Below are 57,671 nucleotides of genomic sequence, written 5' to 3'. Positions count from 1 at the left end.
AAAATCGCCTTGGACTTTGATTTTCCTGACGTGGTTTAAACAAGCAAGGAACACACATGCAGAGTCGCCAGGACGCCAGTACCGGTGGATACCTACTGAAAGATTTGATCTTCACCTTTTTTGCCTTTCGGCGGGCAATATTCTGGATCTCCGGGGTGATACTCTCCGGCTTTGTGGCCATCGCCTTGTTGAGTCCGCCGGTCTGGCAGGCAGACGGGGCCTTTTTGATCAAAGGCAAACGGTCCGAGCGGGATGCCCAGACCCTGGAAGACACCATGCTGCGCGTCGAACCCGTGACCAAAGAGGATCTCTACTCCGAAGTGCAAATGCTGGTCTCTGACGATGTGGTGCGCAATACCGTGCAACGGCTGCTTGCCGAGAAAAGGATTGCCCTGAAAGAACAATCCGGAGAACCCGGTGCCGGCAGGGGAGATCCCGTGGAAGGCATGGCCAAGACAGTCGGTGCGTCACTGGAAACGGCCATCCTGCCCACATCCAATGTCATCGAAGTGGCCCTGCGCTGGCATGATCCCAAAGAGGCCAAAAATATTCTGGAAGCATTGATGGAGGAGTATCGGCAGTTTCGCCATCGCATCCTGAATCCAGGTGCCAAAGAGGTCTTTCTGGCCGATCAGGTGAACAGCTACCTGTCAGATTGGAAGGGAAAACAGGACGATCTGATGCACATGGTGGGGGATCTGAAGGCTCCCAACCCGGATCAGGAAATCCAGAACAACCTGCTGTTGCGCAAGGATTATTCCCAGCTTGTTCAGGGCCTCGATTCCCAGGCCATCATCATTGCCAACGAAATCCAGGCCATCCGGGCAGGCCTGGGCGGTGAAAAAACGCAATTGTTTTCCTACATACAAACAGAAACCGTGCGCAATCTGTCAACAAACCTGCAAACCCTGCTGTTGCGGCAGGTCGAGATTGATAAAACCTATCTGCCCGACAGCCCGGTGGCCGTGGGCATTGCCAAACAGGTGGCCAAATCGCGAGAGCTGCTCTATGGCGAGGTGGAATCAGTTGTGGCCAAGCGGGAGTCCGACCTGGCCGCAGTGCAAACCCAGATCGAAGGTCTCAAAAGCAAGATTGCCCAACTGGATGAACGCAATATTGTCCTGAAAAGATTTTTGTTGACCTCGGAGCGGATCAACCGGGAGTCGGGTTTGTTGGCCTATTCATTCGAAACCTTCTACAAACGCCGCGATGAGTCCAATCTGCAAGGGGGATCCAAGGGATTCGACTCGCATGTGGTGGTGTTGCGCAAGGCCAAGGTGCAACCCGCACCGGTTGCACCCAACCGCCCCAAACTGATCGCCATCGGTCTGGTGTTCGGCTTTTTCTTTGCCTTGTCGGTCATGGCCATCTACAACCAGATCGATCAAACCTTCAAGCAACCCAGCGACATATCCCATTTTCTCGGCCTGCCCATCATCATTTCCGTCCCCGAAATGGAAACAGACAGGCCAAAACGTGGCAACCGTTCCGGATCCGCCGGCAAACCATCCCCTTTCCAGTCCAAAAAGGCGCTTTTTGCCGGCTTGGTTGTTCTGGGCGGGATTGTTGTGGTCAGCCTGCTTCCCGGCAATCCCGATGGTCCGGGAAAGATGACTTTTTCGCTTCCGGATCGATTGACCAGGGGCCAGGATTCGGGAGCCTCTGTCCAAACGGCCAATCCCTTGCCCAAGGCACCGGAAAACAAGGTCGATGTCAATAGGACACTCCCCACAACAGATTTCCAGGCACCCATCGATGAAGTCCTGACCGAAGTCATGCAGGCGCAGAAGGAAGTGGCCGATGAAGCAAAATCGATCCCGAACGGAAAATTGGCTCCAGACACCCATCCGAAACGCGACACAAAACCGGTCTCGAACAGCAGATTGACACCAGACACCGACCCGAAACGCGACACAAGACCGACATCAAACGGCAGATTGACACAAGAGACGATGCCGGTAACCGATGAAAAACCCATCGCCCGGTTTTCTGTGGCAACAAATCCGGTCCCGGAGACCAGACCCGCCACAAACCTGATGTCAGCCAACGGCATGCCAGACCCTGCCTTGGCAGGTGGAGTCCCAGGAAAGTCCTCCACAAAACCCGCAAACACCGACGAGACACAACGGTTTCCCTCCCAGGTGGCATCTGTCATCCTTCCCCCAGTTACAGAATCGTTGAACCTGACCAGGAGTGGACAGGACAGCCCTTATATTGCGCAACGCAAGGCGGCCACGCAGGCTTTGCTGTCCAAAAGTGGCCGCGGTCGCTACCTTGTCCATCTCATGGCCATTGATCTGCAAGCGGCCCGTGCCGGAAAATTGGAGGAACTCCTGGCCAATCACAAGAATATTCTGGATCGAAATCAACTCTTCATGTATGAAAACACAGGGAAAAATCTCCTGATGATCCTGGTGGGTGAGTTTGACAACATGGATGCGGGATTGGCCTTTTTGCATCGTCTCCCTGCTTCCCTGAAGAAGGGCCATCCCTACCTGCGCCGAGCCGGCGAGTTGCGGCAGGCCTTGCGGGTTACGGGTTGATTGTCCGGTTTTTCAAGCAAAATTTTCCGGAATCCTGAAAGGTGACCCACCATGAGGGTGCAGGCCTTTGTTTCTGAACTGAGACGTCTGTTGTGTGTGCTTGTTTTTCTGGCTTTTTCATGGGTCGTGGTCGCTCCCGTTCCAGCCCTGGCCCATACGGTGGTTGCCCACCATCCACGGCTTTACCTGACACCCGAAAGCCTGGCAGACCTTCAGGCCCGGGTGGCCAGACCCGGACATGCCCGGGATGTCCATGAACGCTTGCAGCGTTATGCCCAGGAAAAGTGGAATGGGGTCACGCTCCTGGACCTGGATCCTGCCCAGGCCAACAAGGCCATGCCGGTTTTTGCCCTGCTCGATGCCATCAAACCGGGCAAGGGTCATCTGGAAGCAGCCCTGACAGCCTTTGCCGTGGCCAATCGTCTCTCCCTGAGCGAGGAAAAGGATGACCAGCGGGTACGCGACCGGCTCGAAGCCGCCGCCATGCTGTTCGATTGGTGTCATCCCCGCCTGAATGCGACCGCCAGACAACAGTTGATCCAGTTTATCGAAGAGGCCACGACGTGGCTGGAGAAAAAAAAGCAACTTGAACTCAAGGGAGTTTCCGGGGGGCACGAATACCATGCCCATTTGACGGTTCTCATGGGAGCATTGGCCGTACAGGGCGAAAGTCCGACCATGGAAAAACGCCTCCCCCTCATTCTCGACCATCTGGAAAACCATTTTTTGCCTTTTTACCGATTCATTGCAGAGATGGATGGCGGTTTTCACATGGGGTGGGAATATTCCCGCTACTACCATCTGGTTACGGCGCAGATTCTGGATCTGGCTGCCACCGCCCTGGGAGAGGATTGGTTTGCCCGCGAACCATGGCTGCAACAGGCCGTTCTGTTTCACCTCTATGGACTCAAGGATGACGGATCGGTCTTCATGAGCGGCGACAATCGTTCCCCCACACCCTCGCCGCATTTGCTGCGGGTTCTCTACAAGGTGGCGGATGTCTGGAATGACGGTATCGCTGCCTGGTGGGAAGCCCGTTTCAAGGATCGGGGGCGGGAAGAGGAGCGCATTTGGGAGTTGCTCTGGAAAAGGCGGGACGTTGCACCGACCGACCCGAAAACCCTGCCGGAAAACCGTCTTTTCCAGCGGGCCGGGGTCGCCGTCATGCGGGACACCTGGGCCTTGGGCAAGGGTGAATCCTCCCTGACCGTCCTGTTCAAATCCACCCCTTGGAGTTTTTTCAACCATGCCCACCGGGACGGCAACAGCTTTGAAATGGCCCTCCAGGGACCTTTGGCTGTGGACAGCGGGGTTTATGACGCCTACAAAAGCGACCATTGGCGGAATTATTACACCCGCACCGTGGCCCACAATACTCTGGTTTTGGAAAAATCCGGGAGTCCGTTGCTGATCGAGCAAAACGACGCCAAACCGCCGGAGAGTGTCCAACAATTGCAGGATCCGGCGTTCATCCAGGGTGGCATTGAAGCATTCGAGGATTATCCCCTCCATACCTATGTGCGCGGTCGCGGCGAAAATCTCTATCCTGCCGGAAGCCTGCACCATTTCCGGCGCCATTTTCTGTTTCTTCGGCGCATTGCCGGATTTTCACAACCCGTACTGGTGGTTTATGACGCCGTGACCATGGGTCCGGCAGGGCTGCGACCGGTCTGGTTGCTGCACGGCATCAATCGACCCGAGATTGGAAAACAGCATGTGGTGTTCAGCAATGGTCGGACCACGTTGCGCACGGATTTTCTGCTTCCATCACCGTCTGATTTGCGCGTGGTGGGTGGCCTGGAGGCCTTTCGTGGTGCCGACGGGCAAAACCATCACCCTGCCGGGCGCATTCCCGCTGATGCCGGAGCTTGGCGGGTGGAAGCCCGTGTTCCCGAGGGAACTGTACCAAACGGTTTTCTGGCCGTGATGCTGCCACGTCTTGCCACCAAAGAGCCTCTGCCAACCCTGACAGCCTGGGGCGATCCAGCCACCATGCCGGGTGTGCAGATTGCCGATCTGGCCGTGGCCTTTGTCTCTGCCGGGGAAAAATCCCTCCTGAATTTGCCCCCGGCACCCGCCGGAGTGGAACGGATCTTGATCTTTGGTCTCGCAGCCCATGCCACCTATCAGGTATCGATTGGCCAGAATTCCAGCGGCCAGGTCCAAGCCACGGCAGCCGGTACCTTGATCCTGACCAACACACCGGAAGAAAATTCGCCGACCAGAAAAGTTGCCAGCGATCACAGGAATTGATTTGCTTTTCCAGGTCAACTCTTATGCATGACACTGTGATTGGCCTTTTCATCAACAGATTTGAGACTGGCGTGGCAGTTTGAGCGAAATCAACCAAATGGAGGCACAACCCTTTATTGAGGGCAATCTGGTCTCAGAGGCTGTCTGATAACTTGTTAATTTCAAATAAAACGAATGAAAAACTGGGATGGAGGTCCAGGAGGAAGGGCTGTGCCCTTTCTCCTGGCGGGGTTTGGGGCGAAGCCCCAATAAAATTTTTCTTTCCAATTATATTTATCCGAGGGTTAATCGACAGCCTCTCAGTGTCAGGGGTGGTGGCTCATTTTGTTTTTACGCCATTTTTGGGCTGTCTGGATCACAAAAAAGACGGCCAGAAGATACACCGCCGGCATGATGGGCATGCGGTAGCGGGCCAGGGCATAGATCAGGTGCAGGAGAGTCATTTGCCCCCAGAAGAGAAAAAGAAACCAGCCAATGGTTCGAAAATTATGTTCGGTACCGCGAATCATGTGCCAAAATCCCAGCAAGGCACAGAGGATCAGCAGGGGGTTGACCAGCTTGGCCATGAACAATTGATACAGGACAACCCAGTGTTTATGCTGGAAAAGATAGGCGATGACGTTCCGGTTGCGCTCCATGCGACTGGTGACATCCTCCTGGGCGAGGAGATAATCCTGAAGTTTCTGATAATGATCCAGGGCGGTGAAAACCGGCGGATGTTCGGGCGGTGGAGAAAAAAAGAGGCGCGGCAACATTGTTTTGATCATGACCAGCAGAGAGAAGCGGTAGTTTTCCAGGATCATTTCGCGTCCGACCTGACCCAGATAGTCGTCCCGTTCGCGGGTGGTTTTCATGTGTGCCAACCGGGAATTGAGCGGTGCGAACAATTTTTCCCCGGCCTGGCTTTCACTGATGCCATCCCGCTCCGCAATCACCAGGGGCATATGGAAGCGAACCAGGTGGGAGCCTTGCATGCCTACAAAATCGGCACTGCCCCCCACCATGACGTTGCGCAGGGTCCAGATGCCAATACCTGCAAAATGAATGGCCAGAAACAGCAGGACCAGTTTGGCTATCTGGAGTCTGGGGACTTGATTCCAGAGGTGAAAAATCAGGGAGAGGCAAAAGACGATCCAGAGATACATGCCGGAGGGCCGCACATATTCTTGCAGGACGAGAAAAACAGCACACAAGGCAACCCGTCCCGTGGTTACGCCATGTTTGAACATCCAGATGGCTGCCAGGAGAAACAACACGATGTGAAAGTGGAATGCCTCGTCCGCCAAAAAAGTGTTCGAGGTTTGAATATAGATCGGATCGGCCATTGTCAGCATGGCCACCAGCAAACCTGCCACCGGATGGATGAGACGTCCCATGAAAAAGGTCAGGATAACCGACAAAAATAAAATTCCATTATTGAATATGATGGCATTGATTTCCTGGTCACCAAACAGGGTGTAGATGCCACTGACATAGATTGGATAGGAGGGTGTGCGCCAGGTGTTATATTGAATTTTTTTATCAGATGCCGGGTCAGGTGCGGATTTGTTTGACAAGTCGTTTTCAGAAAAAATGGATTGTTCGTACATGCTGCGGAAATTATCGGCAAAAACACCACGCTCATACAGATTTCGGGAAAGACCAACAAAAATATCTTCGACAGGATATCCAAAACGGGGATAGACGTGATGTACGAAATTGAAGGCAAGCGTCTGGTAACAGACCGTCAAAAGCAGAAAAACCAGAAAAATCCAGTCTGCCTTGTGTTTTCCGAATGGCAATGTCGGGTTGCCGTCCATGGTGGCCGAATGCTCCGTGCGTGGCTGGGGTAGATTCCAAACTCTGCCGTCAAAATCCATCAAAATAAAGTCCCGCCAATATCTCCGGGTCATGGTAGCTGAAATTGACCTGGAAGTGGTAGCCCTTTCCTGACCTGATCGCCACTCTTTTTTTCCGTGCAGACGGATCAGGCCTGTGTTACCCACCGGGGCCGGGGAGGACTCTTCCGATAAATCTTTGCAGATTTCCCGGTGCATGGAGTCAGCCATTGTGGCAGGTGAAGGCGGGATTTTTGCGGGAAGGGAAGGTTTTCCATGGACCGGTTGATTCTTTATTGTCGGGCCGGATTTGAGGCAAGCTGTGCAGATGAGATCATGGCCATGGCTGGATCTTCAGGGATACCGGGGAAGGTGGCAACCGGAGAGGGGTTTGTCACTTTTTTCCCGGTTGGAGAGAAACCGGTCGAGGTACTGGCCCGTCTGAATTTCCGGGATATGGTCTTTGTCCGGCAATGGCTGGTGACGGGGCCGGCCCTGACCGGATTGCCAGCCACGGATCGGGTCGGACCCATCATGGCCAGGGTGACGGCTTTGGGTGTGGCGGTAGGCAAGGTGTGGGTGGAAACCCCTGATACCAACTCCGGCAGGGTTCTTTCGCCTTTGTGCCAAAGTTTGACCCGTTTTCTGGACAAACGGTTGCAGGCCGAGGGTTTGCTGGATCCCGGCGCATCCTGGCAGTTGCATCTCTTTTTTTTGGATACGGCCACGGTGCATGTCGGCCTCACGCCGAGTACCAATGGGTCTGTTTTTCACATGGGAATTCCGCGCCTGAAAATGCAGCGGGAGGCACCCAGTCGGGCGGCACTCAAACTGGAAGAGGCCATGGGCCATTTTTTGACGCCCCAGGATCGTCAAAAACGGTTACGTCCCGGATTGCTTGCCGTGGACCTGGGAGCGGCCCCGGGTGGCTGGAGCTGGTATTTGCTGCGGCAGGGATTGCGGGTGACGGCTGTGGACAATGCCAATCTGGCTGCCGGGTTGCTGGCGGGAGGTCAGGTGCGGCATGTGCGCACCGATGCCTGGCGGTTTGTGCCACCCAAACCGGTGGCCTGGATGGTGTGCGATATCGTGGACAAACCCACCCGCGTGGCCGAACTCGTCATACTCTGGGGCAGGCAGCGCTGGTGCCGCGAAACCATCTTCAACCTGAAGCTGCCCATGAAAAAACGTTTTGCGGCCCTGCAACACTGTCAGGACATGATTCACGGTGCCCTGGAACAGGCAGGGTTGGCCCACGATCTGCGTTGCAAACAACTCTACCATGATCGGGAAGAGATTACAGCCCACCTGCATTTTCATCGCGAATGATTGCTGCGTTTTGAATCTGGCATGGTCGTGTTTGATCGTGTCTGGTCTGGAACAGGAACAAGAGGTTGTCTGAATATTCGGGTTCGGTCTGGAACAGGAGATTGTCTGATAATTAATATATTTTAATATATGGAATACAGGCTTTGTATTGATTGAGATTTTTCAATAATTATCATAAATCCTGGCGTTCCCGGCGCAAAAATCCTGGAAATTAAGAATATAGTTGAGTAACCTCCTGTCACGCTTCCGTTTGGATCGGCTGAACGGAGTCAAAGCAACTGGAGGGGTTCCCATGACAGGGCATAAATCGGGGCAGAATGGCGGTGGCAAACCGCACGTTGCATTGGCACTACAGGGTGGGGCGGCTTTTGGACCCTATCAATTGGGGTGTTATCGGGCCATGACCGAAAAGGGATTCGAGCCGGAATGGATCTCCGGTATTTCCATCGGTGCGGTCGGTGCCACCATCCTGGCCGGCAATCCGCCAGATAAACGTCTGCAACAACTGGAAAAATTCTGGGAGATTGTGACCAGGCCCAGTGCGTGGTGGGATGCGTGGTTGTACAATCTTTCCCCGACGGTCTTCATCAAAATGAGCGGATTGCAAACCCAACTGACCGGGCAGCCACATTTTTTCTCTCCACGGATACCGCCCATACCGCAGATTTCACCCCCGGGAACTCCCGATGCATTGAGTTATGCGGATGCTTCCCCCCTGCGGCAAACCCTCCTGGAACTGGCGGATTTTGACTACATCAATTCCAAACATGCGCCCCGTTTGTCCCTGGGAGTGACAAAGGTGACAACAGGGGAACTGAAATTTTTCGACAACCGGGAGAGAAAGCTGACTCCGGAACATACCTTGGCCAGTGGCGCCTTGCCACCCGGATTCGCTCCTGTGGTGATCGATGGGGAGCAGTATTGGGATGGCGGTGTAGCCTCCAATACGCCCTTGCAAACGTTTCTGGATAACCCGGTCAATGGTTCCCTGCTGATATTCATGGTGGATCTTTTTTCGGCCACGGGTCCGGAATTGAAAACGATGGATGATGTGATGTTTCGGGAGGCGCAGATTCGGTATGCGTCCCGGGTTCAGAGGGAGATCCGCAATACAACCCGGCGTTGGAACTCCCGGCGCATGCTTGTGGAGTTGTTGCGCCAGGCACCCCAGGCACACCAAGCAGAATTCAGACAAATCTTCGGCGATGTCCCAGGAACAAGAATGGGAACGGGGAGTGAGCCGGACCAGATTCATGACCTGGACATCATTCATGTTTCATATCAACCAGGTCCGGGAATTCCCCCGGAAGCCGGGCACGAGTTTTCCCGGATTTCCGTCAAAAATCGCTGTGACGCCGGCTATACCGACATGCTGCATGCCATCCAAGGTTCTCCCTGGATCAGCAGAAAAAAGACCGCTCTGCAAGGAGCCTGTGTCCACCACTGCCAGGGCGGACATATCCATACCAGAACACATCTGGGTTGAAAGGTCGATGTTTTCACTCTGCAGCTCTGAAAGATTTCGTTGCAATGTACGAAGTTTTTGAACAGGAAACCAGGAGGAGACGGTTGGTCGTCTCCTCCTGGCGTTGCCTGAAACAGAGTGCCAGTAATCTCAGCAGGCTCGGCTGTACAGGTTCATGGATAAAAAAAGTTATTCTTTTTCAATTTGTTAGTCTGTTTCCGCAAAAAAACAAGCTTTTTTGAAAATCATGATTGACATGGATTTATAAGGGTTTAATAACATAATCTGAATTGTTGAGCAGTATGTAAGTTTATGCTTTATTATCATCAGGAGAACTTGTCAATGTCAGATTTGGACAAATGGATGGATGGTGTCAAGAAGGCAGGGGGGGATGTCACGGACGCAGATGACGTGATTGGCCTGATGACAGGTACATCATGCGCGACGGGATAAGAAGTTCTTTATCCCTATCCGGGAAATTATCCAGCAGGAAGAATTGAAAGAATATTACTTGGGCTGGGCAATTTCGGGTTGGGGACAAATCCGGGGAAGGATGACTTGATTGGCAACAATGGTGATCTGAAAATTAAAGCCTTTGATTCTGTTGAAGACTGTGTTTTTTGTGTTCTTGATCTGAGAAACTTTACACAAACAGTCAATCATGGCAGAGATGATGAGGCAAAATGTTTGCTCCACAGATTTGTAACGCTCACAGCATTGGCTACTGATCTTGGCCGATTCTGAAATGACGACCAAGATTCAGGAGGGTCACCTGTCTGACTTTGGTGCCTGAACGTTCAGAGCGTACCAAGCGGTGAGTGAAATAGGATTCACCCGTGGCCGTGTTGCGAGTTTGTGTGCGGTGAATGTACATACCCGCCTGGATATGACAAAAGCCGACGGTGTCAATGCTTCATGAAAAGATTATGGCACTACAAAACGAAGTAAAAAAATGCAATACAAACAAATCAACAGGTTGGAGTATGCAACCCCGCCAAAACCTGCCAAAAATGGCCAAAGCATGTTAAAGATGGGTTGGGGATCCACTCCAAACCCAGCCAGGAGGAAGGGCAGAGCCGCTTCCTCCTGGACTTTCATCCCGGTTTTTCAAACGTTTTTTAATGGGGGGATGAATATTCACCTTTTATTTTGAATACAGTCTGGTATAAACTACGAAATCCCCGCCACGGTCACGACGCATAACCTTGAATTTCAGTGAAATTTGTATGGATATTCAAACGGATGTTTGTGATATCGGTATCTGGAACTTCCTGAAACATATTTGAAAGACTGGATGATCATGTTTCTGTCCATCCCTGGTCCTGTCTTGCTTCTACCAAGGTAATGTCATCGGTTTGTTCCTGTCCGGCGCGAAATGATTCAAGCACCTTGAGTAAGGTTCGCAAATCTGTCCAGGAGGGAAAGATTTCTTTTAAAAAACGGTCCAATCGTTCTTCGCCGAACAGTTCACATGCAGGTGAACGGGTTTCAACAATTCCATCAGAATACAGGTAAATCCGGTCACTGTCTGTCAGGGAATATTCTGCGCAGGATTCGTTATGGATGGAATGCTGTCCTATGCCCAGGGGTGGAAGAGTGGGGGGGAATTTGCAAACGATTTCTCCGGAACGGATGAGTATCACCGCAGGCATGGCAGCATTCCAGATGCGTATGATGCTTTTGGCCCGGTCCATTTCCAGGAAGGCGGCAGCCATGAACATATTGACCGGCAATCTACGAAAAATTGTTGCGTTGATCTTGGAAATGATTGTGTGCAGCGGAACATTCTGTAACGTCAGACGATAGAAAATGTCGGACACCAGGGGCCCACAAACGGCCGCTGCCAAGCCGTGTCCGGTAAAGTCTCCCACCACGAGATATTGCACGCCATCAGATCGGCAGGCGGAGAGTACGATATCTCCGTTGGTTTTTTCCAAGGGAGTCATCAAGACACGCAATCCACGTCGGTCGAATTGATCGTCCTGGCGCATCTTGAGGATTACATTTTCCAAATCAAGCCGATTCATGGCCAATCTGTTGACCAGATCGGCCCGCTGCAACCAGGCGTGGAGTCGCGCTTTCAGAATGATGGGGTTGGGGGGCTTGGTGAGAAAATCATCGCCGCCGCATTCCAGACAGTGAGCCAGTTCCTGATCGGTTAGCACCGAGGTAAGAAAAATTACTGGAATGAACCATTCTTTTCGTTGTTCCATGGCTTTGATCAGTTGCGTAGCCTGATATCCGTCCATAACCGGCATTTGGATGTCCATGAAAATCAAATCGCACCATGTTTCATCCAGGCGAACCAGTGCTTCCTGGCCGTTGGTGGCCAGGACCACCTGATACCCTTCCTGGTGGAGCAATTCTTCCAGAAAAATACGTGTTACGTGATCATCATCCACAATCAGAATGGATATCATGGCTGATTGATGAGACGGTTTGTGATTTGATCTGAATATTTCACTCAATTGGACTTTTATCGGAGAATGCATCTTTGATTCTCACTATTTCGGGAATGATGTCAACGAATACGCGAACCATGTCGGGGTCGAAGGCCGTGCCGGAGCATTTCCGGATTTCAGCGACCGCATCTGTCACGCTCCAGGGTTGTTTGTAAGGGCGATGGGAAGTCAAGGCATCGAACACATCGGCCAGACTACAGATACGACCCATGACTGGAATATCCTTTCCTGACAGTCCATACGGGTATCCATGACCGTCCCATTTTTCGTGATGGGTCAGGGCGATCATGTGGGCCGTGCGCAACAGCAGAGCGGGATCATTTTCCAGGAGTTTTGCCCCCAGGATGGTGTGCTGTTTCATGACGCCGAACTCATTGTTGGACAGTTTTCCCGGTTTCAAGAGGATGCTGTCGGGAATGCCGATTTTGCCGACATCATGCATGGGAGAGGCATTGAGCAACAGATCCTGGTCGAAGGAAGAGAGGCCAAGGGCTTGTCCCAATAAAGCAGAATATCGACTCATTCGCATGATATGGAGGCCGGTCTCGTTGTCGCGATATTCCGCCGCCTGACCCAGACGCCGGATGATCTCCATGCGTGTGCGTATCAGATCAATTTCTCTTTCTGCCAGGGCCTGGGCGGTACGAGCTGCCCGTAAAATATGGCGCACACGGTGACCCAACAGACTCCAGTTGATGGGTTTGGTGATAAAATCAGTGGCCCCCATTCGATAGCCACGATCAATGGATGCCGGGTCATCCAGACTGGTGACCATGACAACTGGCAGGTACTTCATTTTCTCTTGTTGGCGAATGGATTCACATAAGGCAAAACCATCCATTTCCGGCATCACCACATCGGAAATCACCATATCGGGACAATGATTTTGCATCAGATTCCAGGCCTGGATTCCGTTTTCTGCGTCTGCGACATGAAAACCATCCTGCTTCAATGCTTCCCGCATGAGCAGGCGTTGCAACGATTCATCATCCACAATCAGCACCAGGGGGTTTCCCATTTCACGAATCGGATCATTCATGGATGAGTCAACCCATGTTGCGATGCAATCAAGTTATTCAACGCCTGTTTTGCTTCTGAAAAGATAGAATTTCCGTGGAGAAAATGTTCTTGCACCAGGGTCAGGTTGGCATGATTTGTTTCCATGATTCGTCCCAGAGTGACCATGCGTGTCATGCCCATGGTGAGGCTGGAGGATTTCAGGGTGTGCGCTGCTATTCGCACTCTTTCATGATTTTTTTGTTCCAGGGCACGTTCCATTTCAATCAACAATTCCGATGTTTGTGTCAAATAGTTATTTACGATCTTGTTCAGCAGGCCGTTGCCACTTTTTCTGGAGAGTTCCAGAATGCGATCCAGGGTTTCTTGATCAAACACCGGGAATTCATGAAAGGGAGCTTGTGATTCGGAATGATCAGACGGTGGTGTCGGGGACGAAAAATCCGGGGAAAGATCCTGGTTCAGGCCCGGGTGCGAAGGAATGTTCCTGGTTGTTGCATGGTTGATTGTCTGGGGTAGCCAATGACTGAGAATGGTTCCCAGATTGGCCTGGCTGAACGGTTTTCGCAGATAGTCGTCCATGCCTGCATCTTTGCACTTTTGTTTGTTCTCTTCCAGAACGTGGGCGGTCATGGCAATGATGGGTGTATGTTGCCCTTCGGATTGTTTTTCCATTTGGCGAAGTCGCATGGTTGTTTCCAACCCATCCAGGACAGGCACCTCGCAGTCCATGAAAATGGCATCAAAAGGGGGAGTCTGGGCATGAACCGCAGCAATGGCTTTCTGGCCGTTGTTGACGACCGTCACCTGGCATCCGAACAATTCCAGATTGGCGACTGCCACCTCCTGGTTGACGAGGTCGTCTTCCACCAGCAGAACATGTCCCTGGAAACGAATATGACCGGGCATTGGCTTCACTTGGGCATTTTGCCAGGCAAGGATATCCCGCCGGTCTCCTGCCTGGAGCTTGCCAAAACGGACCGTAAACCAGAAGGTGGATCCCTGCCCAGGAATGCTGTTCACCCCAAGTGTTCCCTGCATCATGCCGACCAGGTTCCGGGTGATGGCCAGTCCCATGCCGCTGCCGCCAAATCGGCGTGAGATCGAGGAGTTTTCTTGAGAGAAGGTATCAAATAGATGTTCCTTATAATTTGGTGTGATGCCGATGCCGGTGTCGATGATCTGGAAGCGCAGCAAAACATCAAAAGCGGACTCCTCATCGACATCGACCAACATTTTGACTGATCCAGCCTCGGTAAATTTGAAAGCATTACCAAGCAGATTGAATAAAATTTGGCTCAGACGATAAGGATCTCCCAGAAGATGGGTGGGGACATCCGCGCCGACCAGGAATTCATATCCTATGCCATTCTTTTGTGACGACACCACAAACAGGTCATTGATGTCATGGATTATTTCGATGAGGTCGAACTGTATTAATTCAAGAAGCATCTGACCGGCGTGTATTTTTGAAAGGTCCAGGATGTCATTGATCACACGCAGCAGGGTGCGTCCGGAACGATGGATTGTTTCCACGTAGTGACGTTGTTGTTCTGTCAAGAAGGTTCTTCTGAGCAGATCGGCCATTCCCAGTACGCCGTTCATGGGAGTTCGAATTTCGTGGCTCATGGTGGCGAGAAAATTGGTTTTTGCCAGATTGGCATTTTCAGCAAGTTCTTTGGCCTTGGACAATTCATTTTCAGTCTGTTTTTGCCTGGTGATATTTCTTGAAATCGTGGAAAATCGATCAACCTGTCCGTTTTGGCCTTTGTGGGCCAGGAACACCATGTGGACTGGAATTTCACATTCATTCCGGTCCAGGAAGGCGCACTCCCCCATCCATATGCCGTTATGGATGGCTTCTGGAATAATCTCATTGCAGAGCAGCCTGTTGGCCCATTCTGGATGGAAATCGGCGATCTTGAACCGGGTCACGTCGTCATGATCCCCGATGCCAACCATTTCCCGTCCGAATGGATTCATGTAAATAACCGAGGTATCTGCCGCATGGGCAATACCCACGAAGTCATGGGTCGCTTCCAGTATGGATACCAGACGTTCCAGATTGTCTTCGACCAGTTTGCGTGCAGTTTTGTCTTTGAGGTTTTGCAAAACGAGATACAGGCGATGGCGCAATACACCCCAATGAATCGGTTTGGTAATATAATCGTTCGCCCCTGCGGCAAAAGCACGATCCACAGAGGCATCATCCGCCAGGGCGGTGACCACAAGAATGGGAAGTGTTTCTTCTCCCAGTCGTTTACGCAGGGCAATACATGCCGAAAATCCATCCATTTGTGGCATATCGGCATCCAGGATGACCAGATCCGGGCGATGGAGGTCGAACAGGGCCAGGGCATCCACGCCATCGGACATCAAGACGACCGTGTATCCCATGTCATGGAGGTGCTTGTCATACAAAAGCCGCATGTCTGGATCGTCATCGGCAACCAGGATCATTTGTTTGTCTCTCATCTTGCTGCATCCTCAACCAGTGTTACCCATTGTGGCATAATTGTTCAGTACCGACAGAAGTACCTGTTTCTTGATGGGCTTGGAAAAGTGGTCATCACACCCGGCGGCCAGGCTCTCCCCCTTTTTGCCAATGGATGCGTGGGCACTGAGTGCAATGATGATCAAAGGGGTACGGCCTTCAGCCTGTTCCCACTGGCGAATGGCTTTTGTCGCGGCATAACCGTCCATGATGGGCATCTGGATATCCATCAACACCAGATCAAACAGCTCTTCGCGGACACGTGCCACGGCGGCAAGACCGTCATTGACCATGACCAGGCTATGAGAGGTATTTTTCAGATAAATCTGAAACAGTGCCTGATTGTCGGGTGAATCTTCGGCCAACAATATGCGCAGACTGCGTGCCTGGAGGTTGGATGCATTTGCCAGTGGGGTGGAGTGCATGGGTGCCTTGGCGATGCGTAACGGCAAGGTAAAATAAAAGATGCTGCCATGTTTTTCTTCGCTCTCCACCCAGATGTGTCCTCCCATCAACTCCACAAGCCGATGGGAAATGGCCAACCCCAACCCGGTTCCGCCAAATCGCCGGTTTATTCCTGTATCTGCTTGCGTAAACAGACTGAAAATGTGATCCAGATTGTGTGAGGCAATGCCTATGCCCGTATCGGAGACGGAAAAAAGTATGGTGTCCGGTTCCTGGGGGTGGAAATCCAAATGCACGCTGATTTGGCCGTGTTCGGTAAACTTGGCTGCATTGCTGATCAGATTGATGAGAACCTGGCGAATCCGGCCATCATCACCCAAAATGGCATCAGGGATGCCTGGGGCTATGATCGCCACCAGGGTATTGCCTTTCTGTTCGGCGGATATTTGCATCATCCGGGTGGTTTCATCCACCGCAGCGCTGGGAGAAAAGGGCATGTCAACCAGAGTGAATTGCCCGGACTCAATCCGGGAAAAATCCAGAACATCGTTGATGATGCCAAGCAGCGCCCCCCCTGAACGGTGCATCATTTCCACGTAGCGGCGCTGATTTTGATCCAGATTGGTTTCCAGCAAGACATCACTCATGCCAAGCACCACATTCATGGGGGTACGAATTTCGTGGCTCATTGTTGCCAGAAACTCGCTTTTGGCCTGTGCAGCTTTTTCTGTTTGTTCCTTGGCCTGGTGTAAATTTTCTTCAATTTTTTTGCGTTGTGTGATGTCCCGGAAGGCGACGACGGCTCCTTTTACCTTGCCGTTGACAATAGGCGATGCGATCAGGGATGCTGGAAATCCACTTCCATCCTGACGCCAGAGCCACTCCCCGTCCGAGGTGGCCACGATTTTTTTCGATAACACACTCTGCAACATGCATTCGGCAGGGAGAATAGGGGTCCCATCGGCCTTGCTGTGATGGAACAGGGTGTGGGAAATTTGTCCCAGCACATCTTTTTCCTGCCAACCCAACAGGGTCAGGGCCGTGGGGTTGATGAAGGTGACCCGTCCCGACAGGTCAATGACGTACAGACCTTCTGCCAGGGTGGAGGTGATTTCCCGCAACCTCTGTTCGTTTTCCCGTATCGACTCATCGACCAGATTCTGCTCGGTAATATCGGAAAAAATGCCACTCAGGCCCCAAATATTTCCGGATTGGTCATAAATTGGCCGTTTGGCTTCCAGGTAAACCCTTTTCTTGCCAAGACTCAGCGGAATCGCCGAAAGAATTTCTTTGGTTGTTTCACCATGATCCAATACCCGTTTGTCAACAAGTGCAATCTGCTCCAACCCGGCACCCGGGGAAAAAAATCGTTCATCCCCTGAGCCGACCAACTCTTTGGCGGTACACTGGAACAGTTCCAGGGCCAGGCGGTTTGCATAAACATATCTTCGTTGGCGATTTTTGATGTAGATGTAGGCCTCGACATTGTCCATGATGTCGGAAAAGCTTTTATTTTTGAGTAATTCTTCCCGCAGGGCATCCTCTGTCTGCTTGCGTTCGGTGATGTTGAGCAATGTGGCAAAAAATCGTTCCACTTGGCCGGCATCGTTGCGGATGGCTTGCACATTGAGGACGATGTTCATGATTTGGCCGTTTTTGCGGAGGAATCTTGCATCCATGACACAGGTATCGGATTTGCCCTGCATGATATCCAGAAAATGCTCCAGGACGACTTCCAGGTCGTGGGGATGAATCATTTCGGCCCAGGTCAGTTGGATGAGTTCTTCTCTGGTGTGGCCCAACATATGGCAAAGTTGATTATTGACCACAATCCAACGTTTGGTACGGGGGCAGGTAATGGCCATACCGATGATGGGCATATCGTAGAACAGGCGCAACTCCTCTGCCTGTTGGCGCATGATGGTTTCGGTTTCCTTGCGATCGGTGAAGTCGCGTGCGGTGGCATAGACAAGTTGTTCCACCAGAACCGAGTGCCACTCCAGCCAGCGGTAGCTGCCATCCTTGCAGCGATAGCGGTTGACGAAATGAATCCTTGGATTTTGTTTGTTTTGTGCAACAAGTGATTGTTCGGTAGCTGCGACATCCTCAGGATGAATGAACGTGATGAGAGACTTGCCGGTCAAATCTGCCATTGAGTAGCCGAACACTTTTTCCCAGGCCGGATTGATCCGCTGGAAACATCCCTCGGTATCCGCAATGCACAAAAGATCGTCAACAATGGTAAAAAACTGATCAAGTTCTTCTGCAAGTCGTTTTGTTTCACTGATGTCCTTGTATATGAAGATCCATTCCTTCCCGAATGGCGGAGGCTCGAATAACGATACTGTGACAAGACACCAGAAAGTGGAACCATTTTTTTTCCGGCTGCGGATTTCCCCGGACCATTCACCATTCTTGTCAAGAGATTCAATAATCTCTGTTGATATTTCCCGGGAAGTCCTGCCTACAGGCACGTGAAAGATGCTGAAATTTTTTCCGGTCAGATCGTCAGTCTCATACTGAAACATTTTTTTGAATTTTAAATTCGCATAAACAATTGCCTCTTCCCTGGCATTGACGACGATAACCCCTTCATCCATGCTCGTGAGGATGGCTTCGCGCTGGCTCGAAACATTTTCGTTGGCAATTTTTATTCTGCGTTCCTGGCATCCCTCGATGATTTGTGCGCAGGCCAAGATTACCGGTCCCAGGTATTCGTCCACCAGGGTTGCGTTGTAGCCGTGTGGGCGATTGGCTATTCCCAACACACCCAAAATTTTATCTCCCCGTTTGATGGGCATGCCCAGAAAGGCATCCAGCACGGGATGGTCTGGAGGCAAACCGCAACTACGGGGATCGTGGACCGGATCGTTGGCAATCACGGGTGCGCCGCTGGTCAGTACTGCGAAATGCAAACCACGCATTCTGGCAAAACAGATGCTGGATAAGACGTTGGCCTCGTAATATTCCCTGCTGTTCTTGTCCCAGGCAATATTGGAAATGGCCAGCGCCTGAAGATAGGTTGCACCTTTTTCATCTATTCTTGTTTCGGCGATGAAACCGTAATCACTATTGGTCAGTTTCAGGATTTCAAGGAGAAGGGTTTGAAAAAGAGTATCCAGATTTGAGTCTTCAATGGACAAGCTCTGGATTCGATTGACGCAATCGACTTGAATTTGCAATTTGTTCCTGGTGGTCAGGAGTTTTTCATCGCGGCTTTTCCGGTCGGTTATGTCCTGAACGTGCAATACGAAATTGACCGGCTTGTCGCCACCCTCAAGGCGAGTCATGGAGACGCTCAGCAATACCCAGATGATGTGACCATCCTTGTGAACATAGCGTCTTTCCATTTGGTAGGTTGGCAGCGTGCCCGCCAGCATGAGGCGCACACAGGCCATTTCGATATCCAGGTCACCGGCGTGGATGATGGTTTGAAAATCGATGGCCAATAGTTCTGTTTCTGCATAACCAAGCAGAACGCACAGGGCACGGTTGACCTTGAGAAATTTGCCCGCAGGAGAAACCAGAGCCATGCCGTGGATGGCGGTCTCGAAAATACCACGGAAGCAGACTTCACTGAGACCCAGTGCTTCCTCCCTTTGTTTGCCTGTTGCCTCGATCTCCTTGCACCGCTTGATTTGCTCCTCCAGAAGGGTATTCCGTTTCCCCATTTCCTGGAGTGCCCATCTCAGTGTCAAGTGGGTCGAGACCCGGACCAGCACATCTTTTTCAATCAGGGGCTTGGTGACGTGGTCTACACCGCCGGCATCGAATACTTTTTCCTTGTCGTCATGGTTCTCGTGATCGCTCATGAAAATGATCGGGACATGGGCGTCCGGCTTGATGGACCTTATCTGCTCGCAGACGTCGAGGCCATTGATGTCCGGCAACCTGACGTTCAGCATCACCAGATCCGGCATCGAGGTCCGGAGAAAGGCTATGGCCAGACGGGCGGTAGGAGCCAGGTGTACGGCGTGACCTTTGGCCTCCAATGTTCTGGAGAGGAAGGATAGAGTGTTCGGGTCGCTGTCCACGACTAAAATAGTGGCCATGACGAACATATTGGCAGACATTTCAGCAGCCTCGTTCCATGAGATATGTTATTCAAACTGTGGATATCAACCTGCGTCCACTTTGAGATGCGTGTTTTTTCCCATAAAAAATGAATGAAAAACTGGGAGGGAGGTCCAGGAGGAAGCGTCTCTGCCCTTCCTCCTGGCGGGATTTGGGTCTTATCTCGAAATGGACGCGATTTATATTTTTTAACATAATATTTTTGAAGCAATATTTATGCCATTAATTGGATAAAAACATTCTTTTGTATTGAATGCCGTGCAACACGTCATGGAACTCTCGCCAAATATGCAAAATATATTTATTTTTCAGTGTTCGACCAATAATTTTTATGTGACAAGTATTTGAAAGATAGAATTAAATTGATTTGTCCCGGAATTTCTGGATTGGATTCCTGAATGTAAATTATTGTACGGCATGTATTTTGCTTTAATTATTATACACGGGTTGGTTCAATTAATTTCCTTGTCTGATCCGATAAAACACTGTCTATTTGTCGCAAAACAAGAAACAATTGGTTGCATGAAACAAAAAGATTCAAATTAATTTTGGAACATGGAGGCAGTCGTGGACCCTGTAGAGTATGAACGCCTCCGCGAAGATCGGGAATTGTTGAAAAATCGCCTGGAGGCCGTTTTTCAAGGCGTGGATGATGCCATCGTCGCCATCGACGAAGGCTGGCGCATCATCCAGGTCAATGATGCGGCCAAGCGTCTCCTGGGGCTTGATCCATTGTCCATGAATCAATCTCTGCAAGATAAAATCGCCTGGCTCTTTCCCAAAATAGAACCCTTGCTGAAACAGGCACGGGAACAGGGTGAAGGCAAGCGTGCGGTACGCATGGTCGTCATGAATGAAGACGGAACAGAGCGTGTCTTGAATTGTACGGCCTCACTTTTCCAGGATCCGGTGCAAAAAACACAGGGCATCATCCTGGTGGTGCGGGACGAAAGCCGATTGGCTACGCTGGAGCGGGAAACCAAAACACGCGAAAAGTGGCATGGACTGGTGGGGTCCAGTCAGCCCATGCAGGAGGTCTACGACCTGATTGAACGACTGGCGGAAGTTGATTCTACAGTACTTGTTACCGGTGAAACGGGTACCGGCAAGGAACTGGTGGCGCGTGCTTTGCACAATGCCAGTCCCCGCAGCCATCGACCCTTCGTGGCGGTCAACTGTGCGGCCCTGCCTGTTGGTTTGTTGGAAAGTGAATTATTCGGCCATATACGCGGGGCTTTCACCAACGCCGTGCGCGACAAACCAGGTCGGTTCAAATTGGCCGATGGTGGCACCCTGTTCCTGGACGAGATTGGCGACCTTTCTCTGGACATGCAGGTGAAGTTTCTGCGCGTCTTGCAGGAAAAGGTTTTTGAGGCGGTGGGAGACAATCATCCCATCCGGGTGGATGTGCGGGTCATAACCGCCACCCATCGCAATTTGCGGGAGCGGGTTCAGGAAGGGTTTTTTCGCGAGGACCTTTACTACCGTCTCAAGGTGGTGGAAATGCACCTGCCGCCTCTTCGGGACCATAAGGCTGACCTGCCCATGCTGATTGACCACTTCCTGGCAAGATTCAACGCCCGCATGAAGCGTTCGGTCAGAGGCGTGAGTGAAGAGGTGCTGATGACCATCATGGATTACGATTGGCCAGGCAATGTGCGAGAACTGGAACATATGTTGGAACATGCCATGGTCGTAGCACCACAGTCCATCCTGGCCTGGTCCAATCTACCTCCCGAATTCCGGAGTCGCTCCCTGCCCTTGCTGAGGCAGCCACAGCCCCCTGTCGGTCAGCGCGGGCGGCCCTTGAAGAGTGGTGATCCAGCAAGAATTCTGGATCGGGAAACCATATTGCAGGCCCTGGAAGCATCTCACTGGCAGGTGCAGGTGGCTGCCAACAGGTTGGATATCAGTCGCAGCACCTTGTGGCGGCGGATGAAAACCATGGGGCTGAGTCATCATGGAAAGTCAGGTAATGCGGATGGTTAGAGGGGAAAAGATGACGCAATTCTTGCAACCTTTTGCATGCTTTTGGAGATGGCCATGGAAAACAACGTTCGTGCAGTCAACGCCTTTGTGGAGAGCATTCGCTTCAATCTGGAAAACAGCAACGATGTCGCCGCACCCAAAAACAAGGTTCCCCTCGCAACCGTTTCCCGTGAATTTGGTGCCAACGGCAGTAAAACAGCCGAGCAGTTGGCCAAACGGATGGGAGTCAAGTGCTACGGTTATACCCTGCTCAATTCCATTGTGGATACCCTGAAATCCAACAGGCACCTGACCCAACTTTTTGACGAAAAATTTGCCGACTCCACAAATAGTTGGTTTCTCTCCTTGTTTTCTGGAGGAAAGGGATCCAAGGATGAATATTTGCGCTGCTTGTTCAAGGCAGTGACGGTCATTGCCAGAAACGGTGGGGTCATTATCGGGCGTGGCGCTCATCTGATCCTTGCCAATGATCCTTCAGTGTTCCGGGTAAAGATAGAAGGTTCCATGGACAGGTGCGCCAAACGCATTGCAGAGCGGGAAGGCATCGATGCCGAGGCGGCCAAGGCCCGTATATACAAAACTGAGAGCGAGCGTAAAGAGTATGTCCGGGAAATTTATAAACTCATGCCAACCGACCGCTCCTATTACGATTTGGTGATCAATTCAGATCACCTCAAATCCGCCCAGATGGTGGACATCATCGTGTTTGCCATGGAGCAACGGGGTTTGCCCATATCCATGACACCGACAACATAGGACACAGATTTCATGGGGCTGGCTCCCTGGCAGGTCCAGGACAAAGCCCTGGCTGGGTATGGGGCAAAGCCCCATGCTTTTTTTTCCCCACTCTTCCCAGGCTTTTTTTGCGCTGTTTGCAAAAAAAGCCCTGGGGGTGGACGTCTTGCAGGTTTTCCAAAAAAAGCCGTCATCGGGGCCGCATGGATGATCCGTGCGCCAGACAAACCGGCAGGGAGTCGAGAGGATTGAATTTCAGGAAACAAGACCCGATTGCCGAAAAAATTGGTGTATTCTTTCAATGATATAGTCAATATGGACATCCTGGATGCCCGGGTAGGTGCCCACCCAGAAGGCGCGGTGCATGACGGCGTCGGTATGGGTCAAGGGTCCAACCACCCGGTGGGGACGACCCGACATGTAAGGCTGGCGCAGAAGATTGCCGCCGAACAGCAGACGGAAGCCGATCCGGCTTTCATCAAGAAAATGGAGCAATTCGGTCCGGGCAACAGGCAACCCCTCCCGCATCAGCAAAAGAAAGCCAAACCAGGCAGGGTCGGCATGGGGGGTGGGTTCCGGCAACACAAAAAATGGTTCCAAATCTGCCAAACCATCGCGAAGACGACGAAAATTGTGTTTGCGCCGCTCGATGAATTCCGGCAGCCTCTGCAACTGGGCCACACCAACGGCGGCCTGCATGTCGGTGATTTTCAGATTGTAACCCAGATTGGAATAGACATATTTATGGTCGTACCCATAAGGCAGCTCTCCGAGTTGCCAGTCGAAACGTCGTTTGCAGGTGTTGTCGTGGCCGGGTGGGCAATGGCAGGCGCGGCCCCAGTCACGGATGGATTCCATGGTCTGGTTGAGAATGGCGTTGTTGGAAAAAACGGCACCGCCCTCTCCCATGGTGATATGGTGGGCGGGATAGAAACTGAGCGTTCCGACATCCCCGAAAGTGCCCACCAACCGCCCCTGATACGTCGAGCCCAGGGCATCGCAACAATCTTCAATCAGGCGCAGGCCATGTTTTTTGGTCAACTTCGTCACTTTTTCCAGATTGACCGGATTGCCCAGGGTATGGGCCACCATGATGGCGCGGGTCCGAGGACCGATGGCCTCTTCCAGACGGACAACATCGATGTTGTAGTCAGGCAGGGAGATGTCCACAAAGACCGGTGTCAGGCCATAAATCAGGATGGGATTGAGGGTTGTGGGGAAACCGGCGGCCACGGTGATGACCTCATCGCCGGGTTGCAGGGCTGCCTCTCCCCAGGCAGCCCGGGAAGTCATGGCCGCCAGGGCCAGCAGATTGGCCGATGAACCGGAATTGACGGTCAATACATGCCTGTTGTGCAAAAAGGCCCCCAGCTCCTCTTCAAACCGGGCATTGAAACGACCCGTGGTGAGCCAGAAATCAAGCGAGGCCTCCACCAGGGTTTGAATCTCTTCCGCCCCGAACAGACGTCCCGAAACCGGAACCGGAGTGTGACCAGGACGAAATGGAGGCGCAACATGTTCCACGGCATGCAACTGGCCAATCAGTCTGGATATTTCCTGGCGAAGTCGATGGGAGGTAGCGTTGCTCGTGGGCATCGTCGTGATCCGGGGTCCGTCTGGTTGCAGGGAGGGAATCGTGCCTGGGTAAATTTTTTAACATATTGAAAATAATATAACAATTTAGCATGGAATATACAGTGTTCCATCCTTTATCGCAAGCAGGAGGTTTTTCCGGGACGAATTTCAACTTGACGAATGCGAGAAAGGGGATTAGTCTCCCCGGACTCTTCGATGTCTCTACGCAGTGATGTGCGCGCCCGTAGCTCAGCTGGATAGAGTACTTGGCTACGAACCAAGGGGTCGGAGGTTCGAATCCTTCCGGGCGCGCCAGTTTTCAAAGAGTTGGCTGTCATCATCTCCGCAAGAATCCACTCGCATCCGTTGGTATCCGGGAACAGGGTTTCGGTATGGGGCCGAAAGCCCCTGCGTGGGCGGACGCCGCACCCGACCAGACCCTACGGTATTTTTGCGCCTTGAATCCAGACATGGCAGGACCTGTCCGGGAAGACCCCAGGCAACGGGCACCGATGTTGCCGCACGTTTCCCCTGAATTCCTTCCTGGTGGTTGCTATTTGATTGCTGGAACGTAACTATTCAGCACCCTTTCAAGAAAAGCCTGAATATGAAAGCCTTTATCATGGCTTCGCCCCGAACCCCACCAGGACTCCGTCCTGAACCTGCCAGGGGAGCCAGCCCCCTGGACCCCGATTCGTTGCCGGATGATGAACAGTTACGCTGGAACAAAAACGGCCACCTTGTGAGTGGCCGTAACTCTTTGGATTGACTTGGTCGGGGTGAGAGGATTCGAACCTCCGGCCCCTGCGTCCCGAACGCAGTGCTCTACCAGGCTGAGCTACACCCCGACAACGACTTACGAATCTGCCATGCGGGCAAGAAAACATTCCAGACCCGAACAGGCAGGAGGAGACTAGAACGGTCAGAAGCTGCGGTCAACGGAAAAATCGGCCAACATGGTCAAAGCCTCTTTTTCGGGTGAAGATGGGCAGGGTTCCAGATGGGCCTTGGCGGCTTTGGCAAAGCTGCGTGCCCTTTCCATGGAATAGTGCAGGGCACCTCTTTGGCGAATCATGGTGATGGCCTGTTCCAGGCTGCCGGGTGCAATCTGACCTTTTTCGATGGTTTGGACCCAGAAGGCACGTTCTTCAGGGGTGGCGTTGGCATAGGCATGAATGACCGGGAGGGTGATTTTGCCTTCCTGGAAATCGTCGCCGATGGTTTTACCGAGTTTTTCGACTGTGGCCGCATAGTCCAGGGTATCGTCCACGACCTGGTAGGCGATGCCGAGACAGGTACCAAACTTGGCCATTCGTTCTACATCATCCTCGGGGCGGTTGGCAAGGACCGGTCCGATCTGGCAGGCGGCGGAAAAGAGGGATGCCGTCTTGCTGGAGACCACGGCCATGTATTTATCTTCGGTGGTTTTCAGGTCATTGCTGGCCACGAGTTGCAGGACTTCTCCCTCGGAGATGATGGCACAGGTATCGGCAATGATCTGGAGAATTTTCAAGTTTCCGTGACTGACCAGAAGCTGAAAGGAACGGGAAAAAAGAAAATCACCGACCAGGACCGGGGCCTTGTTGCCCCAGACGGAGTTGGCAGTAGCAATGCCGCGCCGGGTGTTGGATTTGTCCACCACATCGTCGTGGAGCAGCGTGGCGGTATGGATAAACTCGATGACGGCTGCCAGCAGGGCATGGGCTGTTCCCTGATAGCCGAACAGACGGGCTGAAAGCAGGGTGAGGATGGGGCGTAGTCGCTTACCGCCACTCTCGATGAGGTGGGTTCCCAGGGTCGGAATCAGTTCAACCTCGGAATCCAGATGCTGACGGATGAGAGCGTTGGTTTGTTCCAGGTCGGGGCCGATCAGCTCACGCAGACGATTCAACACCGATTGCGTATTATCAGACATGGAAGACCAGGCTCCGGTTGAGGGATAATGTCGGGTGTGAGAAGTTTGTCGCCAGGGTCAGGCATTTTCCCGGCTGGGACCGAAAGTAAGAATCGCGTTGTTCCACGTCAAGTGTTCATTTGTCGGTCATTTCAATTTTGTGAAAAAACGGGGATGGGGATGGTATGGGCGCAGGTGTGATGGTGGGCTTTCCCTGGTCAGGGAAAAAGATACGTCTGGTTTCAATGTCGCCACGACGGCGGGAGCTGCTGAGCCAGGTCGGCATCGAGGCCCAGGTGTGGCCCGTCGCCATCGATGAAGGGTGCCGTCCCGGCGAACCGGCTGCCGCTTACGTGGTGCGCTTGGCGCGGGAAAAAGTGAATCGGGCAATGGACCCGGGAGTCGATTATGCGCTGGCTGCCGATACTTCTGTGATCCTGGACGAAACAATTCTGGGAAAACCCGCCGATCCGGAGCAGGCCGAGTGGATGCTGCACCGTCTTTCCGACCGGCGTCACCAGGTGTTGACCGGGGTTGCCCTGTGTCGGTTGGCAGACCGGCGTTGCCTGGATCGGGTGGTGACGACCGATGTCTGGTTCAAGAAACTCACCCCCGCCGAAATCAAGGCCTATGTGGCTACCGGTGAACCGATGGACAAGGCCGGGGCTTACGGCATTCAAGGCGTAGGGGCCTTCATGGTGCGGCGTATCGAAGGATCTTTCAGCGGGGTGGTGGGGTTGCCTCTCATGGAAACCCTCGCCATGTTGAGCGAATTGATTCATGATGCGCACGGAGACTTGACAGGACCGGTTTTTCGATAATAATAGGACGTTTTCCGTGGCACCTTGTCTGGACGGGTGGCCAGCGGAATGGTCCAGGGAGAGGGATATTTTGGGTCTGAAGCGGAGGAGTTCCCCATGATTGCGGTAGTGCGAACCGGCGGCAAGCAGTACAAGGTGGCGGTCAATGACGTTTTGCGCGTGGAACGGCTGCCGGGTGAAAAAGGGGAAAGTGTGACCCTGACGGATGTCCTGCTCGTCACCGGCGATGCCGGCGTCAAAACAGGAGACGCCGCCGCCACTACCCGGGTCACGGCGCGCATTTTGCAGCATCTGCGTGACAAAAAAATTCTGGTGTTCAAACGTCGCCGGCGCAAAAATTACCGGCGCAAACAGGGGCACCGGCAGAATTTGACCGAATTGCAGATCACCGGTATCGAGGCGTAAACCGGCCTTTGCAGCGCCACTGGAGTGGGTGTCACTCTGGCGTTGAAGCGTGGATCGGTCCTTGCCGTGCTGCCGGAGTGGGTGTCACTCTGGTACTGAAGCGTGAATCGGTCCTTGCCGTGCCGCCGGAGTGGGTGTCACTCTTGCGTTGAGGCGTGAATCGGTCCTTGCCGTGCTGCCGGAGTGGGTGTCGTTCGGTGTTGAAATCGACCGGTCCTCGCGGTGCCGGAGGAGTGGATGCCACTTCGGAGTAGAGAGTCGGTTGAGTCTGTTGGCAAGGCCGGATTTTCCGGTGTCGAGGGCCGTGTCTGGTCCGGTAAACGATGAACATGTCAGGCGCGGGTGTCCAGTCCAGGTACGACCCGCCAGGTTGCAAACAAGGTGATGATCCTGAAGCCATTCGCGCACGGGTGGTTTCATGGGTGGTCAGTGACGGCAGGAGAGTGGAGTCATGGCACACAAAAAGGCGGGTGGCAGTTCCCGGAATGGGCGCGATTCAGACGGGCGGCGGTTGGGCGTCAAACGCTTCGGTGGTGAAGCCGTTGTGCCCGGCAATATTCTCATCCGGCAGCGGGGCACCAAAACCTTCGCCGGCAACGGGGTCGGCATGGGACGTGACCATACCCTCTTTGCCCTGATTGGCGGCAAGGTCCTCTTTACCCAAAGCGGCAAGCGTCAGTATATCAACGTCGTCGCCTCCTGAATATCTTCTCGATAAAAGTGAATACCGAACACGGGGAAGTGGCCCAGGGCTGCTTCCCCGTTGTTGTCTGGGGCTGACGATGCGCTTTCTGGATGAGGTCAAGATTTTTATTCAATCGGGTGATGGTGGTGCCGGTGCCGCGACCTTCCGGCGGGAAAAATTCATTCCCTTCGGCGGACCCAGCGGCGGCGATGGCGGACGCGGTGGTGATGTGATTCTGGTCGCAGATCCGCATTTGAACACCCTGATCGATTTTCGGTATCGCCAGCACTTCAAGGCGGAACGTGGCCAGAATGGCATGCGGGCCTGCCGCACCGGTCGTTCGGCCCCTCCCCTGGAGGTGCGGGTGCCCGTGGGAACCCTGGTGCGCGATGATGCCGATGGGGCCATTCTGTGGGATTGCACCACCCCGGGTGAACGTTTTCTGCTGGCCCCCGGCGGGTTGGGTGGACGCGGCAATACCCACTTCAAGAGTTCCACCAACCAGGCACCCAGACAATGCGATCCGGGCCGACCGGGTGTTGAATTGTGGGTGCGTCTGGAATTGAAACTGCTCGCGGATGTGGGGCTGGTGGGCATGCCGAATGCCGGAAAATCCACCCTGATTTCCGTCATCTCTGCCGCCCGCCCCAAGATTGCCGATTATCCCTTCACCACGCTGGTTCCCAATCTGGGAGTCGTGCGGGTCGGTGACGAAGAGAGTTTCGTGGTGGCCGATATTCCCGGTTTGATCCGGGGCGCAGGCGAGGGAGCCGGTCTGGGACATGTGTTTTTGCGCCATGTGGAACGGTGTGCCCTGCTGCTGCATCTGCTGGAGAGCGATCCCCCCGATGGTTCGGATCCTGTGGATAACTTCCAGGCCATCGAGGCGGAACTGGCCAATTATTCGCCCCACCTGGCTGCCAAACCCCGCCTGCTCGTGGTCACCAAGGGGGATCTGGTCGATGCCGAATGGATCGGAGATCTGGGGCAACGTCTGGCGGCTTTTGGCGATGTGGCCGTCATCTCTGCCGTAAGCGGGCAAGGGGTGCGGGAGTTGGTGGGCCGGGTGGCCGTGCGGGTCCGGGAAATTCGTCAGGCAACCCGGGAGGCTACGCTTGCCACCCTACCCGATGCCCCAACCAGGGCCGGTCAACACGCACAGGCCGCATCTGACACCTGGCCGGAAGAGACCCTGGCTGAGGATGAAGACGATTCGTAACTATTCAGACCCCCTATTTTAGTAAACGTTTGAAAAACTGGGAAGGAGGTCCAAGAGGAAGGGCTGTGCCCTTCCTCTTGGCGGGGTTTGGGGCGGAGCCCCAACAAAGTCTTCCATGTCAAATCCTTTTAATGAAGGGGTTCTGAATGGTTACGAAGATTCAATGGTTGCCAGCCAGGCCTGAAACATGAGGATCGCCCAGAGAAGTTCGCCTTCCTGACGCCGACCGGCCTGATGGGCAGCCCAGACTTCGCCGACGGCCTGCGGGTTGAGCCACCCTTCCCGATGCAGACGTTCCGGGGCGAGCAGGGCCTCACCCCAGGGACGCAACGGACCTCGCAGCCAGCTTCCCACCGGAACCCCGAAGCCCTGTTTGGGTCGCTCGATCAGATGGGCAGGCAGGTGGTTGCGGAGCAGACGCCGCAACAACCATTTGCCACCTTGGGGCCGCAGTTTCAGGTGCCGGGGCAGACGCCAGGCCCATTCAATGATGCGGGTATCGAGCAGGGGTGCCCGGGCTTCCAGGCCGACCGCCATGGTGGCGCGATCCACTTTGACAAGGACCGAACCGGGCAGATAGGTATGGGCATCCAGAAACATCATGCGGGTGCAAAAATCCGGACTTCCTCCCCATTGCTCCGGGTTGAGGAACCGGGTGGCGGGTTCGGTGCCATTCACCACCAGACGCGCCGGGTCCAGATGGCAGGAGACCAGATATTGATACAGCAGGTCAGGCGAACCGTGCCGGAGCAGATTGCTCCAGATGGTACCCCGCCGGGGATTGAGACGTGGGCTTACATGGTTGGCGATCTGCCACACTTGTTCCGGAATATGGCCCAGGATACCTCCGGCCAAGTGACGGAGAAGGGGTGACAGCGTGGCCAGGCGTTGCCAGGCGGCCAGGGCCTGGCGATAACGTCCATATCCACAAAAAAATTCATCGCCGCCATCCCCGGAAAGTGCCACGGTCACCTCTTCCCGCGCCAGACGGGAGACCAGAAACATGGGGAGCAGCGAGGCATCGGCAAAGGGTTCGTCGGAGAGGGTCGCCAGGCGGGGTATGACTGCCAGGGCGTCAGCGGCAGTCAAATAGAGTTCGGTGTGCCGGGTCCCCAGATGGGCGGCCACGGCACGTGCATAGACCGCTTCATCAAAACCGGCCTCGTGAAAGCCGATGGTAAACGTGCGTACCGGTTGTTCAGCATGGGCCTGCATGTAAGCGGTGATCAGGGATGAGTCCATGCCGCCAGAAAGAAATGCGCCCAGGGGGACATCGGCCACCATGCGTTCGCTCACAGCCTGGTGCAGAAGGCGATCCAGTTCTTGCAGGGCGGTTGTTTCGTCCACGGATTCGGCAACAGGCGGGTCGGCGGCGGTCCAGGTGGCCAATGACCAGTAGGATTGGGGTTGGGGCAGCTCTCCCTGGGCGATACTGTCGGTTGGCAGGGTCAGAATGGAGCCGGGCGTGAGCTTGGCAATGCCCAGAAAAATACTGAAAGGGTCCGGTACATATCCATGACGGAGATAGGTGGTCAGGGCTTGCCGGTCAATTTTGCCATTCCAGGCCGGATGGGCACGCAGGGCGGTCAGTTCCGAGGCAAAACCAAATATGCCGCCGAACCAGCCATAATAAAGTGGTTTTTTGCCGATGCGGTCACGGACCAGGTGGAGCAGATGGTTCTGACGGTCCCAGATGGCCAGGGCAAACATGCCGTGCAAATGGGGCAGGGCACCCTCCACACCCCAATGGTCCAGGGCAGCGAGCATCACTTCGGTATCGGAGTGTCCCCGCCAGGCGGGGGCGGCATTCTGGTCCGTGAGCTGCCGGCGCAGGTCGGCAAAATTATAAATTTCGCCATTGAAGACGGTGACATAACGACCACTTGCCGCAACCATGGGTTGTTGGCCGTTGGGAGAGAGATCGAGAATGGCCAGGCGGCGGTGTCCCAGGGCGATGCCGGCCTGGGGATCGGTCCAGATTCCGGATGCGTCCGGGCCCCGATGGGCCAGGGCATCGTTCATGCGTCCAACCTGTTGTTCCAGGAGGGATGCCGTAGTCTCACGACGCGGGGAAAAAAAACCTGTAATTCCACACATGCCGTACTTGCCAAAAATAAACGTTAACGATTCAGATTTTTCTCGAAAAAACGTTTGAAAAACTGGGATGGGGGTCCAGGGGGAAGGGCTGTGCCCTTCCCCCTGGTGGGGTTTGGGGCGAAGCCCCAACAAAGTCTTTCATATCAAATCCTTTTTTTTGAAAGGGTTCTGAATGGTTGCAAAAAACGCATGCAGTTGTCATGACTATCCCCGGCGACCGGCCTCGATGCGTTCGATGAACTCCTTGAGGATGCGAATATAGAGGAGATCCTTGATGGCCCGGTCTTCGACACCATGATCGATATTGGGATTGTCGTTGACTTCGATGACATGGACGCCGCGATTGTTGTGTTTGAGATCGACGCCATACAGACCGGTCCCCACGAGGGTGGCCGCCCGCCGGGCTGTTTCAACGACATCTGCCGGGGCTTCTTCGATGGGCATGGTGCGAAAACCGCCACCGGAAACCGAGCCATCCGGACGATGTCGATAGATTTGCCAGTGATTGCGGGACATGTGGTACTGGCTGGCAAAGAGCGGTCGGCCATTGAGAATGCCGATCCGCCAGTCAAAAGCCGTATACATGTACTCCTGGGCCAGGATCAGACGGGATTCGATAAACAGACGGGCCGCGTGTTCTTCGAGTTCGGCGCGATTGTTGGCCTTGTGAATGCCACGGGAAAAAGAGCCATCCGGCACCTTCAGGACCATGGGATAGCCAAGCCAATCCTCCATCTCGGTGATGCGCTGGGGATTGAAACAGAGGCGATCCAGGGACATGGATTTCGGGATAGGCAGGCCATGACTGGCCAGCAATTCAAAAAGGAATATTTTATTGGCACAGCGGATAATGGAACTCGTATCGTCAATGACCGGCAAACCTTCCTGTTCGGCCTTGCGGGCAAAATGGAAGGTGTGGTGATTCAGACCGGTGGTCTCGCGGATGAAGAGGGCGTCGAATTCCGGGATTCGGTGATAATCGCGGCGGGTGATGAGTTCCACTTCCATGCGCAACTGTCGGGCAACGCGGGCAAACCGTTCCAGGGATTTATAGTTGGAGGGTGGGAGTGCCTCATGGGGGTCGTACAGAATCGCCAGATTGTAGAGTTCGGGTATTTTGTTGGCCTTGCGGCGGGCCGGTGCCCGGGTGTAGGCGCGCAGGCTGGACTCGAAAAATACCCGCTGAGCCGAGCGGACCTGATGCAGTCCCAGGGGACGAATCGAGGTGATGGCCCAGCGTTTTGTTTTACGACGTACCCTCAGTTTGATGAGAGGAAAGCGAAACAGGTCGAACAACTCATCCCCGAGAAGACGGAACCGGGAATCATCCGTATGGCCAAAAAAGACATACAGGGAAAAATCCTGGGTGGGTGGGTCGGCAATCCGTTTCAGGATCCGGATCAGGATGGCTTCCAGTTCCGGCAGGGCAAAGGCGTAGAGCTTTTTTCCCGACAGATCAAGAATATCCGCCATGGTGGGCATGGGAAGTTCCCGCCGGGCCTCGGCCAACAGTGAGCAGTAGTAGCCGCCGCTCAAATAGTGATAATCCCGGCACAGATTGATGATGCGGCCTGGACCGGCGGACTTGGCCTGGATCAGGGGTTGGATCAGGGGCTGGGCCAGGTAGGCATCGGCGGTCAGAATATGGAATCCTTCGGGATTCCATTTCCAATCGGAGCTGCGATCAACGACAATCGTATAACGATGTTTGGTGGGAGTGCCCATGGCTTCAGTTTATGATATCCAATCTTTTTCTCATACGGCAGGCATCCTGATGATCGGCATAGTAGTTATGATGAATGGCAAAGGGACGGTAGCCCAATTTTTGATAAAAAGCGATGGCCGGTTCATTATCGGTGCGCACTTCCAGATGAATACCAGCCCTGTTGTTGGTGACGGCGGCCTCTTCCAGATTTTGCAGCAAGGTGCGGCCCAGACCTGAACGGCGTTGGGCAGGATGGATGGCCAGGGAGTAGAGGCGGGCGGAAGGTGAATTGCGGCGCAGAAGCAACAGGCCATAACCCAGGAGATGCGTGTCCTGATGGGCAGTCAGAAAAATTGCCTGGCCACGGGTCAACAGGTGACGGAAATTGCGCCGACTCAGGCGGTTGGTCTCGAAACAAACCCGTTCGAGATTTTCCATGCCTGGAATATCTGCAATCTGGGCAGGACGAAGCTGGACCATGGTCGATCGGTATGGTGGATTTGGCTGAAGTGTCACAGCCCATGCAGAGGGGGACTCTCCCGTTCCCTGGGAATACACGGCGACCCCGCCATGTGTTGGTCGGTAAAGATAGTCCCTCCCGGGCCAACAGTCTACAGCGCGATTGCGTCCGGCTCAGGATTTTTTTGTCCATGGCAAGATGGATGGGACATGAGGTCTGAAACTCGATGGTGGCAGGACGTGAGCATCCATCAGGCGATATCCTGTTGGGTCATGATCCGGTCAAAAATCAGGATGGCACACCGGGTGCAAACAGCCCGAACCCTGTGCCAATCGTGCCAGGACGCGGAAAGATTTTTGTACTCCTTCAGGGAGACTCCCTCCAGATCATATGGCAAGGGGTTGGCCAACTGGATTTGCAGTTGTTGCAAGGACGATGCGCCGTTGGGCTGGGGATAGAGCTGGTCAAAATTTTTCAAGGCCTCGACAACCTGGTCCGCGTGCATGTGATCGGCCAGGGCGGCAAAGTCCAGATGGTCCCGGGTGGTATTGCGCTTCACAATCAATTCTCCTTTGATCCTCAGTATTTCTACCTGGATGGGAATCGTAATGAAACTGTTTCCCCATGCCATTTGTTCGGTTTCCAAAGGGGTTTCCCGGGTCAATTGGCGCACCCCGGTTTCGATACCATCCAGAGAGCCGAGAATTTGTACTGGACGTTGCACCCGGGCAGTTGTCCAGCCGGCCACCGATTCCAAATCGGCCAGAACGGTATCAAAACGTTGGCGCAGATCACTCAAGACATGATCCGTGGCGATAGAAAGGCGATGTCCGGCATATATGGCGGATGCCGTGCCACCGACCAGAATGGCTTCAGGCAGAATGCATTGCAGATGGGCCGCCGCCGACAGCACTTTTTCCCATGCGGGCAAGGTGGTGTTCGACATAGAGTTTCCAAAAATGGTAGCGTTGGGCATAAGGATCGACGACATGGATGCGACATAGGGTCAAAATTTTTTCCAGAAGAACTGTGTCCGCCAGGGCCGCATGTCGCAACGCAACCCAATCCTTGCGCCCGCCACGGGCAATGAGATCGTCGATGGCGGCCAAGGTATAGTCTTGATGGTTCAGATGTCGGTGTTGCATCTCTTCATTTCAGGGCAGATCTGCTTGATCTTGAACCTGAATCCCGATTTTTGGATTATTTAAATTTTGAAACCATATTATATTCCTTGTTACAAGTCTGGAACCTTGCCTGTTATTGGCTTGGTTCCAGCCTGGGACCTTGCATGGCCAGGCGTCCGGAACGGCCCGGGACCTCTCCCCAGGTCACAGTGTGTTGGGGCAAGGTCAGGCCAGTCAGGCGTTCCTTGAGATCGGCCAGGGTGCCCAAGGTATAACCCCTCTGTTGCCATTTTTGCAGCAAGGTTTCCAGGACCGGATAAAGTTTCATCCCTTCCAGTTCGGCGTGCAGGGTATACACATGGCCGTGGGGGAGGGGAGTCTGGCTGGCGGTCAGAATGCGCTCATGGACATTGTCTGGGGTGCTGCCATCCCGCCCGAGCAGTTCATCCAGGGTGGGCAGGGTGGTCGGCATTTGTATACATGTGGATTGCACGCCATCCATGATCGGCAAAAAGGGGTGCAGACCACGGGTATCGCTCGCATGGGTCAGGCCCAACGCCTCTTGCAGGGCCAGGGTATGGGAATTGATTTGCCAACCGGCTGCCCCATGGACCCGGGCCGGGTGTCCCAAGACTTCTTCATAGACGGCACTGGCTTTGGCGAGTTCTCTTTGGGTCCAGGCCCGGTCCTGGTTGGCCACATGATCCTGCCAATAGACATGGTCATGGCAGTGAATCCCGGTTTCGTGACCGGCTGCTGCCACGGCCCGCATGATCTCTCCGGACTGACGCCCGATATGGGGTCCCGGCAGCAGAACGCCATACAGCACCGTCTTGAGTCCATAGTGGCTCAAAACCGAGGTGCGGCCAATCTTGTTGAGAAATCCCCGGCGGAAAATGCGCCGCAGGGCACGTCCGGTATGGTCGGGTCCCAGACTGAACAGAAAGGTGGCCCGCACCTGATGGCGGTCAAAAAGCCGCAGAAGGGCCGGGACCCCTTCCCGGGTGCCTCGATAGGTATCGACATCAACCTTGAGAGCCAGATGCATGGTCAGGGTTGCCTTCCGGAATCATCGATCTTGTGGGTCGGAAGCAGGGTCAGGGTTACCTGCCGGAATCATCCAGCAGGGAACCGGCCTGTTCCACCTCGTGCCGATAGGTGGCAAATATTTTGCGCAGGGAACTCCGCAGGGTCGTGCCAGGCTCCCAATGCAAATCCTCGCGAATGTTGTCGATCCAGGGTACCCGGGTCTGGATATCCTGATAGCCTTCGCCATAGTAGGTTTTGGCCTGGACATCGACCAGACGGACACTTTTCAGGCCGGCATGGTATTCCGGGAATTCATGGGCAATTTCAAGCATGATTTCGGCCAGCTCGCGGATGGAAATATCATTGTCCGGGTTGCCGATATTGTAGATTTTGCCGCGGGCCACCCCTTGTGGATTGCGGATGACTTCCATGAGCGCGTTGATGCCGTCCTCGATATCCGTAAAGCAGCGCCGTTGTTGCCCGCCATCCACCAGGGAGATGGGTTCACCCCGGGCAATGTGGCCCAGAAACTGGGTCACCACCCGTGAACTGCCTTCCTTGGGGGTGTGGAGATTGTCGAGTCCGGGGCCGATCCAGTTGAAGGGACGGAACAGGGTAAAATTTAGACCCTCTTCCATGCCATAGGCCCAGATGACCCGATCCATCAACTGCTTGGCGCAGGAGTAGATCCAGCGTTGCTTGGTGATGGGACCGAGAACCAGGGACGATTGATCCGGATGAAAGGCGCTGTCCGTACACATGCCATAGACTTCGGACGTGGACGGAAAAATCACCCGTTTCTTGTGGTGGACACAGGCCCGCACAATGGGCAGGTTGGCCTCGAAGTCCAGCTCGAAAACCTTCAAGGGGTGTCGTACATATTCTGCCGGGGTGGCAATGGCCACCAGGGGCAGGATCACATCGCATTTTTTGATGTGGTACTCCATCCACTCCCGGTTGATGGCAATATCCCCCTCGAAAAAATGGAATTGGGGGTGGGACAGATGGGCCTCTACCCGATCCGTATGCATGTCCATGCCGTAAACATGCCACGGTGTGGTGGTCAGGATGCGCTGGGAAAGATGATGGCCGATGAAGCCGTTGACGCCAAAGATCAATATTTTCACTGTCATTGCCCGTTCATTCCGAGAGATATGCCGGAACAGCCAAGGATACGCAAAAATTCCTGTTCATCAAGCGGTTGTCCGTCTATGGCCAGTCGGGGCAGCAGCAGGCGCTCGCCATCGACGCAATCGACATGACAACGACCGGCTTCCCAATACAGGCGTGGTGACTCTGATGTTGGACCTTGGGCTGGTTCCTGTCGATAGTGGCTGGCCAGGACCTGGATGCGGTGGAGGCCATGCTCAAAAAAAGCCCCGGGATAAGGTGGGGCCACGGCCCGGATGAGATTGTGAATCGTCCAGGCCGGGGCACGCCAATCGATGCGGCCATCCTCGGGACGCCGCCGTCCGAAGCAGCTTCCCTGGGCAAGATTCATGGGGGTATGCGGTGCGTTGCCGGCCAGCAGACGCGGCAAGGCACGGTGCAGAACGCGCTCGCCGGCACAAACCACCTTTTGAAAGACCATGTGGGCCGTGTCGTTGGGCAGGATGGCGACCGCTTCCTGATCGACCAGGTCCCCGGCATCGGCCTTGAGGACCATTTGGTGCAGGGAGGCTCCGGTTTTCCGTTCGCCGTGCAGAACGGCCCAGTTGATGGGGACGCGCCCGCGATATTTGGGTAACAGCGAGCCGTGCAGGTTGTAGGCCCCCCGGGTCGGAACCGCGAGAAGTTCGGCTCCCAACAGGTGGCGATAATAAAAGGAAAAGAAAAAATCTGGTTGGCAGGTGTTCACCCGGTCCAGAACTTCGGGCAGATTGGGCGAGTCGGGGGTGATGGTCGGAATGCCTTCCCGGTCGGCCCAGGCGGCCACACTGTCAAACCAGAGATTTTCGCCCGGATCGTCCTGATGGGTCACCACCAGCGGCACTTTGAACCCATGGGCGAGCAAGGTTGCCAGGCCGCGTACACCCACCGTGTGGTAGGCAAAAACAACGGCATTGTTCGGCATGGCGGTCATGGTGCAGGCGACTCCGCAGCAGATTTTTTTTCCAGCACCGTGCGGATCAGAAAACGCGGGCGGGCCAGCGTTTGCTGGTAGACCCGGCCCATGTACTCTCCCATCAGCCCGATACCGAACAAAATGATACCAATAAGAAAATAGGCGATGGCAAACAGGGTGAAAACCCCTTCGGCCTCGGGTCCGATCATGAGCCGGCGGATGGTGAGATAGAGGACAAACAGGAAAGAGGCGCAGGAGATGGTGATGCCGACCAGGGAGAAGATGCGCAACGGTGCCGTGGAAAAACCGGTCATCAGGTCAAAGTTGAGCTGAATCAAACGGAACAGGGAGTATTTTGACTGACCCGACTGGCGTTCTTCATGTTCCACCACCACCTCGGTTGGCTTGGCCGCATAGAGAAAGGCCAGGGCGGGAATGTAGGTGGTCACTTCGTGCGATTCGCGCAAAATGTGAATGATGGCCTGGTCATAGCCGCGCAGCATGCAGCCCTGATCGGTCATGTGGATGCGGGTGACTCTCTCCCGCAGCCGGTTCATGAGCCGGGACAGCACATGCCGCCAGAGCCGGTCCCGACGTTGCCGCCGAATCGTGCCGACATAATCGTACCCTTCATCCAGTTTGCTCACGAGCTTGGGAATCTCTTCGGGGGGATTTTGCAGGTCGGCATCCAGGGTGATGACGTAGCGGCCATGGGCGTGGGCAAAGCCGGCCAGAATGGCGGCATGTTGGCCGAAGTTGTTTTTCAGCATGACCACCCGCGTCACTTCCGGCAACTGCCTGAATTGCTGATGCAACAGGATCGGCGAGGCATCGCGGCTGCCGTCATCCACGAAAACCACTTCATAGGGACGGTGCATGCCATCCAGGACCGGATAGAGACGCCGAAACAGGTGCGGCAGGACATCTTCTTCGTTGTAAACCGGGATCACGATGGAAATGTCGGGAGTTTTTTCGGAATGTATCATGGCTTGGCCACGGCAATGCGGATGGTGTCCTGGTAGATGACCCGCAGGGGTGACAGCTCTTTTTGGGCCTGCTGGAACAGACCGTCCCTGAGGTGAAAAACGGCCACGGCCCGTGGTGCCTGTCGCCACTGTTGATAGAACGCTTCCATGCCGGAGATCCAGTGTTGGGGTTCCTGATCGATGCCAAAATCCAGCTCACCCTTGTAGCGGACCAACGTCACGTTCTGGCCCAGATAGAAGGGGAGCGAGTGATAGAAGCAATCGACACTATACACCGGTGTGCCGGATTGTACAAAAGGGGCCATGGCCGTGGCGAGTTGGCGGGCCGAATAGACCGGACTCGTGGTCTGGTAGCCGGCATGGATGGTCTGGAAGGCGAGCAGGGCGGTGATGGCCAGGGTGATGACGGCTTGTTTGCCCTGGTATTGAAAATGGCGCACCAGGAGCATGCCGCCGGCCAGGATTCCGCCTCCTCCCAGGAGCCACCAGCGAAACTGGGCGAGAATTTCGGGCGTCAGGCGTGATTTATGGGCGATGATGTCCGGCAGCATGGCCACACCAACCAGAATGGCCGTCATGACGGCCAGGATGCGGAGGTCCAGGCGCACATTTTCCGGATCGATGCGCACAAGGTGGTGGCCGACCAGCAGCGCCAGCGGGGGAAAGACCGGCAGTATGTACGGAATCAGCTTGGAACTGGAGAGGGAGAAAAACAGAAAGATGAAGACAATATAGACCCACAGCAGGCGTAATGGGGCAAACGTGCCTGCATCCGCCGGACGCCAGGCAAAGGCCGGTCTGGCCAGGGCGGTCACGGCCCGGGCCATGAAGGGGAGAGAGCCGGCCAGCAATACGGGAATGAAATAAAAATTGGAGGCATTGCGGCTGTGGATGGTCGTGGTATAGCGCAGCCAGTGTTCGCGGATGAAAAAAAAGTCGGGAAATTCCGGATTGCGCAGGGAGACGGCCACAAACCAGGGGGCTGTCAACAACAGGAAGAACAACAAGCCCTTGCCCAGGTGCAGGTGTCGCCAGAGTGCCCAATCCCGTTGCCAGAGGGAATAGAGAGTGACTGCGGCGGCGGGCAGGACCACGCCCATGGGGCCTTTGCTGAGGGTGGCGGCGGCCAGACTTCCCCAGGCCACAAGCATCCAATTGCGCACCTGGCCGGGATTCTGGCGTTGCGACTGGGCGAGCAGAAGTGCCCCGATGCCAAAGGTCATGAAGACACTCGTTCCCATGTCCAGGGTGTGCATGTGACCCATGGCAAAATAGAGCAGGGAACTGGTCAGAAACAGGGCAGCATAGAGGGCCTCCCGGGTTCCGAAGAGACGTTGTCCCAGCCAGAAGGTCCAGAGGATGCCGAGAAATCCCAATCCCGCGCACCAGAGCCTGGATACACCCTGATCCGTGCCCAGCATTTTATAAAACAGGGCCGTGCCCCAATAGTTCAGGGGGGGTTTTTCAAAATATTTGAAACCATTCAGCCGGGGAGTGAGCCAATCCCCGGTCGCCACCATTTCGCGGGGAATTTCCGCATAACGTCCCTCGTCCGGGTCGCGCAGATCGCGATACCCCAGAAAGGCAAACCAAGTCAGAAATGCGAGAATGAACAGGAATAAAACAGATTGCCAAGGAACGGAACGTGCGTTCTCCTCTTGCTGATTTTCCAATCGCTTCTCCAACGCTTCCATGCCCAGAGTCCGTTATCTGTCAGCCAATCCTCGCTTACTTGGTCGATTCACCGCATTGCCGGAGTCTAGCCACATGGGGCTGGTTCTTCACTGAAAAAATTTCAGAAAAACGATCATGACTTGTCATCCGGGAATTTTCTGTCCAGAAAAAATAAATATTACAGTATGTTGCAGATCCGGTTTAGCTTCGCAGGCATTTCGCGGATTGGACAATGGCATTTTATGCGGGCTTGCATAACCATCGGCGTGATCATGTACTGGCGTACATAGGTGTGTCTCACAGCGCAAACAAGCGTTGCTTGTATTTTGTATTGCAGATCTGGTGTACACGAGGTTCAACAGGGAACAGTTGGGAATTCCATTTATTCCCACTTGTCTTTGGTTTTTGCATCTTGCACCATTTGCCACTGCATGTTGCTGGGTGCGTCAGCACCACCTTGCTTGAGTGGTACCATGTAGTCCACCACGTATCCCGGACAGGCTCCGGAAGTTTTTCCGGTTGACGGGCATGGGTTCGCACGTTCAAAAGTTTCTTTTGGGTTTGAACTCCGGGATATATGTCCATGGCCATCTCTTTTTATCGTGGGTACTTCCTGTATGGCAGGCATAAATCGGTTATCCTTTACAACCTTAAAAGTTCCTTTTGCTTTCTGTTTGGGAGGGGTAGTGTCATAATGTGTCATTGGGGTTTTTGAAAAATCACCTGAATATCCGATCGAAGATTCACCCCCGCCATATTGGTAACTGCTCAAGGAGTCACTCCCGTTATGCTGGTAGCTTGTGGATGAGGGTTGTTTGCCGACTGCGGCTGGGGGAGACTTGCTTGTATTTTTTATGTAGTGCCCACCCTTATGAGATGACCCGGTACCACCAACAAGTGTTCTGTAGCTCCCAGAATACACTGGCCATGGGGATAACACAGATAAAATTATAGTGATGATAAATATTTTACGTTTCATGTTTGTACCTTTATCTCCTGCTGTCGTTATTTAAATTAATAAGTTCAAAAAAATAATGATCTTGGAGGCTGTCTAATAACCTGTTAATTTCAATAAAAACGAATGAAAAACTGGGATGGAGGTCCAGGAGGAAGGGCTGTGCCCTTCCTCCTGGCGGGGTTTGGGGCGGATCCCTAATAAAATCTTTTTTCCCAATTTTTTTTATCCGAGAGTTAATGGACTGCCTCTTAAAAATTTTGGTCTTGATCATCGTTTGGGTCAATCTGTTCCAACAATTCTGAATTGTGCGCGATTTTTTTAACATAGCCAACCGATCATAAAACGGTCTGAACAAAAGTTGCCGTTCGATAGCTGTAACGAGAATCATGGCCCTTGAGAACGATCTATAGGAGTCCTTTCTTACTATCGCCCATCAACCTAAACGAACTGGTGACAATTGTCAATTAATTATTATCTTACATTGTTTCATGATTGACTTGCATATATTAAATATTATTAATTAATACTGCAATAATTTTGGAGACAGCATCCTGTTATTCTCCTGCATAGGGACTCATACCTGTACCATTTTTCCAAATCACCAAGGTCCTTGAAGCCAGCGGTTTGGGCCATGATCATTGGTCCGGCCAAGAGGAGGTAACGTCCATTCGGCCCGTTTGTAACAAATCGGATATGCGTGCAAAATTGCATAGGTTCCAGAATCATCAGGACAGATCGGCCCAAAGATGATCATGATCAGTCTTGGCAATGATCATTGTTTTTGCAATTCGTCCAGACAGTTTGAAACCAGCGCAACTGTGTGTTCATATCCAGTCTGTTGTGGACAGGTCGGGTGGGCGTCACCAAACCGTGGCCGACACAATCAGCATGGCCTCCACATGCAATACAGCCTGGATCATGATGTCGTCGCCTGTCAGGTTGGCGATTGAACTGTGATCTTTGAAACGCTTGGATTACCAGAACCGTGCCTGGAAAGAGGGTTCGTTGGCCAATTGGACTGTTTCACCCGATTGGACGATGAGGTAAAACCCGGCATTCATAACCTGACGATCCACACCTTGATCGATCACGATGCCGGCCATGGCTCCCATGACCCGCATATGTGCGTACATGGGGAAAAACTCCTTGAATTCAGCCACGCGCACGAGATGATCGCGCACGTCATCGTTCGTCAGTCGGCTTTTGACTTCGATGACCGCGACGGAGTCGGTGTTGGTTACCAGAAGATCGATTTGCATGTTGCGTCCACCGGGAAGACCAGCTTTCAAGTTGTGGTAAACCCGATGGATCGGAATTCCCCGTTCAGCAAACATGGTCTCGCAGGCCGGTGCCACCAAACCTTCTACAAACTCTCCCCAACGACCACCCAGGCTGCCGACCAGCGTTGTCACTTCCTTGATTTTTTTGTCAGTTTCCTGGAATTTCCGGTCAGTTTCCTGGAATTTCCGGTCAGTTTCCTGGAATTTCCGGTCAGTTTCTCTGAATCTCCGATCAGTTTCGGCACTGCTCTCCTGCAAGAATCGTCTGGTTTCCTGAAAATCGTGTTCCAGCTTGGCGTGCGATTCCTGGGATAGACGTCTGGCTTCCTGAATCTCGCGTTCCAGTCTGGCATCTGCCTCCTGGGAGAGTTGTCTGGCTTGCTGAAGATCGTGTTCTCGTCTGGCTTGAAACTTGTTGTCCGACTCCTGGAGCAGACGTCTTGTTTCTTGGAGATCGTGTTCCATCCTGATCTCTGCTTCCCGGAACAGCCGGTTGGTTTCCTGAAAGAGTTTCCAGATATCATCGATGGTCAGGGATTGGGACATGGAGTTTCTCCAGAATGGGGACAGCGGTATTCCTTGCATGCGGCGTATGCTCTCAAAAATTTTTATAATTGTCCAGGCACCCTGTTTGGCATGAAAGACAGTTTCAAGATTCTGAAAAGATTTATAAAACTCCGGAAAGGCGAAAACGCGCCTGCGTTGATAATCTTTAGTAATTTGTCCATATTTCAACATAATAACGTGAGACCCCTTCGGGTGCCAAATAACAAAACCAGATTTGATTGGGATACAAAAAGAGGCCTTGATCCCAATGGCACTTAAATAATCGAAAAATTGGTAACTATTCAGCACCCTTTCAAGAAAAGCCTGAATACGAAAGCCCTGGTCAGAGGGCTTCGCCCCGAACCCTACCAGGATTCCGTCCTGGACCTGTCCGGTCGCCAGCCTTCTGGACCCCGGTTTATTGCCGGATGATGAACAGTTACCGTTTTGAATGGGATGGCTGAATAGTTACAAGAAAATTCTTATTTAAGTGCCATTGGGGAAACAGGGTACCAGGTCGTCACCGGGGCATAAACCGGGACATAGACCGGATAATAGGCCAGGGTCGGCATAACCTGGACCAGAGGGGAGACAACCGGACGGGCGGCCTGTTCGTCGGCCAGGATCTGGGTATAATCTTCAGCCAGGACCGGGACCGGGCTGGTGACCAGGAAAAAGGCCACCAGCACGACCGGTTTGAAACGCCGGATCATAGAGAATAACCGGAAAAATGTCTCGCGGCGTTGCATACGTCTGCCTTTTGCCTGGAATCATCTGACCATGGAGTAAGGCGTGGCCAGATCGGGTTGATAAAGACCGGTGGTGGATGCAGGAGTCACCATCATGCCACCTGCCCCATGTGCCCCCATCGGCATGACCTGGGCACGCGGATATCCTGGACCATAATGCGTGTTGCCGACCACCAGAGGACCACCGCTCTCCGGTCCCCCCACAGCATAGGGGGCCGACATGCCGCTCGGATCCTGGTTGCTGTAGGCGGGATAATAGACCGACCCCATACTGACACCACCCCGGGCATTCGGACCGGAGACGCTGAGGGAGCCGACGGTCATGGCATCATCATCCCGGGCCATTGCTGCCGTCTGAGGAGTTTGTTGGGGACGGGCCATGGGTACCGAGGAATAGATCACAGCCTGAGGCGGTTTGTAATACATTTGGGCCGGCATGGTCTGATAGCCCGCCGCCATGGAGCCACCGGGTGCCGGATAGATGAAGGATTGCGGGGGAGGATAGGAATCCGGTCGTCCGGTATAGTAGACCGTCTGGGCTTCGGCGGGCTGGCTGTTGGCCGCCACCACGGCGGTTGCCAGAACGGCTCCCCCAAAAACGACCGCCGCCACACCGGCATCGGCCTGCACCGGGACCGGTCTGCCGAATCCGATACCTGCCAACACCGCAGCCCCGATCAGGACTGTCCCAACCCGTTTTTTGCCTGGCATTGTCGTCATGTCCATTCCCCTGTTCCTCGTGGCCCTTCTGCCGGCTTTGTTTCCGTACAGATCAAGTAAAATCGTCATGCACTCTCCCGGAAATGTTTTTATCGATAAATCACCACGGCCTGGGGTGTCACCACATCTTCCGGCAGCAGATCATCCCCTGCCGGAATGGTGGGTTGCACACGCACCCGGGCAGGCATGCCACCTCCAGCGGCAACCGGAACCGGTGCCATGACCGGCTGGGGCACCAAAACTTCCACCGGCGTGCGTCTGACATAGGGAACCGGCTGGTGAGGATTGTTCACCAAGGTTTGATAATCCCACAAACCACCCACGGAGGGATTTTTTTCCCACCAGTAATGAACCGGATTTTCATAACCGGTCTCGTAGAGCCAGGTCTTGACCCTGTTCAGGGTATAGCCGACCTGGACTGCGGGCTGGGGATACCACTCGGCCAGCGCCGTCCCGGCTCCCAGCAAGCCAGCCATGCCGATGGTCATGGCCGCCATCGCCCTGACCTGACCCATTTTTTTGCCTGCAATCCGTTTCATGCCGCACTCCCCTCTCCTGACAAACCTGCCGATGACCTGTTTTTCGGAGTTTTCCTGCCGCCACATCAGTGAATTATTTTTCACGGGCTGGTGCGTGTTGTGCGTGTGGAACAGGTGACTTGGCCTCTTTTTTGCCGCCGACATCTTCTACCACCTCAACCCCATCCGTTCCTCCCTGTTTGGCATGGGAAGGGGTGGGTGCCGCCGCATCCTTGCCTGCTCCAAACTTGCCCTTGGTGGTTGGTGGTGTCACGCCGGGTCCGGCAGTTGGCGGCACAACGCCGGCTTTGGCAGTTGGCGGGGCCACGCCGGGTCCGGCAGTTGGCGGTGTGACGCCGGCTTTGGCAGTTGGCGGTGTGACGCCGGCCTTGGCAGTTGACGGTGTGACGCCGGCCTTGGCAGTTGGCGGTGTGACGCCGGCCTTGGCAGTTGGCGGTGTGACGCCGGCTCCGGCAATTGGCGGTGCCACGCCGGCTCCGGCAGCAGGCGGTTCCAAACCGGCTCCGGCAGCAGGCCAACCACCCGGTGCATATGGAGAGGCAGACGGAAATAATTTTCCTTCAGGATCCGCAGCCCCAAACCCGGAAAGCGAAGGCGTGGTACCCGAAGGAAGAGTAGCCGGTGGGGCTGAAGCTGCATGCCCGGCAGCCGGCGGAGCAGCAACCGCATGCCCGACAGCCGGCTGGGCAGCGACTGGCGGAGCAGCAACCGCATACCCGGCAGACGGCGGGGCAGCGACTGGCGGAGCAGCAACCGCATGCCCGGCAGCCGGAGGCAGATCAACACCACCAAAAGATTGGGGAAAAGGCTCGACCAAACCGGAAACAGGCATCTCTCCTCCCGGTATATCCAAACCCTCTTCCCGCACTTCCCGCATTCTGGGAACGGTGGCAGATCTGGAGGGCTTGTAATCCTCTTCCATGAAATCCGGTTCACTCCCCCCGGCAGGAAATGGATAAACCGGCGTCACCCGTTCCACGATGGGCAACGGCGGCAGGGGACGCCAGACCCGTTGGGGCATCATGATGACATTGGGGGAGACCATCACCGGTTGATTGCTTCCCCTTTCCCATCCACCCGCCAGCATGACGGGCCGGGTCGAGGCAACCGTCCGGGTACTCGGACAGGGACGCAACAGTTCGGGTACACAGGAACTGGAAATGCGCACCACCTGTTCCGGAGTCCATTTGGATCGTCCGTCGGTGCTGTTTTCCGCAACAGGCACCGACAAACAGCCGGACAGCAGAGACAACCCCGCCAAACCTGCCGCCATGTGCAGGAATGTCCATGAACGACCTGGAAACGTGGGTAGATGATGCATGACATTCTCCTGGATACACGAGGTCGAGATGACCGCTTGGTCTGCCACTCCTCATCGGCAAAAAGTGACGGGGCATTGAGCCATTTCAGGAATATATCGGCGGGGTCCTGGGTGGCGTTCCAGACATAAGGGAATGCCATCGAAAGGAAGTTCTGTCGAAAAAACAATGTAAAACGGCTGGATGAAAGACTCCAGGCAGCCAATCTGTCATATTAGGAATGATAATTGCGTGAAACCCGAGTCAGGCAGCGTGCATGACGGCTTTCGCCAATGACAGACACCGAACGAACATCAAGTTGATATTATTTTGCACCAGGTTGAATTTTTTTTCTCAAGCATACGACCCGGGAGACCGATAAGGAGAACAGGGGATTTGTATTTTACATAACCGGTATTGGGCAGGAATCTGAAACCGCCCTGCCGTTTGACCGCCCCTGCCAGGTCAGAAACCGCCGCAGAAGGAACGTACAGATGCCGATCACGATCAACTCCAACATGGCCGCACTTCTGGCGATCAATGCGGTCAACAATACGACCAAGTCCCTGGCGACCAGCCTGCAAAGACTGGCCTCCGGGGTGCGCATCAACAGCGCCAAGGATGATCCGGGTGGTCTGGCCATTGCGTCAAAAATGATTTCCCAGATTCGCGGATCCAACCAGGCCCTGCGCAACACCAATGACGCCATATCTCTGACCCAGGTGGCTGACGATGCCATGGCAGAAACCACCTCCAACCTGCAACGCATGCGGGAACTGGCGGTCCAGGCCTCCAATGCCACCTATCTGACCGCTGACCGCGCCAACATGAACCTGGAATTCCAGTCACTCTCCTCGGAAATATTACGGGTGGCCCAGGAGACGAAATACAATTCCATTGGTCTGTTGATGGGCAGTTTCACCGGCAAAATGATCCAGATAGGCCCCATGAGTGGCGATCTGGTCTCTCTGACCTTTCTCAGCGCGACACCATCCGGAGTTGGCGTTTCCACCGATACCAGCCTGGGAGGCACGGATGGGACAGCGGCAACACTCGCCATCACCCTCGTGGACAACGCCATCACCAGTGTTTCCAACATCCGGGCCACGATTGGTGCCTTGCAAAGCCGCCTGTCATCCTCGGCATCCAACCTGACTTCTTACGCAGAAAACATGACCGTCGCCAATGGCAATGTCATGGATGCCGACATTTCTCTGGAAACCAGCAAACTCGCCCGCAATGCCATCCTGCAACAGATGGGGGTCGCCGTCATCGCCCAGGCCAACCTCCAGGCCAAACAAGTTCTGAATCTGTTGGGAGGGTCCTGAACTCGTTGGGAGGCGAATGAGTCTCACAAACTGGCGGCCAGTCGTCGGTGTTCCACCATGAGGCAGAGGTCCTGGGTGGTCAATAATCCGCCCTGGCGGGCAACGGCCATGGCCGCATCGTTGCGGATGCCGCTCTGCAACCAGAAATACCGGGCACCCCGCCGCACGGCAGCTTCGGCAATGGGGGGCGTATCTTCCGGGCGGCGGAACACATCGACGATATCAATCTTGATCTCCGCTGGAATGGCATCCAGAGAGTCATAGGACTCTTCATCCAATACCTTGCCACCTCCCGGACGCACCGGAATGATCCGATAGCCGGCCTTTTGCATGTAGGCAGCTACACGGTAGGAGGGGCGGTCGGCTTTCGGCGACAACCCCACCACGGCGATGGTGCGGGCCGCACGCAGCATATCGATCATGTCATTGTCGTTCATAATCATGGATTTACTATCCTCCAGGGCGATCAAGTGAAAACCAATTCCAAAATCGGGTGTCAATAACGGTGGTTTCTACGGGCAGGGCGTCTGTATAATGACGCTGTGACACCCTTCCCCACGCCATGCTGTCCCATTATGCAAAACCGGAAGGGTCTTGTCGTGGAATTATTCGTCACCCTTGCGGACCCTGACAGAGGAAGCATGCCGACCGAACCCTCCACACTCGAACGAGCCAGGGAAACCCTGCGTCTGGAAGCCGAAGAAATCCTGGCTGCGGCAGCCCGGCTCGATGCACGGTTTGAACAGAGTGTCGCCATTCTGTACAGTTGCCAGGGACGGGTGGTGGTCACCGGCATGGGAAAATCCGGTCTGATCGGCAAAAAAATTGCTGCCACGCTGGCCAGTACCGGAACTCCGGCATTTTTCTTGCATCCTGCTGAAGGGAGTCACGGCGATGTGGGCATGCTCACACCCAAGGACGTTGTCCTGGCCCTGTCCAACAGCGGTGACACCTGGGAAGTGGTGGCCCTGCTGCCGGTGATCAAACGCCTGGGCATTCCCCTGATTGCCCTGGTGGGACGCCAGGATTCCACCCTGGCCCGGGAGAGCCATGTCAGCCTGGATGTGGCGGTCAAACGCGAGGCCTGCCCCCTGAATCTGGCACCCACCTCGTCCACAACCGTTGCCCTGGCCATGGGCGATGCCCTGGCCGTGGCCCTGTTGCGCAAACGCGGTTTCAACTCCGAACAGTTTGCCGAACGCCATCCAGGCGGTGCCCTGGGAAAAAAATTGCTGCTGCGGGTCGCCGATCTGACCCACCAGGGAGAGCGCATCCCCCTGGTGAACGAAAACGATACCGTCCGGGATGCCCTGTTTGAAATGACCGCCAAACGCTTTGGCATGACGGGCGTCCGCGATGCGGCAGGTGATCTGTGTGGCATCATTACCGATGGAGATTTGCGACGGTGGCTGGAACGCGATGAACGACTGTTGCAACGCCAGGCAGGAGAGATCATGACCCGACATCCCAAATCCATAGGACCGGAAGCACTGGCCGTCGAGGCCGTCAAAATCATGGAAGAAAACAAAATCACCAGTCTGTTCGTGCGTCAGGGCACCGGCCCTCTGGTCGGCGTGATTCATCTGCACGACCTGTTGCAGGCAGGTTTGCTGTGAACGGCCCGTCGGCATGGTCAGCGTCGTTGCGGGAGCGGGCACAGCATATCCGCCTGGTGGTCATGGATGTCGATGGTGTCCTGACCGACGGCGGCATCTACTATCTGGATTGCGAGGGTACCGAAGCCAAACGGTTTCACGCCCGGGATGGTCTGGGCATCCGCCTCCTGCTGGAGTCGGGGCTGTTTGTAGGCTGGATCACAGCCAGACGCTCCGAACTCGTGCGCAAACGGGCTGCGGAACTGGGCATCTCCTTCCTGCACCAGGGAGCCACCGACAAATGGAGCTGCCTTCAGGATCGCCTGCGGGAAATGGGTTTGGACGCTGCTCGATGCGCCTACATGGGCGATGATCTGGTGGATCTGGCCGTCATGCATCAGGTAGGCCTGGCCGCAGCCCCGGGAGACGCCCATCCCGAAGCCATCCGGGCCGCCCATTGGGTGGCCGGGGTCGGCGGGGGTCGGGGGGCTGTGCGGGAGCTGATCGATGGCATCCTCCAGGTTCAGGGTCACTGGCCAGCCATCATGGCCCGCATGGCTGGAACCCGGACCGAACAATAAGGATCTCTGCCATGCCCAGACGCCACATGAAATATCTGTTTCTGGGCATTTCCCTGACAATCATGGGCGGATTGACCTGGCACTTGTCTTTCCAGGGAGGCTCCGTCCACGCTCCCTTGTCACAGACAGCTGCGTTTCCTCCTGAGCCACCGGGCACCACGTCCCCTGTCAGACAGGGTGTCAGGGCCGGTTCTGGTGCCGGGACAACTCCCCATACAAGTGCCCATGCAAATGCGCATGCCAGCGCAACCCCTGACGCTCACAATGAAGCCACGGCGACCGGCATTCACCTGGTCCAGGATGATGGACAACGCCAAAAATGGTCCCTGACTGCGGCCAGTGCCCAGAAACCAGACTCTGGACGCATCCTGGCCATGCAACCCCATCTGACCGTTTTTACCGAAAGCGGTACAGAGATCACCATCACCGCCCATAAGGGTACCTTCGACAATCAGAGCCGTGAAATGACCTTCATCGGCTCGGTCCATATCACCGATGGTGCCGATCTGCACCTGACAACCAGTCAATTGAGATATGACCCACAACAGCACCTGTTTGTGACAGATCGGTCTTTCCGGGCCACCGGCAGGGGAATCGAAGTGACTGGAACAGGTCTGGAAGTTTACCAGGATACGCAACAAATCAAAGTGTTGCAGCGAGTCAGGGCGGTTTTCCCTGACGGCTTTCACGATGCGGTTTAGCCATGCCACGGATGCGTTGGAATTTTCTTGTCTCTTTGTTGCTCCTGACCGGGGGCCTGCTCACCCGAGCAGGTGATGCTGCCCCGGCCCAGGACAAATCAGCCGAGCTTGTCATCACCTCGGATCGTCTGGAAATGGACGACAAAAACCGGGTCGCACTCTTTTCCGGTCACGTCCTGGCCATCGAAAAGGATATGCGTCTCTCTGCCGATCAGATGACCGTCTCCTACGCCTCTCCGAACAAGGGCGACAGCCGCCGGGTCAAGGTCCAGGAAGTCCAGGCCACCGGACATGTCGTCCTGGAACAGGCCGATTATCACGGCACCGCCGATGCAGCCATCTATAAAATGACCGCCCGCACCGTGGAACTGATCGGCAAGACCGGCCATGTGGTCGTCAAACAAGGCGACAATCGCCTCGAAGGCGAACGTATCCTGCTCACCCTGACCCCGGACCGCCGCCTGGAACGGATGGTGGTCAAAAGCGGTGGCAACAGACAGGTCAAGGCCTTCCTGTCCACCGTCCCCACGGAAACCAGATCCCCCACAGGTGGCACATCCCCAGCCACCCCCACGGAAACCAGATCCCCTCCAGGTGGCGCATCCCCGGCCACCCCCACGGAAACCAGAACCACACCGGGCGGGTCGCCATGATGCTTGCCACGCACGCCCCGGAAGTCAATCAAATCGATCCGAGATGCCTGGAGGCCCACGAAATCGGCAAAGGCTTCCGTGGCCGCATGGTGGTCAACGGCGTCAACATTCAGGTGGCCCCGGGAGAAGTGGTGGGTCTGCTCGGACCCAACGGTGCCGGCAAAACGACCACCTTTTACATGCTGGTTGGCCTGCTGGCCCCGGAAAAAGGGTCCATTCGCCTCGATGGGCGGGACATCACCCGGGAACCCATGTACCAGCGGGCACGGGCCGGCATCTCCTACCTGCCCCAGGAACCCTCGGTATTTCGCAAAATGTCCGTTCAGGACAATGTCCTGGCCATCCTGGAAACCCTGCCCATGACCCGGCAGGAACGTCTGGAACGCCTCGATTCACTGTTGACCGAACTGGGGGTGGCTCATTTGCGGCAGACCCACGGCTACGCCCTTTCCGGCGGTGAACGCCGCCGGGTGGAAGTGGCCCGGGCTCTGGCCATCCACCCCCGCTACATTCTGCTCGATGAACCCTTTGCAGGCGTGGATCCACTGGCCGTCGGCGATATACAATCCATCGTCCGGCACCTGAAGAGCCGGGAGATCGGCGTGTTGATCACCGATCACAACGTGCGCGAAACCCTGGGAATCTGTGACCGCGCCTATATACTCTCCGATGGCCGCGTTCTGGCCGCCGGCACCCCCGCGCAGGTCGTCGATGATGCCCAGGTCAGAAAATTGTATCTGGGAGAGTCCTTTCAACTGTAAAATTCCACCATCCGGGTGGATTGCAACACGTTTTTCAGGCAGTATGACCGGAGAGTACACTCGTCAACCATTCACGATCAGGTAGGGGCAAGATCCATGGCGCTGGGATTGGAACTGAAACTTCGGATGGGCTTGCAACTGGTGATGACACCACAGTTGCAGATGGCCATTCGGCTGTTGCAGATGTCCAGTATGGATTTGGCCGAATATCTGCAAGAAGAACTGGAACGCAACCCCCTCCTGGAAAGAGTCGAAGAGGGAGCCGACGAAGGGTCCGGCAACGATCTGAACCTCGAAGGCGACAGGGCCAGCGGCGACACCTCCGGCGATATCCTCCCGGATGACATGATGCTGGCACGCCCGCAATCCGAATCCCTGCTGGAAGGCCTGCCCACCGAAGGCAAGGAAGGCCAACTCGATGCCGACCTCCCGGTCGATGCCTCCTGGTCCGACATCTACGCCGATGCCCCCGCCTTCGAACACGACCCCAACAACAGCAACAGCAGCGAAGCACCCCCCCTGGAAAATACCCTGGTCCGCTCCAAAACCCTGGCGGATCACCTCATGTGGCAGTTGGGTCTCTCGGCCATCTCGGAAAAAGAGCAGGTCATCGGCACCGCCCTGATCGATGGCATCGACGACAATGGCTACCTGGTCGGCGACCTGGAAAGTTTCGCCGAAATGTCCGGCTATGACGTGGAAGAGGTCGAAGATGCCCTGATCCTGGTGCAATCCTTCGAACCCGCCGGCGTCGGTGCCCGCAATCTGGCCGAATGTCTGCGGTTGCAGCTCAAGAATCTGGGCATGGCCCACACCCCCTATACCGATCTCCTGGACCACCTGGACGATCTGGGTCGCCGCGATTTTCGCAAACTGGCCCGCATCCTGAAACTGGATGAACATGATCTCGCCGATGCCGTCTCGGTCATCCACTCGTTGAACCCCAAACCGGGTCTCGCCTTCGGCAGCGACAATGCCGGCTATGTGGCACCCGATGTCTTCGTGCGCAAAATCAACGGTGAATGGGTGGTCGAAGTCAATCCCGAAACCGTCCCCAAATTGCGCCTCAATAAATATTATCAGGACGCCATGGATGGACGCCTCTCCCCCCAGGACAAGCGCTTCCTGGCCGAAAATGCCCGCTCCGCCCAATGGCTGATCAAAAGCCTGGAACAACGCTCCAGCACCATCTTCCGTGTCGCCGAAAGCATCGTGCGCTTCCAGAAGGATTTTCTGGAATATGGCCAGGAACACCTCAAACCCCTTATTCTCAAACATGTCGCCGAGGATGTCGGCGTCCATGAATCCACCACCTCACGGGTGACCAGCAATAAATACATGCATACCCCCCGGGGTATCTTTGAATTGAAATATTTCTTCTCCTCTTCTCTGGCGTCGAACGATTCGGACGAAACCCACTCCTCGGAAGCGGTCAAATACAAGATTCGCAAACTCGTGGAAAGCGAATCGGCTCGCCGCCCGTTTTCGGACGAAAAAATTGCCAAACATCTGGAAGAGCAAGGAATTGTCGTGGCCCGCCGGACCGTGGCAAAATACCGGGAGGCCATGGGAATCCCTTCCTCGTCACGCCGCAAGCAAATATCCAATTGACCATGCGCATGTCGCTTTTCCTCAAGGAGACCCGCGTCATCCTGGAACTGGATAAAACCGACAAGGATGGGGTTCTCACCCAGCTTGCCGGAGTCCTGGCCGCCGATATTTCGGGGACCAGACCCAGGCGCATCCTGGATATTTTTTGGGAACGCGAACGTCTGGGCAGCACCGGTATCGGGCAGGGAATTGCCGTTCCCCATGGTCGCCTGCCCGGCCTGCCCGCTCCCATCGCCGCCATGGGTCGCTCCCGGGGTGGCGTGGAGTTTGCCGCCATGGATGGACAACCCGTCCATCTGGTGATGGCCCTGCTTTTTCCGCCAGAAGCCCACGAAACCCACTTGCAGGCCCTGGCCACCGTCACCCGTCTGCTGCGGCAACCCCACTCCCACCGCCGTCTCATGCTCGCCATGGACCGGGAGTCCCTGTACCAGGCAGCCCTCCTGACACCGGATTCGCCGTGACGACGCCTCTTCTTGCCCATATTGTCCTGGTGACAGGTCTCTCCGGGGCCGGACGCTCCAGTGCCCTGAAATATCTGGAGGACCTTGGTTTCAGTTGGGTGGACAATCTCCCCATGGCCAAGATTCCCCTCTACCTGGACCATCTGACACCCACCGAACGCCAGCGCTGCCAACGCCTCGCCATCGGTGTCCACATGCGGGACGATCAGGAGTGCCCCCTGCACTTCCGGGCGTGTCTGGACCAGATTCGCCAGCGGGTGATCCGCCTGGAAACGCTCTTTCTGGAATCCAATGGCCAGGTGTTGATCCGCCGCTATCGCGAAACCCGCCGCCGCCATCCGCTCGCCAGCAACTGCACCGTCCAGGAGGCCGTCGCGCTGGATATCGAACGCCTGGGAGAAGTGCGCGCCCTGTCGGATCTGATCATCGATACTTCCCTGTTGACCATTCCCCAGCTCAAGGATCGTCTGCACAATCTGTTTCAAACCACAACCGACCCCCTCGATCCCCTGGTGTTCATCCGCTCGTTCGGCTTCAAATACGGTTCCAATACCGATGCCGACATGGTCCTCGATGGCCGGTTTCTCGCCAATCCCCATTATGATCCCAACCTGCGCCCCCTCTCCGGCCTCGATCCGGAGGTGCGCGGATTCCTGGAAAAAGATGGCGAAGCCCTGGAATTCCTGGCCCGCCTGCAAAGTTTGTTCGACTATCTCCTGCCACGCTATGGCAAGGAAAAAAAACGCTACTTTACCGTGGACATCGGCTGTACCGGTGGACGCCACCGTTCTGTCTACCTGGCCGATACCCTGGGCAAACGGTTGCAACAACAAGGATATCGGGTCCTGGTCCGCCATCGGGACCTGGAAGAAAGTCACCCGTAGCAGAATTCTCTTTGCCGCCCGCAGTGGGGTTGGCATAATGATCAGGTTGGAAAACCATGGCCCCTGGGCCGATTTTTTTTGGAGACGACACGCATGTCACGTAATTATTTGTTTACGTCAGAGTCCGTATCCGAGGGTCACCCCGACAAGGTTGCGGATCAAATTTCTGATGCAGTTCTGGACGCCTGTCTGACAGGCGATCCCCGCAGCCGGGTGGCCTGCGAAACCCTGATCACCACCGGCATGGTGGTGATCGCCGGTGAAATCACCACCCAGTCCGTCGTGGATTATACCGGTGTCACCCGCAAGACCATCGCCGAAATCGGCTACAACTCCGCCGACAAGATGGGCTTCGACTACAACACCTGCTCGGTTCTGGTCAGCCTGGACAAACAGTCTGCCGACATTGCCCAGGGCGTGGACCGCTCCTCGGAACTCGATCAGGGTGCCGGCGACCAGGGCCTGATGTTCGGCTATGCCTGCGACGAAACCCCGGTTCTCATGCCGGCCCCCATCTACTATGCCCATCGCCTGATGGAAAAACAGGCCGCCGTGCGCCGTTCCGGGCGTTTCCCCTGGCTCCGCCCGGACGCCAAATCCCAGGTGACCATCCGCTATGAAGAGGGTCGCCCCCAGGCCATCGAGGCCGTCGTGGTCTCCACCCAGCACGGCCCGGAAATTTCCCACGAAGACCTGCGCCAGGCGGTCATCGAAGAGATCATCAAACCCACCCTCCCCGCCAACCTGGTCAAAGGCAATATTGAGTATTATGTCAACCCCACCGGACGGTTCGTCATTGGCGGCCCGGTCGGCGACTGCGGCCTGACCGGACGCAAGATCATCGTCGATACCTACGGCGGCATGGGCCATCACGGCGGCGGGGCCTTTTCGGGCAAGGATCCCTCCAAGGTGGACCGCTCCTCGGCCTACATGGGACGCTATCTGGCCAAAAACATTGTCGCCGCCGGTCTGGCATCCCGTTGCGAAATCCAGGTGGCCTATGCCATCGGTGTGGCCAAGCCGGTCTCCATGATGGTGCAAACCTTCGGCACCGGACGCCTCCCCGATGAACGGATCGAACAGCTCGTGCTGCAAGTCTTCGATCTGCGACCCCGCGCCATCATCCGTCACCTGAATCTGCTGCGACCCATCTATCGCAAAACCGCAGCCTACGGTCACTTTGGCCGCGAAGATCCCGATTTCACCTGGGAACGCACCGACAAGGCCGAAGAGCTGAAAAAAGCGGCGGGTCAATGAGTGTCTGAATAAAATGAGTGTCTGAAAAAAGGGAGTTTTTCATGAGCAGAGCAGCAGCCACGAAACTGGCAGCCGTGACCACGGCGGGAGATTACAAGGTCGCGGACATTTCCCAGGCGGCCTGGGGTCGCAAGGAAATCGCCATTGCCGAAACCGAAATGCCCGGCCTGATGTCGGTCCGGGCCGAATTCAAGAATCAGCAGCCACTGGCAGGAGCGCGGATTGTCGGCTGCCTGCACATGACCATCCAGACCGCCGTGCTGATTGAAACCCTGGTGGCCCTGGGCGCCGAAGTGCGTTGGTCTTCCTGCAACATTTTTTCCACCCAGGACCATGCCGCCGCCGCCATTGCCGCCGCCGGCATTCCGGTCTTTGCCTGGAAAGGCGAGACCGAAGAGGAGTTCTGGTGGTGTATCGATCAAACCATCCAGGGACCCAACGGCTGGGTCCCCAACATGATTCTCGATGATGGCGGCGATGTCACCCTGGTGTTGCACCGGCCCGAACATGCCGCCATCCTCAAACAAATCCGGGGGCTTTCCGAAGAGACCACCACCGGGGTGCATCGTCTGTACGAAATGATGCAAAAGGGAACCTTGAAAGTCCCTGCCTTCAATGTCAACGACTCGGTGACCAAGTCCAAGTTCGACAACCTCTATGGCTGTCGGGAATCCCTGGTGGACGGCATCAAACGGGCCACCGATGTCATGATTGCCGGCAAGATTGCCGTGGTCTGCGGATATGGGGATGTCGGCAAGGGGTGTGCCCAATCCCTGCGCGGTTTGGGGGCCACGGTCTGGGTGACCGAAATCGATCCCATCTGTGCCTTGCAGGCCACCATGGAGGGGTATCGGGTGGTCACCATGGATGATGTCGCCGACCAGGGGGATATCTTCGTCACCGCCACCGGCAATGTGGACATCATCACCCGGGCCCACATGGAACGGATGAAAAACCAGGCCATTGTCTGCAATATCGGTCATTTCGACTCGGAAATCGATATTGCCAGCGTCCGCAATCTGACCTGGGAAAACATCAAACCCCAGGTGGATCACGTCATCTTCCCGGATGGCAAGCGGATCATCATTCTGGCCGAGGGGCGTCTGGTCAATCTCGGCTGTGCCACGGGACATCCGAGTTATGTGATGTCCAACTCCTTTACCAACCAGGTTCTGGCCCAGATCGAGTTGTGGACCAATCCGGGCAAATATCCCATCGGCGTCCATGTCCTGCCGAAGCATCTAGATGAAAAGGTGGCCCGGCTGCACCTGGACAAACTGGGGGCCAGATTGACCCGGCTCAGCGCAAAACAGGCCCAATACATCGGGGTTTCTGCCGATGGTCCTTTCAAGTCGGCCTGGTATCGGTACTAAAGAAACGTCTAAAAGACTGGGATGGGGGTCCAGGGGGAAGGGCTGCGCCCT

At 55.0% G+C, this 57,671-nt stretch carries 47 protein-coding genes and 2 tRNA genes (1 of these 49 running past the window's edge); 24 read left to right on the top strand and 25 right to left on the bottom strand.

The window, feature by feature from the left end:
• The 3 genes in view from HQL65_02910 to HQL65_02900 are tightly spaced (at most 51 nt apart) and all read left to right on the top strand, a layout consistent with a single transcriptional unit that may run on beyond the window.
• Nucleotides 1–20, top strand: the final stretch of a protein-coding gene (locus HQL65_02910; protein MBF0135162.1) for a polysaccharide biosynthesis/export family protein. It extends 1,021 nt beyond the left edge of the window; only the last 20 of its 1,041 coding nucleotides appear in the window; its start codon lies off the left edge, out of view; its stop codon occupies nucleotides 18–20.
• A gap of 36 nt (nucleotides 21–56) precedes the next feature.
• On the top strand, nucleotides 57–2,543 hold the full coding sequence (locus HQL65_02905) for a hypothetical protein (GenBank protein ID MBF0135161.1): 2,487 nt from the start codon (nucleotides 57–59) through the stop codon (nucleotides 2,541–2,543).
• A 51-nt stretch (nucleotides 2,544–2,594) separates the two neighbouring features.
• Nucleotides 2,595–4,796, top strand: coding sequence for a heparinase II/III family protein (locus HQL65_02900; GenBank protein ID MBF0135160.1), 2,202 nt, complete (start codon nucleotides 2,595–2,597; stop codon nucleotides 4,794–4,796).
• A 305-nt stretch (nucleotides 4,797–5,101) separates the two neighbouring features.
• Here HQL65_02900 and HQL65_02895 read toward each other — a convergent pair whose 3' ends face one another.
• The gene (locus HQL65_02895; protein ID MBF0135159.1) at nucleotides 5,102–6,595 is read right to left on the bottom strand and encodes a hypothetical protein; all 1,494 of its coding nucleotides are present in this window, start codon (nucleotides 6,593–6,595) and stop codon (nucleotides 5,102–5,104) included.
• Nucleotides 6,596–6,889: 294 nt separating this feature from the next.
• Here HQL65_02895 and rlmM point away from each other — a divergent pair, with 294 nt between their 5' ends.
• The 3 genes from rlmM to HQL65_02880 all read left to right on the top strand — a co-directional run bounded on the left by rlmM (nucleotide 6,890) and on the right by HQL65_02880 (nucleotide 10,151).
• Nucleotides 6,890–7,942, top strand: a complete 1,053-nt coding sequence (gene rlmM / locus HQL65_02890; GenBank protein MBF0135158.1) for a 23S rRNA (cytidine(2498)-2'-O)-methyltransferase RlmM — start codon at nucleotides 6,890–6,892, stop codon at nucleotides 7,940–7,942.
• Nucleotides 7,943–8,234: 292 nt separating this feature from the next.
• Complete coding sequence (locus tag HQL65_02885) at nucleotides 8,235–9,428, top strand: patatin-like phospholipase family protein (protein ID MBF0135157.1); 1,194 nt, start codon at nucleotides 8,235–8,237, stop codon at nucleotides 9,426–9,428.
• A 537-nt stretch (nucleotides 9,429–9,965) separates the two neighbouring features.
• The gene (locus HQL65_02880) at nucleotides 9,966–10,151 is read left to right on the top strand and encodes a hypothetical protein (protein MBF0135156.1); all 186 of its coding nucleotides are present in this window, start codon (nucleotides 9,966–9,968) and stop codon (nucleotides 10,149–10,151) included.
• A gap of 554 nt (nucleotides 10,152–10,705) precedes the next feature.
• On the opposite strand, the gene HQL65_02875 is transcribed toward HQL65_02880, so the two are convergent.
• The 4 genes from HQL65_02875 to HQL65_02860 are packed head-to-tail and all read right to left on the bottom strand — an operon-like array spanning nucleotide 10,706 to nucleotide 19,858.
• Nucleotides 10,706–11,827 carry a SpoIIE family protein phosphatase gene (locus HQL65_02875; GenBank protein ID MBF0135155.1) on the bottom strand — a complete coding sequence of 374 codons (1,122 nt, stop codon included), beginning with the start codon at nucleotides 11,825–11,827 and terminating at the stop codon, nucleotides 10,706–10,708.
• 40 nt (nucleotides 11,828–11,867) lie between these two features.
• A complete protein-coding gene (locus HQL65_02870; protein ID MBF0135154.1) occupies nucleotides 11,868–12,908 on the bottom strand; it encodes a response regulator in 1,041 nt (346 codons plus the stop codon).
• Nucleotides 12,905–15,361, bottom strand: coding sequence for a response regulator (locus HQL65_02865; protein ID MBF0135153.1), 2,457 nt, complete (start codon nucleotides 15,359–15,361; stop codon nucleotides 12,905–12,907). The genes HQL65_02870 and HQL65_02865 overlap by 4 nt, the downstream gene beginning before the upstream one ends.
• Nucleotides 15,362–15,373: 12 nt before the next feature.
• The gene (locus tag HQL65_02860; GenBank protein ID MBF0135152.1) at nucleotides 15,374–19,858 is read right to left on the bottom strand and encodes a PAS domain S-box protein; all 4,485 of its coding nucleotides are present in this window, start codon (nucleotides 19,856–19,858) and stop codon (nucleotides 15,374–15,376) included.
• 568 nt (nucleotides 19,859–20,426) lie between these two features.
• Between HQL65_02860 and HQL65_02855 the strand changes: the two genes are divergently transcribed.
• The gene (locus HQL65_02855; GenBank protein MBF0135151.1) at nucleotides 20,427–21,848 is read left to right on the top strand and encodes a sigma 54-interacting transcriptional regulator; all 1,422 of its coding nucleotides are present in this window, start codon (nucleotides 20,427–20,429) and stop codon (nucleotides 21,846–21,848) included.
• 54 nt (nucleotides 21,849–21,902) lie between these two features.
• Nucleotides 21,903–22,604, top strand: coding sequence for a cytidylate kinase-like family protein (locus HQL65_02850; protein ID MBF0135150.1), 702 nt, complete (start codon nucleotides 21,903–21,905; stop codon nucleotides 22,602–22,604).
• Between the two features lie 234 nt (nucleotides 22,605–22,838).
• Here the strand turns inward: HQL65_02850 and rfbH are convergent, their stop codons facing one another.
• A complete protein-coding gene (gene rfbH, locus HQL65_02845) occupies nucleotides 22,839–24,179 on the bottom strand; it encodes a lipopolysaccharide biosynthesis protein RfbH (GenBank protein ID MBF0135149.1) in 1,341 nt (446 codons plus the stop codon).
• A 217-nt stretch (nucleotides 24,180–24,396) separates the two neighbouring features.
• Between rfbH and HQL65_02840 the strand changes: the two genes are divergently transcribed.
• A tRNA-Arg gene (locus HQL65_02840) sits at nucleotides 24,397–24,473 on the top strand.
• Nucleotides 24,474–24,929: 456 nt separating this feature from the next.
• Here the strand turns inward: HQL65_02840 and HQL65_02835 are convergent.
• Together HQL65_02835 and HQL65_02830 are read right to left on the bottom strand one after the other, a co-directional pair.
• Nucleotides 24,930–25,006: transfer RNA gene (locus tag HQL65_02835), tRNA-Pro, on the bottom strand.
• 74 nt (nucleotides 25,007–25,080) lie between these two features.
• The gene (locus tag HQL65_02830) at nucleotides 25,081–26,073 is read right to left on the bottom strand and encodes a polyprenyl synthetase family protein (GenBank protein MBF0135148.1); all 993 of its coding nucleotides are present in this window, start codon (nucleotides 26,071–26,073) and stop codon (nucleotides 25,081–25,083) included.
• Nucleotides 26,074–26,252: 179 nt separating this feature from the next.
• Here HQL65_02830 and maf point away from each other — a divergent pair, with 179 nt between their 5' ends.
• The 4 genes from maf (at nucleotide 26,253) to obgE (ending at nucleotide 29,182) form a co-directional block, all read left to right on the top strand.
• Nucleotides 26,253–26,873 carry a septum formation inhibitor Maf gene (gene maf / locus HQL65_02825; protein MBF0135147.1) on the top strand — a complete coding sequence of 207 codons (621 nt, stop codon included), beginning with the start codon at nucleotides 26,253–26,255 and terminating at the stop codon, nucleotides 26,871–26,873.
• Between the two features lie 96 nt (nucleotides 26,874–26,969).
• Nucleotides 26,970–27,278 (top strand): 50S ribosomal protein L21, encoded by a 309-nt coding sequence (rplU, locus tag HQL65_02820; protein MBF0135146.1) that lies wholly within the window; start codon nucleotides 26,970–26,972, stop codon nucleotides 27,276–27,278.
• A gap of 451 nt (nucleotides 27,279–27,729) precedes the next feature.
• Nucleotides 27,730–27,981 (top strand): 50S ribosomal protein L27, encoded by a 252-nt coding sequence (gene rpmA, locus HQL65_02815; GenBank protein ID MBF0135145.1) that lies wholly within the window; start codon nucleotides 27,730–27,732, stop codon nucleotides 27,979–27,981.
• A gap of 79 nt (nucleotides 27,982–28,060) precedes the next feature.
• Complete coding sequence (obgE, locus tag HQL65_02810) at nucleotides 28,061–29,182, top strand: GTPase ObgE (GenBank protein MBF0135144.1); 1,122 nt, start codon at nucleotides 28,061–28,063, stop codon at nucleotides 29,180–29,182.
• A 150-nt stretch (nucleotides 29,183–29,332) separates the two neighbouring features.
• Here the strand turns inward: obgE and asnB are convergent, their stop codons facing one another.
• The 16 genes from asnB to HQL65_02730 all read right to left on the bottom strand — a co-directional run bounded on the left by asnB (nucleotide 29,333) and on the right by HQL65_02730 (nucleotide 46,435).
• Nucleotides 29,333–31,279, bottom strand: a complete 1,947-nt coding sequence (gene asnB / locus HQL65_02805) for an asparagine synthase (glutamine-hydrolyzing) (GenBank protein ID MBF0135143.1) — start codon at nucleotides 31,277–31,279, stop codon at nucleotides 29,333–29,335.
• 204 nt (nucleotides 31,280–31,483) lie between these two features.
• Complete coding sequence (locus HQL65_02800; protein ID MBF0135142.1) at nucleotides 31,484–33,004, bottom strand: RimK family protein; 1,521 nt, start codon at nucleotides 33,002–33,004, stop codon at nucleotides 31,484–31,486.
• Nucleotides 33,005–33,008: 4 nt separating this feature from the next.
• Entirely contained in the window at nucleotides 33,009–33,422 is a 414-nt protein-coding gene (gene rimI, locus HQL65_02795) for a ribosomal protein S18-alanine N-acetyltransferase (GenBank protein ID MBF0135141.1), read from the bottom strand.
• 272 nt (nucleotides 33,423–33,694) lie between these two features.
• Nucleotides 33,695–34,420 carry a hypothetical protein gene (locus HQL65_02790; protein MBF0135140.1) on the bottom strand — a complete coding sequence of 242 codons (726 nt, stop codon included), beginning with the start codon at nucleotides 34,418–34,420 and terminating at the stop codon, nucleotides 33,695–33,697.
• Nucleotides 34,317–34,589 carry a hypothetical protein gene (locus HQL65_02785; GenBank protein ID MBF0135139.1) on the bottom strand — a complete coding sequence of 91 codons (273 nt, stop codon included), beginning with the start codon at nucleotides 34,587–34,589 and terminating at the stop codon, nucleotides 34,317–34,319. Before HQL65_02785 ends, HQL65_02790 begins: the two co-directional genes overlap by 104 nt.
• A 112-nt stretch (nucleotides 34,590–34,701) precedes the next feature.
• Complete coding sequence (locus tag HQL65_02780; GenBank protein ID MBF0135138.1) at nucleotides 34,702–35,616, bottom strand: 4-deoxy-4-formamido-L-arabinose-phosphoundecaprenol deformylase; 915 nt, start codon at nucleotides 35,614–35,616, stop codon at nucleotides 34,702–34,704.
• A gap of 55 nt (nucleotides 35,617–35,671) precedes the next feature.
• Nucleotides 35,672–36,730 (bottom strand): bifunctional UDP-4-keto-pentose/UDP-xylose synthase, encoded by a 1,059-nt coding sequence (locus HQL65_02775; protein ID MBF0135137.1) that lies wholly within the window; start codon nucleotides 36,728–36,730, stop codon nucleotides 35,672–35,674.
• Nucleotides 36,727–37,671: a formyltransferase gene (locus HQL65_02770; GenBank protein MBF0135136.1), complete on the bottom strand. Its 945-nt coding sequence runs from the start codon at nucleotides 37,669–37,671 to the stop codon at nucleotides 36,727–36,729. The genes HQL65_02775 and HQL65_02770 overlap by 4 nt, the downstream gene beginning before the upstream one ends.
• A 5-nt stretch (nucleotides 37,672–37,676) precedes the next feature.
• Nucleotides 37,677–38,648, bottom strand: a complete 972-nt coding sequence (locus HQL65_02765) for a glycosyltransferase (protein ID MBF0135135.1) — start codon at nucleotides 38,646–38,648, stop codon at nucleotides 37,677–37,679.
• Entirely contained in the window at nucleotides 38,645–40,342 is a 1,698-nt protein-coding gene (locus tag HQL65_02760) for a glycosyltransferase family 39 protein (protein ID MBF0135134.1), read from the bottom strand. The genes HQL65_02765 and HQL65_02760 overlap by 4 nt, the downstream gene beginning before the upstream one ends.
• A 362-nt stretch (nucleotides 40,343–40,704) precedes the next feature.
• Nucleotides 40,705–40,950, bottom strand: a complete 246-nt coding sequence (locus HQL65_02755; GenBank protein MBF0135133.1) for an HNH endonuclease — start codon at nucleotides 40,948–40,950, stop codon at nucleotides 40,705–40,707.
• A 1,304-nt stretch (nucleotides 40,951–42,254) separates the two neighbouring features.
• A complete protein-coding gene (locus tag HQL65_02750; protein MBF0135132.1) occupies nucleotides 42,255–43,106 on the bottom strand; it encodes a hypothetical protein in 852 nt (283 codons plus the stop codon).
• Nucleotides 43,107–43,588: 482 nt separating this feature from the next.
• A complete protein-coding gene (locus HQL65_02745; GenBank protein ID MBF0135131.1) occupies nucleotides 43,589–43,819 on the bottom strand; it encodes a hypothetical protein in 231 nt (76 codons plus the stop codon).
• Between the two features lie 57 nt (nucleotides 43,820–43,876).
• Complete coding sequence (locus HQL65_02740) at nucleotides 43,877–44,575, bottom strand: hypothetical protein (protein ID MBF0135130.1); 699 nt, start codon at nucleotides 44,573–44,575, stop codon at nucleotides 43,877–43,879.
• Nucleotides 44,576–44,664: 89 nt separating this feature from the next.
• Nucleotides 44,665–45,114, bottom strand: coding sequence for a hypothetical protein (locus HQL65_02735; protein MBF0135129.1), 450 nt, complete (start codon nucleotides 45,112–45,114; stop codon nucleotides 44,665–44,667).
• 73 nt (nucleotides 45,115–45,187) lie between these two features.
• Nucleotides 45,188–46,435 (bottom strand): hypothetical protein, encoded by a 1,248-nt coding sequence (locus tag HQL65_02730; GenBank protein ID MBF0135128.1) that lies wholly within the window; start codon nucleotides 46,433–46,435, stop codon nucleotides 45,188–45,190.
• Nucleotides 46,436–46,906: 471 nt separating this feature from the next.
• Here HQL65_02730 and HQL65_02725 point away from each other — a divergent pair, with 471 nt between their 5' ends.
• Nucleotides 46,907–47,740 carry a flagellin FliC gene (locus HQL65_02725; GenBank protein MBF0135127.1) on the top strand — a complete coding sequence of 278 codons (834 nt, stop codon included), beginning with the start codon at nucleotides 46,907–46,909 and terminating at the stop codon, nucleotides 47,738–47,740.
• A gap of 23 nt (nucleotides 47,741–47,763) precedes the next feature.
• On the opposite strand, the gene HQL65_02720 is transcribed toward HQL65_02725, so the two are convergent.
• Nucleotides 47,764–48,177 (bottom strand): CoA-binding protein, encoded by a 414-nt coding sequence (locus HQL65_02720; protein ID MBF0135126.1) that lies wholly within the window; start codon nucleotides 48,175–48,177, stop codon nucleotides 47,764–47,766.
• A 204-nt stretch (nucleotides 48,178–48,381) separates the two neighbouring features.
• Between HQL65_02720 and HQL65_02715 the strand changes: the two genes are divergently transcribed.
• The 10 genes from HQL65_02715 (at nucleotide 48,382) to HQL65_02670 (ending at nucleotide 57,620) form a co-directional block, all read left to right on the top strand.
• A complete protein-coding gene (locus HQL65_02715; protein ID MBF0135125.1) occupies nucleotides 48,382–49,356 on the top strand; it encodes a KpsF/GutQ family sugar-phosphate isomerase in 975 nt (324 codons plus the stop codon).
• Nucleotides 49,357–49,418: 62 nt separating this feature from the next.
• Nucleotides 49,419–49,916 (top strand): HAD hydrolase family protein, encoded by a 498-nt coding sequence (locus HQL65_02710; GenBank protein ID MBF0135124.1) that lies wholly within the window; start codon nucleotides 49,419–49,421, stop codon nucleotides 49,914–49,916.
• An 11-nt stretch (nucleotides 49,917–49,927) separates the two neighbouring features.
• Nucleotides 49,928–50,617 carry an LPS export ABC transporter periplasmic protein LptC gene (gene lptC, locus HQL65_02705; protein MBF0135123.1) on the top strand — a complete coding sequence of 230 codons (690 nt, stop codon included), beginning with the start codon at nucleotides 49,928–49,930 and terminating at the stop codon, nucleotides 50,615–50,617.
• Nucleotides 50,618–50,619: 2 nt separating this feature from the next.
• Nucleotides 50,620–51,270, top strand: coding sequence for an LptA/OstA family protein (locus tag HQL65_02700; protein MBF0135122.1), 651 nt, complete (start codon nucleotides 50,620–50,622; stop codon nucleotides 51,268–51,270).
• Nucleotides 51,270–52,031 carry an LPS export ABC transporter ATP-binding protein gene (gene lptB / locus HQL65_02695; protein MBF0135121.1) on the top strand — a complete coding sequence of 254 codons (762 nt, stop codon included), beginning with the start codon at nucleotides 51,270–51,272 and terminating at the stop codon, nucleotides 52,029–52,031. Before HQL65_02700 ends, lptB begins: the two co-directional genes overlap by 1 nt.
• A 96-nt stretch (nucleotides 52,032–52,127) precedes the next feature.
• Nucleotides 52,128–53,642 carry an RNA polymerase factor sigma-54 gene (locus tag HQL65_02690; GenBank protein MBF0135120.1) on the top strand — a complete coding sequence of 505 codons (1,515 nt, stop codon included), beginning with the start codon at nucleotides 52,128–52,130 and terminating at the stop codon, nucleotides 53,640–53,642.
• Complete coding sequence (locus tag HQL65_02685) at nucleotides 53,639–54,106, top strand: PTS sugar transporter subunit IIA (protein ID MBF0135119.1); 468 nt, start codon at nucleotides 53,639–53,641, stop codon at nucleotides 54,104–54,106. Before HQL65_02690 ends, HQL65_02685 begins: the two co-directional genes overlap by 4 nt.
• Nucleotides 54,103–54,990 (top strand): RNase adapter RapZ, encoded by an 888-nt coding sequence (gene rapZ, locus HQL65_02680; GenBank protein ID MBF0135118.1) that lies wholly within the window; start codon nucleotides 54,103–54,105, stop codon nucleotides 54,988–54,990. The genes HQL65_02685 and rapZ overlap by 4 nt, the downstream gene beginning before the upstream one ends.
• A gap of 93 nt (nucleotides 54,991–55,083) precedes the next feature.
• Complete coding sequence (locus HQL65_02675) at nucleotides 55,084–56,247, top strand: methionine adenosyltransferase (protein MBF0135117.1); 1,164 nt, start codon at nucleotides 55,084–55,086, stop codon at nucleotides 56,245–56,247.
• A gap of 41 nt (nucleotides 56,248–56,288) precedes the next feature.
• The gene (locus HQL65_02670) at nucleotides 56,289–57,620 is read left to right on the top strand and encodes an adenosylhomocysteinase (GenBank protein ID MBF0135116.1); all 1,332 of its coding nucleotides are present in this window, start codon (nucleotides 56,289–56,291) and stop codon (nucleotides 57,618–57,620) included.
• Nucleotides 57,621–57,671 lie beyond the last annotated feature (51 nt).

The organism is Magnetococcales bacterium, assembly GCA_015228935.1.
In the GTDB taxonomy this organism is placed as follows: domain Bacteria; phylum Pseudomonadota; class Magnetococcia; order Magnetococcales; family DC0425bin3; genus HA3dbin3.
Note: the sequence above shows the minus strand (reverse complement) of the source record. Positions and strands in the feature narration are given on the sequence as shown.

Coding starts and splice junctions, on each gene's coding strand:
- HQL65_02905 (MBF0135161.1), top strand. CDS start 57: ATGCAGAGTCGCCAGGACGCCAGTACCGGTGGATACCTACTGAAAGAT.
- HQL65_02900 (MBF0135160.1), top strand. CDS start 2,595: ATGAGGGTGCAGGCCTTTGTTTCTGAACTGAGACGTCTGTTGTGTGTG.
- HQL65_02895 (MBF0135159.1), bottom strand. CDS start 6,595: ATGGACGGCAACCCGACATTGCCATTCGGAAAACACAAGGCAGACTGG.
- rlmM (MBF0135158.1), top strand. CDS start 6,890: ATGGACCGGTTGATTCTTTATTGTCGGGCCGGATTTGAGGCAAGCTGT.
- HQL65_02885 (MBF0135157.1), top strand. CDS start 8,235: ATGACAGGGCATAAATCGGGGCAGAATGGCGGTGGCAAACCGCACGTT.
- HQL65_02875 (MBF0135155.1), bottom strand. CDS start 11,827: ATGATATCCATTCTGATTGTGGATGATGATCACGTAACACGTATTTTT.
- HQL65_02870 (MBF0135154.1), bottom strand. CDS start 12,908: ATGAATGATCCGATTCGTGAAATGGGAAACCCCCTGGTGCTGATTGTG.
- HQL65_02865 (MBF0135153.1), bottom strand. CDS start 15,361: ATGAGAGACAAACAAATGATCCTGGTTGCCGATGACGATCCAGACATG.
- HQL65_02860 (MBF0135152.1), bottom strand. CDS start 19,858: ATGTCTGCCAATATGTTCGTCATGGCCACTATTTTAGTCGTGGACAGC.
- HQL65_02850 (MBF0135150.1), top strand. CDS start 21,903: ATGGAAAACAACGTTCGTGCAGTCAACGCCTTTGTGGAGAGCATTCGC.
- rfbH (MBF0135149.1), bottom strand. CDS start 24,179: ATGCCCACGAGCAACGCTACCTCCCATCGACTTCGCCAGGAAATATCC.
- HQL65_02830 (MBF0135148.1), bottom strand. CDS start 26,073: ATGTCTGATAATACGCAATCGGTGTTGAATCGTCTGCGTGAGCTGATC.
- maf (MBF0135147.1), top strand. CDS start 26,253: ATGGTGGGCTTTCCCTGGTCAGGGAAAAAGATACGTCTGGTTTCAATG.
- rplU (MBF0135146.1), top strand. CDS start 26,970: ATGATTGCGGTAGTGCGAACCGGCGGCAAGCAGTACAAGGTGGCGGTC.
- rpmA (MBF0135145.1), top strand. CDS start 27,730: ATGGCACACAAAAAGGCGGGTGGCAGTTCCCGGAATGGGCGCGATTCA.
- obgE (MBF0135144.1), top strand. CDS start 28,061: ATGCGCTTTCTGGATGAGGTCAAGATTTTTATTCAATCGGGTGATGGT.
- asnB (MBF0135143.1), bottom strand. CDS start 31,279: ATGTGTGGAATTACAGGTTTTTTTTCCCCGCGTCGTGAGACTACGGCA.
- HQL65_02800 (MBF0135142.1), bottom strand. CDS start 33,004: ATGGGCACTCCCACCAAACATCGTTATACGATTGTCGTTGATCGCAGC.
- rimI (MBF0135141.1), bottom strand. CDS start 33,422: ATGGAAAATCTCGAACGGGTTTGTTTCGAGACCAACCGCCTGAGTCGG.
- HQL65_02790 (MBF0135140.1), bottom strand. CDS start 34,420: ATGCCCAACGCTACCATTTTTGGAAACTCTATGTCGAACACCACCTTG.
- HQL65_02785 (MBF0135139.1), bottom strand. CDS start 34,589: ATGCAACACCGACATCTGAACCATCAAGACTATACCTTGGCCGCCATC.
- HQL65_02780 (MBF0135138.1), bottom strand. CDS start 35,616: ATGCATCTGGCTCTCAAGGTTGATGTCGATACCTATCGAGGCACCCGG.
- HQL65_02775 (MBF0135137.1), bottom strand. CDS start 36,730: ATGACAGTGAAAATATTGATCTTTGGCGTCAACGGCTTCATCGGCCAT.
- HQL65_02770 (MBF0135136.1), bottom strand. CDS start 37,671: ATGCCGAACAATGCCGTTGTTTTTGCCTACCACACGGTGGGTGTACGC.
- HQL65_02765 (MBF0135135.1), bottom strand. CDS start 38,648: ATGATACATTCCGAAAAAACTCCCGACATTTCCATCGTGATCCCGGTT.
- HQL65_02760 (MBF0135134.1), bottom strand. CDS start 40,342: ATGGAAGCGTTGGAGAAGCGATTGGAAAATCAGCAAGAGGAGAACGCA.
- HQL65_02755 (MBF0135133.1), bottom strand. CDS start 40,950: ATGCCTGCCATACAGGAAGTACCCACGATAAAAAGAGATGGCCATGGA.
- HQL65_02750 (MBF0135132.1), bottom strand. CDS start 43,106: ATGTCCCAATCCCTGACCATCGATGATATCTGGAAACTCTTTCAGGAA.
- HQL65_02745 (MBF0135131.1), bottom strand. CDS start 43,819: ATGATCCGGCGTTTCAAACCGGTCGTGCTGGTGGCCTTTTTCCTGGTC.
- HQL65_02740 (MBF0135130.1), bottom strand. CDS start 44,575: ATGACGACAATGCCAGGCAAAAAACGGGTTGGGACAGTCCTGATCGGG.
- HQL65_02735 (MBF0135129.1), bottom strand. CDS start 45,114: ATGAAACGGATTGCAGGCAAAAAAATGGGTCAGGTCAGGGCGATGGCG.
- HQL65_02730 (MBF0135128.1), bottom strand. CDS start 46,435: ATGCATCATCTACCCACGTTTCCAGGTCGTTCATGGACATTCCTGCAC.
- HQL65_02725 (MBF0135127.1), top strand. CDS start 46,907: ATGCCGATCACGATCAACTCCAACATGGCCGCACTTCTGGCGATCAAT.
- HQL65_02720 (MBF0135126.1), bottom strand. CDS start 48,177: ATGAACGACAATGACATGATCGATATGCTGCGTGCGGCCCGCACCATC.
- HQL65_02715 (MBF0135125.1), top strand. CDS start 48,382: ATGCCGACCGAACCCTCCACACTCGAACGAGCCAGGGAAACCCTGCGT.
- HQL65_02710 (MBF0135124.1), top strand. CDS start 49,419: ATGGATGTCGATGGTGTCCTGACCGACGGCGGCATCTACTATCTGGAT.
- lptC (MBF0135123.1), top strand. CDS start 49,928: ATGCCCAGACGCCACATGAAATATCTGTTTCTGGGCATTTCCCTGACA.
- HQL65_02700 (MBF0135122.1), top strand. CDS start 50,620: ATGCCACGGATGCGTTGGAATTTTCTTGTCTCTTTGTTGCTCCTGACC.
- lptB (MBF0135121.1), top strand. CDS start 51,270: ATGCTTGCCACGCACGCCCCGGAAGTCAATCAAATCGATCCGAGATGC.
- HQL65_02690 (MBF0135120.1), top strand. CDS start 52,128: ATGGCGCTGGGATTGGAACTGAAACTTCGGATGGGCTTGCAACTGGTG.
- HQL65_02675 (MBF0135117.1), top strand. CDS start 55,084: ATGTCACGTAATTATTTGTTTACGTCAGAGTCCGTATCCGAGGGTCAC.
- HQL65_02670 (MBF0135116.1), top strand. CDS start 56,289: ATGAGCAGAGCAGCAGCCACGAAACTGGCAGCCGTGACCACGGCGGGA.